The sequence below is a fragment of the Pseudomonas sp. PDM05 genome, assembly GCF_014851685.1.
Classification (GTDB): domain Bacteria; phylum Pseudomonadota; class Gammaproteobacteria; order Pseudomonadales; family Pseudomonadaceae; genus Aquipseudomonas.
Genome location: NZ_JACVAC010000011.1, coordinates 54,889 through 112,559, shown reverse-complemented (window position 1 = coordinate 112,559; position 57,671 = coordinate 54,889). Strand labels below are relative to the sequence as shown.

At 60.0% G+C, this 57,671-nt stretch carries 49 protein-coding genes (2 of these 49 only partly in view); 24 read left to right on the top strand and 25 right to left on the bottom strand.

Features of this window, described 5'->3' with window-relative positions; translation table 11 throughout:
* The 5 genes in view from IB241_RS20645 to IB241_RS20625 are tightly spaced (at most 21 nt apart) and all read right to left on the bottom strand, a layout consistent with a single transcriptional unit that may run on beyond the window.
* Positions 1–13: the start of an enoyl-CoA hydratase gene (locus tag IB241_RS20645; RefSeq protein ID WP_192300057.1), read on the bottom strand. It extends 761 nt beyond the left edge of the window; the window shows 13 of its 774 coding nt (coding positions 1–13); its start codon is at positions 11–13; its stop codon lies beyond the left edge, outside the window.
* Between the two features lie 11 nt (positions 14–24).
* Positions 25–1,152, bottom strand: a complete 1,128-nt coding sequence (locus tag IB241_RS20640) for an acyl-CoA dehydrogenase (protein WP_192300056.1) — start codon at positions 1,150–1,152, stop codon at positions 25–27.
* Positions 1,153–1,161: 9 nt separating this feature from the next.
* A complete protein-coding gene (locus tag IB241_RS20635) occupies positions 1,162–2,346 on the bottom strand; it encodes an acetyl-CoA C-acyltransferase (RefSeq protein WP_370694897.1) in 1,185 nt (394 codons plus the stop codon).
* Between the two features lie 13 nt (positions 2,347–2,359).
* Positions 2,360–3,127: an SDR family NAD(P)-dependent oxidoreductase gene (locus IB241_RS20630; protein ID WP_192300054.1), complete on the bottom strand. Its 768-nt coding sequence runs from the start codon at positions 3,125–3,127 to the stop codon at positions 2,360–2,362.
* Between the two features lie 21 nt (positions 3,128–3,148).
* On the bottom strand, positions 3,149–4,792 hold the full coding sequence (locus tag IB241_RS20625) for an AMP-binding protein (RefSeq protein WP_192300053.1): 1,644 nt from the start codon (positions 4,790–4,792) through the stop codon (positions 3,149–3,151).
* Positions 4,793–5,008: 216 nt separating this feature from the next.
* Between IB241_RS20625 and IB241_RS20620 the strand changes: the two genes are divergently transcribed.
* The 5 genes from IB241_RS20620 (at position 5,009) to IB241_RS20600 (ending at position 15,120) form a co-directional block, all read left to right on the top strand.
* A complete protein-coding gene (locus IB241_RS20620; RefSeq protein WP_192300052.1) occupies positions 5,009–5,902 on the top strand; it encodes a bestrophin family protein in 894 nt (297 codons plus the stop codon).
* 67 nt (positions 5,903–5,969) lie between these two features.
* Entirely contained in the window at positions 5,970–7,028 is a 1,059-nt protein-coding gene (locus IB241_RS20615) for a HEAT repeat domain-containing protein (protein ID WP_192300051.1), read from the top strand.
* 144 nt (positions 7,029–7,172) lie between these two features.
* On the top strand, positions 7,173–8,672 hold the full coding sequence (locus IB241_RS20610) for an ATPase domain-containing protein (protein ID WP_192300050.1): 1,500 nt from the start codon (positions 7,173–7,175) through the stop codon (positions 8,670–8,672).
* The gene (locus IB241_RS20605; protein ID WP_192300049.1) at positions 8,672–10,342 is read left to right on the top strand and encodes an ATP-binding protein; all 1,671 of its coding nucleotides are present in this window, start codon (positions 8,672–8,674) and stop codon (positions 10,340–10,342) included. Before IB241_RS20610 ends, IB241_RS20605 begins: the two co-directional genes overlap by 1 nt.
* 122 nt (positions 10,343–10,464) lie before the next feature.
* The gene (locus IB241_RS20600; RefSeq protein ID WP_192300048.1) at positions 10,465–15,120 is read left to right on the top strand and encodes a hypothetical protein; all 4,656 of its coding nucleotides are present in this window, start codon (positions 10,465–10,467) and stop codon (positions 15,118–15,120) included.
* A gap of 73 nt (positions 15,121–15,193) precedes the next feature.
* On the opposite strand, the gene IB241_RS20595 is transcribed toward IB241_RS20600, so the two are convergent.
* The 5 genes from IB241_RS20595 to IB241_RS20575 all read right to left on the bottom strand — a co-directional run bounded on the left by IB241_RS20595 (position 15,194) and on the right by IB241_RS20575 (position 21,762).
* Positions 15,194–15,571 carry a response regulator gene (locus IB241_RS20595; RefSeq protein ID WP_192300047.1) on the bottom strand — a complete coding sequence of 126 codons (378 nt, stop codon included), beginning with the start codon at positions 15,569–15,571 and terminating at the stop codon, positions 15,194–15,196.
* 79 nt (positions 15,572–15,650) lie between these two features.
* Positions 15,651–16,844, bottom strand: a complete 1,194-nt coding sequence (locus tag IB241_RS20590) for a hybrid sensor histidine kinase/response regulator (RefSeq protein ID WP_192300046.1) — start codon at positions 16,842–16,844, stop codon at positions 15,651–15,653.
* Positions 16,838–17,437: a chemotaxis protein CheB gene (locus IB241_RS20585; protein ID WP_192300045.1), complete on the bottom strand. Its 600-nt coding sequence runs from the start codon at positions 17,435–17,437 to the stop codon at positions 16,838–16,840. Before IB241_RS20585 ends, IB241_RS20590 begins: the two co-directional genes overlap by 7 nt.
* Entirely contained in the window at positions 17,434–18,264 is an 831-nt protein-coding gene (locus IB241_RS20580; protein ID WP_370694898.1) for a CheR family methyltransferase, read from the bottom strand. Before IB241_RS20580 ends, IB241_RS20585 begins: the two co-directional genes overlap by 4 nt.
* Positions 18,265–21,762 carry a response regulator gene (locus IB241_RS20575; protein WP_192300044.1) on the bottom strand — a complete coding sequence of 1,166 codons (3,498 nt, stop codon included), beginning with the start codon at positions 21,760–21,762 and terminating at the stop codon, positions 18,265–18,267.
* A 254-nt stretch (positions 21,763–22,016) separates the two neighbouring features.
* On the opposite strand from IB241_RS20575, the gene IB241_RS20570 reads away from it, so the two are divergent.
* The 5 genes from IB241_RS20570 to IB241_RS20550 all read left to right on the top strand — a co-directional run bounded on the left by IB241_RS20570 (position 22,017) and on the right by IB241_RS20550 (position 29,984).
* Positions 22,017–25,346, top strand: a complete 3,330-nt coding sequence (locus tag IB241_RS20570) for a hypothetical protein (RefSeq protein ID WP_192300043.1) — start codon at positions 22,017–22,019, stop codon at positions 25,344–25,346.
* 136 nt (positions 25,347–25,482) lie between these two features.
* Positions 25,483–25,848, top strand: a complete 366-nt coding sequence (locus IB241_RS20565; RefSeq protein ID WP_192300042.1) for a response regulator — start codon at positions 25,483–25,485, stop codon at positions 25,846–25,848.
* 147 nt (positions 25,849–25,995) lie between these two features.
* Entirely contained in the window at positions 25,996–27,396 is a 1,401-nt protein-coding gene (locus tag IB241_RS20560; RefSeq protein WP_192300041.1) for a DUF1254 domain-containing protein, read from the top strand.
* A 30-nt stretch (positions 27,397–27,426) separates the two neighbouring features.
* Positions 27,427–28,977 (top strand): J domain-containing protein, encoded by a 1,551-nt coding sequence (locus tag IB241_RS20555; protein WP_192300040.1) that lies wholly within the window; start codon positions 27,427–27,429, stop codon positions 28,975–28,977.
* Entirely contained in the window at positions 28,974–29,984 is a 1,011-nt protein-coding gene (locus tag IB241_RS20550) for a DUF3829 domain-containing protein (RefSeq protein WP_192300039.1), read from the top strand. The genes IB241_RS20555 and IB241_RS20550 overlap by 4 nt, the downstream gene beginning before the upstream one ends.
* Here IB241_RS20550 and IB241_RS20545 read toward each other — a convergent pair.
* Together IB241_RS20545 and IB241_RS20540 are read right to left on the bottom strand one after the other, a co-directional pair.
* On the bottom strand, positions 29,981–30,652 hold the full coding sequence (locus IB241_RS20545) for a DUF3313 domain-containing protein (protein WP_192300038.1): 672 nt from the start codon (positions 30,650–30,652) through the stop codon (positions 29,981–29,983). The genes IB241_RS20550 and IB241_RS20545 overlap by 4 nt on opposite strands.
* Before the next feature lie 72 nt (positions 30,653–30,724).
* Positions 30,725–31,219 (bottom strand): hypothetical protein, encoded by a 495-nt coding sequence (locus IB241_RS20540; RefSeq protein WP_192300037.1) that lies wholly within the window; start codon positions 31,217–31,219, stop codon positions 30,725–30,727.
* Between the two features lie 261 nt (positions 31,220–31,480).
* On the opposite strand from IB241_RS20540, the gene ccoN reads away from it, so the two are divergent.
* The 3 genes from ccoN (at position 31,481) to IB241_RS20525 (ending at position 33,900) form a co-directional block, all read left to right on the top strand.
* Positions 31,481–32,908: a cytochrome-c oxidase, cbb3-type subunit I gene (gene ccoN, locus IB241_RS20535; RefSeq protein ID WP_192300036.1), complete on the top strand. Its 1,428-nt coding sequence runs from the start codon at positions 31,481–31,483 to the stop codon at positions 32,906–32,908.
* Complete coding sequence (locus IB241_RS20530) at positions 32,908–33,117, top strand: cbb3-type cytochrome c oxidase subunit 3 (RefSeq protein WP_192300035.1); 210 nt, start codon at positions 32,908–32,910, stop codon at positions 33,115–33,117. Before ccoN ends, IB241_RS20530 begins: the two co-directional genes overlap by 1 nt.
* A 90-nt stretch (positions 33,118–33,207) precedes the next feature.
* Positions 33,208–33,900, top strand: coding sequence for an aspartate/glutamate racemase family protein (locus IB241_RS20525; protein WP_192300034.1), 693 nt, complete (start codon positions 33,208–33,210; stop codon positions 33,898–33,900).
* On the opposite strand, the gene IB241_RS20520 is transcribed toward IB241_RS20525, so the two are convergent.
* From IB241_RS20520 to IB241_RS20505, 4 genes are all read right to left on the bottom strand, one after another.
* Positions 33,897–34,409 (bottom strand): GNAT family N-acetyltransferase, encoded by a 513-nt coding sequence (locus tag IB241_RS20520; protein WP_192300033.1) that lies wholly within the window; start codon positions 34,407–34,409, stop codon positions 33,897–33,899. The two genes, IB241_RS20525 and IB241_RS20520, sit on opposite strands and share 4 nt — an antisense overlap.
* A 61-nt stretch (positions 34,410–34,470) precedes the next feature.
* Positions 34,471–35,535, bottom strand: coding sequence for a DUF1176 domain-containing protein (locus IB241_RS20515; protein ID WP_192300032.1), 1,065 nt, complete (start codon positions 35,533–35,535; stop codon positions 34,471–34,473).
* Positions 35,536–35,589: 54 nt separating this feature from the next.
* Entirely contained in the window at positions 35,590–36,729 is a 1,140-nt protein-coding gene (locus IB241_RS20510; protein WP_192300031.1) for a glycerate kinase, read from the bottom strand.
* A gap of 91 nt (positions 36,730–36,820) precedes the next feature.
* On the bottom strand, positions 36,821–37,927 hold the full coding sequence (locus tag IB241_RS20505) for a sugar diacid recognition domain-containing protein (RefSeq protein WP_192300030.1): 1,107 nt from the start codon (positions 37,925–37,927) through the stop codon (positions 36,821–36,823).
* Between the two features lie 160 nt (positions 37,928–38,087).
* Here IB241_RS20505 and IB241_RS20500 point away from each other — a divergent pair, with 160 nt between their 5' ends.
* Positions 38,088–39,398 (top strand): MFS transporter, encoded by a 1,311-nt coding sequence (locus IB241_RS20500; RefSeq protein ID WP_192300029.1) that lies wholly within the window; start codon positions 38,088–38,090, stop codon positions 39,396–39,398.
* Between the two features lie 83 nt (positions 39,399–39,481).
* Here IB241_RS20500 and IB241_RS20495 read toward each other — a convergent pair whose 3' ends face one another.
* Positions 39,482–40,186: an SDR family oxidoreductase gene (locus tag IB241_RS20495; protein WP_192300028.1), complete on the bottom strand. Its 705-nt coding sequence runs from the start codon at positions 40,184–40,186 to the stop codon at positions 39,482–39,484.
* Positions 40,187–40,287: 101 nt separating this feature from the next.
* Between IB241_RS20495 and IB241_RS20490 the strand changes: the two genes are divergently transcribed.
* The 3 genes from IB241_RS20490 (at position 40,288) to rarD (ending at position 43,329) form a co-directional block, all read left to right on the top strand.
* Positions 40,288–41,190 carry a LysR family transcriptional regulator gene (locus IB241_RS20490; RefSeq protein WP_192300027.1) on the top strand — a complete coding sequence of 301 codons (903 nt, stop codon included), beginning with the start codon at positions 40,288–40,290 and terminating at the stop codon, positions 41,188–41,190.
* Between the two features lie 82 nt (positions 41,191–41,272).
* Entirely contained in the window at positions 41,273–42,283 is a 1,011-nt protein-coding gene (locus tag IB241_RS20485; RefSeq protein WP_192300026.1) for an aldo/keto reductase, read from the top strand.
* A 164-nt stretch (positions 42,284–42,447) separates the two neighbouring features.
* Complete coding sequence (gene rarD / locus IB241_RS20480; RefSeq protein ID WP_192300025.1) at positions 42,448–43,329, top strand: EamA family transporter RarD; 882 nt, start codon at positions 42,448–42,450, stop codon at positions 43,327–43,329.
* Positions 43,330–43,383: 54 nt separating this feature from the next.
* Here the strand turns inward: rarD and hppD are convergent, their stop codons facing one another.
* Positions 43,384–44,460 (bottom strand): 4-hydroxyphenylpyruvate dioxygenase, encoded by a 1,077-nt coding sequence (gene hppD, locus IB241_RS20475; protein ID WP_192300024.1) that lies wholly within the window; start codon positions 44,458–44,460, stop codon positions 43,384–43,386.
* 249 nt (positions 44,461–44,709) lie between these two features.
* The gene (locus tag IB241_RS20470; protein WP_192300023.1) at positions 44,710–45,624 is read right to left on the bottom strand and encodes a DMT family transporter; all 915 of its coding nucleotides are present in this window, start codon (positions 45,622–45,624) and stop codon (positions 44,710–44,712) included.
* Positions 45,625–45,699: 75 nt separating this feature from the next.
* On the opposite strand from IB241_RS20470, the gene IB241_RS20465 reads away from it, so the two are divergent.
* The 3 genes from IB241_RS20465 to IB241_RS20455 all read left to right on the top strand — a co-directional run bounded on the left by IB241_RS20465 (position 45,700) and on the right by IB241_RS20455 (position 48,793).
* Entirely contained in the window at positions 45,700–46,569 is an 870-nt protein-coding gene (locus tag IB241_RS20465; protein ID WP_192300022.1) for a LysR family transcriptional regulator, read from the top strand.
* A 118-nt stretch (positions 46,570–46,687) separates the two neighbouring features.
* Positions 46,688–48,229: an EAL domain-containing protein gene (locus IB241_RS20460; RefSeq protein ID WP_192300021.1), complete on the top strand. Its 1,542-nt coding sequence runs from the start codon at positions 46,688–46,690 to the stop codon at positions 48,227–48,229.
* A gap of 198 nt (positions 48,230–48,427) precedes the next feature.
* Positions 48,428–48,793 carry a histone-like nucleoid-structuring protein, MvaT/MvaU family gene (locus tag IB241_RS20455; protein WP_192300020.1) on the top strand — a complete coding sequence of 122 codons (366 nt, stop codon included), beginning with the start codon at positions 48,428–48,430 and terminating at the stop codon, positions 48,791–48,793.
* Between the two features lie 112 nt (positions 48,794–48,905).
* On the opposite strand, the gene IB241_RS20450 is transcribed toward IB241_RS20455, so the two are convergent.
* The gene (locus IB241_RS20450) at positions 48,906–49,442 is read right to left on the bottom strand and encodes a DUF4946 domain-containing protein (RefSeq protein WP_192300019.1); all 537 of its coding nucleotides are present in this window, start codon (positions 49,440–49,442) and stop codon (positions 48,906–48,908) included.
* A gap of 195 nt (positions 49,443–49,637) precedes the next feature.
* Here IB241_RS20450 and gloA point away from each other — a divergent pair, with 195 nt between their 5' ends.
* Positions 49,638–50,159, top strand: coding sequence for a lactoylglutathione lyase (gene gloA / locus IB241_RS20445; RefSeq protein ID WP_012724171.1), 522 nt, complete (start codon positions 49,638–49,640; stop codon positions 50,157–50,159).
* 50 nt (positions 50,160–50,209) lie between these two features.
* Here the strand turns inward: gloA and ahpF are convergent, their stop codons facing one another.
* From ahpF to IB241_RS20430, 3 genes are all read right to left on the bottom strand, one after another.
* Complete coding sequence (gene ahpF, locus IB241_RS20440; RefSeq protein ID WP_192300018.1) at positions 50,210–51,766, bottom strand: alkyl hydroperoxide reductase subunit F; 1,557 nt, start codon at positions 51,764–51,766, stop codon at positions 50,210–50,212.
* A gap of 119 nt (positions 51,767–51,885) precedes the next feature.
* Positions 51,886–52,449 carry an alkyl hydroperoxide reductase subunit C gene (ahpC, locus tag IB241_RS20435; RefSeq protein ID WP_010210361.1) on the bottom strand — a complete coding sequence of 188 codons (564 nt, stop codon included), beginning with the start codon at positions 52,447–52,449 and terminating at the stop codon, positions 51,886–51,888.
* A 133-nt stretch (positions 52,450–52,582) separates the two neighbouring features.
* On the bottom strand, positions 52,583–53,515 hold the full coding sequence (locus tag IB241_RS20430; RefSeq protein ID WP_192300017.1) for a site-specific integrase: 933 nt from the start codon (positions 53,513–53,515) through the stop codon (positions 52,583–52,585).
* Between the two features lie 170 nt (positions 53,516–53,685).
* Between IB241_RS20430 and IB241_RS20425 the strand changes: the two genes are divergently transcribed.
* A complete protein-coding gene (locus IB241_RS20425; protein WP_192300016.1) occupies positions 53,686–54,693 on the top strand; it encodes a DNA-binding protein in 1,008 nt (335 codons plus the stop codon).
* Here IB241_RS20425 and gorA read toward each other — a convergent pair whose 3' ends face one another.
* Positions 54,694–56,052 (bottom strand): glutathione-disulfide reductase, encoded by a 1,359-nt coding sequence (gorA, locus tag IB241_RS20420; protein WP_192300015.1) that lies wholly within the window; start codon positions 56,050–56,052, stop codon positions 54,694–54,696.
* A gap of 106 nt (positions 56,053–56,158) precedes the next feature.
* The gene (gene galU, locus IB241_RS20415; protein ID WP_003212579.1) at positions 56,159–56,998 is read right to left on the bottom strand and encodes a UTP--glucose-1-phosphate uridylyltransferase GalU; all 840 of its coding nucleotides are present in this window, start codon (positions 56,996–56,998) and stop codon (positions 56,159–56,161) included.
* A gap of 309 nt (positions 56,999–57,307) precedes the next feature.
* On the opposite strand from galU, the gene IB241_RS20410 reads away from it, so the two are divergent.
* Positions 57,308–57,493: a hypothetical protein gene (locus tag IB241_RS20410; RefSeq protein WP_012724166.1), complete on the top strand. Its 186-nt coding sequence runs from the start codon at positions 57,308–57,310 to the stop codon at positions 57,491–57,493.
* A gap of 144 nt (positions 57,494–57,637) precedes the next feature.
* A protein-coding gene (locus IB241_RS20405; RefSeq protein WP_192300014.1) for a hypothetical protein crosses the window boundary here: on the top strand, positions 57,638–57,671 show its start. Its footprint extends 248 nt past the window's final position; only the first 34 of its 282 coding nucleotides appear in the window; it begins with the start codon at positions 57,638–57,640; its stop codon lies off the right edge, out of view.

Below are 57,671 nucleotides of genomic sequence, written 5' to 3'. Positions count from 1 at the left end.
TTTCGTAACTCATGTGGCGGCTCCTTAGAGATTGCGTGAGATGACCATGCGTTGAATATCGCTGGTGCCTTCGTAGATCTGGCAGACCCGCACATCGCGGTAGATCCGCTCCAGGGGAAAGTCGCTCAGGTAACCGTAACCGCCGAGCGTTTGCAAGGCGGCGGAGCAGACTTTCTCGGCCATTTCCGAAGCGAACAACTTGGCCATCGAGGCCTCTACCAACGCGGGCTTGCCGCTGTCACGCAGGGCGGCGGCGTAACGCACCATTTGCCGCGCCACCGCAATTTGCGTGGCCATATCCGCCAGGCGAAACGCCACGGCCTGGTGCTCGATCAGCGCCTTGCCGAAGCTTTCGCGCTCACGCGCATAGTCACGTGCCGCTTCAAAGGCCGCGCGGGCCATGCCCACCGATTGCGAAGCGATGCCGACGCGCCCGCCTTCCAGGTTGGCCAGGGCGATCTTGTAGCCCTCGCCCTCCTCGCCCAGACGGTTCGCGACCGGTACCTTCACGTCTTCAAACAGGATCTGACAGGTGTCCGACGCGTGCTGGCCGAGCTTGTCCTCGACCCGCGCCACGGTGTAGCCGGGCGAATCCGTCGGCACGATAAACGCACTGATGCCACGTTTGCCCGCCGCGGGGTCGGTGACTGCAAACACAATCACGATCCCGGCGTTTTTCCCGGAGGTGATGAACTGTTTGCAGCCGTTCAGTACATAGTGGTCGCCTTCCAGGCGCGCACGGGTTTTCAAGCTGCTGGCATCGGAGCCGGCCTGGGGTTCGGTCAACGCGAACGCGCCGAGCATGGCACCGCTGGCCAGGGGCTTGAGGAATTGCTCTTTCTGCTGATCGTTGCCGAACTTGAGGATCGGCACGCAACCGACCGAGTTGTGCACGCTCATGATGGTCGAGCAGGCACCGTCGCCGGCGGCGATCTCTTCCAGGGCCATGGCGTAGGCCAGGTAGCCGGTGTCGCAACCGCCCCACTGCTCCGGCACCAACATGCCGAAAAAACCCAGCTCGGCCATTTCACCGATGGCTTCCTTGGGGAAACGGTGGTCGCGGTCCCATTCGGCGGCGAAGGGTTTCAGGCGCTCCTGGGCAAATTGCCGGGCAGCTTCGCTGATTTGCAGTTGTTCGTCATCTGGCAACATGGTGAGTCCTTAATACAGGCATTCGACGGCCATGGCCGTGGCTTCACCACCGCCGATGCAGATCGCGGCAACGCCACGCTTGAGGTTGTTCTGGCGCAGCGCCGACAGCAGCGTCACCAGGATGCGCGCACCGGACGCGCCAATCGGATGGCCCAGGGCGCAGGCGCCGCCATGGATATTGACCTTGGCGTGGGGGATTTCCAGCTTGCTCATGGTCACCAGGCTGACCACGGCGAAGGCTTCGTTGATCTCGAACAGATCGACGTCAGCCAGGTTCCAGCCGGTTTTGCTCATCAACGTACGGATAGCGCCCACTGGTGCCACCGGAAACAGCCCTGGCTCATCGGCAAACGCCGCGTGGCCGTGGATCACCGCCAGCGGCTTCAATCCGCGTTTTTGGGCCTCGGACTGGCGCATCAGCAGCAACGCCGCCGCCCCATCGGAAATCGAGCTGGAGTTGGCCGCCGTTACAGTGCCCCCCTCACGGAACGCCGGTTTAAGGCTGGCGATCTTGTCAGGCTTGGCTTTCGGCGGTTGCTCGTCATGCAACACCGTCACTTGTTCCTTGCCGACGGTGACCTGCACCGGGACGATCTCGGCGGCAAATTTGCCATGGGCGATGGCTTCCTGCGCACGGGTCAGGGAGGCAATCGCGAACGCGTCCTGGGCTTCACGGCTGAAACCGTTGTGCATCGCACAGTCCTCGGCGAAGGTGCCCATCAGGCGGCCCTTGTCGTAGGCGTCTTCCAAGCCGTCGAGGAACATATGGTCGAGTACGCGGCCGTGGCCCATGCGGTAGCCGCTGCGCGCACGATCGAGCAGGTACGGCGCGTTGGACATGCTTTCCATGCCCCCGGCGATCGCCACCGCAATGCTGCCGGCCAGCAACGAGTCATGGGCGAGAATCGCCGCTTCCATGCCCGAGCCGCACATCTTGTTGAGGGTGGTGCAGCGCGTCGACTTGTCCAGGCCTGCGCCCAACGCCGCCTGGCGCGCCGGCGCCTGGCCGAGGCCCGCCGGGAGCACGCAGCCGAACAGCACTTCATCGACGGCGTCACTGGCAATGCCTGCGCGCTCAACTGCCGCACGAATTGCCGCCGCGCCCAGTTGCGGCGCGGTCAGGTTCTTGAGTTCGCCCTGGAAGCCGCCCATGGGCGTGCGCACGGCGCTGACAATTACGATGGGATCAGTCATGGTCATTCGCTCCTTACTTGGCCGCCATGCGCAAGGCACCGTCGAGACGGATCACCTCGCCATTGAGCATGCTGTTTTCAATGATGTGCCGCACCAACGCGGCGTATTCGGCCGGTTTGCCCAGGCGTGGCGGGAATGGCACGCCAGCGGCCAGGGAGTCGCGTACTTCCGGGGTCATGCCGGCCATCATCGGCGTTTCGAAGATGCCCGGTGCGATGGTCATCACACGGATGCCAAAGCGCGCCAGTTCGCGGGCGGCGGGCAGCGTCAGGCTGGCGATGGCGCCTTTGGAGGCAGAATACGCCGCCTGGCCGATCTGCCCGTCGAACGCGGCCACCGATGCGGTGTTGATGATCACGCCGCGCTCGCCGTCGGCATTCGCTTCGGTCTCGGCGATGGCCGCTGCCGCCAGGCGCAACAGGTTGAAGCTGCCGATCAGGTTGACATTGATCACCTGGGCAAAGCTGGCCAGGGCATGGGGGCCGTTCTTGCCGAGGATTTTCTCGCCACGCACCACACCGGCGCAGTTGACCAGGCCGTGTAAGCCACCAAACGCGGTCACGGCAGCCTGCACCGCGGCCTCGGCGGCCGCTTCCTGGCTGATGTCCGCCACGGCGGCGCGGGCGTTGTCCCCCAGTTGCTTGGCCTTGGCCGCGACGGCCTCGGCGTTGAGGTCCACCAGCATGACTTTGGCGCCAGCGGCAACCAGCATCTCGGCCGTGGCCGCGCCAAGGCCCGAAGCACCGCCGCTGATCAGGAATACCTTGTTTTCAATCTGCATCATCGTGTCCTTAAAAGTGGATCAGGCAACCGCCGCTTTGGCGATCTCCTGGTTACGCAAGATAAAACGCTGCAACTTGCCGCTCGGGGTCTTGGGCAGGTCGCTGACAAATTCGATTTCCCGTGGATAGGCATGTGCGGCCAGGCGCTTGCGCACATGCTGGCGCAGTTCTTCGGCGAGCTCCGGGGTGGCGCGGTATTGGCTGTTGATCACCACGAAGGCCTTGACCAGTTCGGTGCGCTCCGGGTCCGGCTTGCCGACCACCGCCGCTTCGATCACAGCCGGGTGCTCGACCAACGCGCTTTCCACATCGAACGGGCCAACGCGGTAACCGGAGGTGGTGATCACGTCGTCACTGCGCCCGACAAAGCTGATGCTGCCATTAGGGTTCAATTCCACGGTGTCGCCGCTCAGGTAGTACTTGCCGACAAACGCCTTGGTCTTCACGCCGTCATAGCCGCCGAACCAGCACATCGGCGACTGTTCGCGGTCGATGGCGAGGATGCCGGGCTGGCCGGCGGGCAACTCCTGATAATCATCGTCCAGCACCACGATACGGTGGCCCGGCGAGGCAAATCCGGCCGAGCCGACATGCACCGGGTGTTCCAGGCCATGATGATTGCACAGCACCATGCCCAGTTCGGTCTGGCCATAGTGGTCGTGGATGGTCACGCCGAGCTGGTCGGCAAACCAGCGGATCACTTCCGGGTTGAGCGGCTCGCCGGCGCTGCTGACGATGCGCAGCTTGCCCTTGATCGCGCGCGCGAACTGCTCACCGCCGGCGATCAACAGGCGGTAGGCGGTGGGCGAGCCGGTCAGGTTGGTAATCCCGTATTTGTTGATCACCCGGCAGGTGCTTTCCAGGGTGAAGGGGCCATCGTAGAAGGTAATCGGGTGGCCCATGGACAGCGGCCCGGTCACGCCGAAATAGATGCCGTAGGCCCAGCCCGGGTCGGCGACGTTCCAGAACGCGTCTTCGGGGCGCAGGTCCACGGCGTCGCGGGTGTAGCTCTGGAATGCCACGATGGCCTTGAGTGGCACAGACAACGCTTTGGATGGGCCGGTCGTGCCGGAGGTGAACATCAGCAGGAAGGGGTCGTCCGCGCCCAGTAACACCGGTTCGCACACATTGGAGTAGTTGGGCAATTCGGCCCAGAAACTGAAGTCGCCGCGCACCAGGCCTTCGCCCTTGGCGCCGCTGACCGTAACGATGGTCGGGCAGCCGTCGACTTCCGTCAGCTTGGGCCGGTTTACCGCATCGGTGACCACCAAGGCGGCGCCGGAGCTGTTCAGGCGGTGCTCGATGGCCTTGGGCCCGAAGGCAGTGAACAGCGGCTGATAGACCGCACCGATGCGCCACGTCGCGAACACCACCACCAGCAGTTCCGCCGTGCGCGGCAACAGCCCCGCCACCTTGTCGCCACGCTTGACGCCCTGGGCCAGCAAAAAGTTGGCGAAGCGTGCGGCCTGGTCCTGCAAGTCGGTGAAGGTCGACGTAGCGCTGCACCCGTCCTTGCCTTCCCAGAACAACGCGATGCGCCCCGGCAGTGCGTGGCGGTCGCAACATTCGACGCAGGCATTGAGGCCTTGCAGGTTGCCGGCGAGTGCGGCGTCAACGGTGTGCTGGTAGTCAAACCCGGTGGTGGCAGCCAAATAGTCACGCATCGCTTCAAATCCTTCTGCATTTTTATTTTAAGGACGTAAACCGTGGAAATAGTCGCTCCAGAGCGCTGCAGCAGCAATGGTCAAAGCTTTCAAGTTGGCTGACTGCTTTGGCCAATCATCGATCGCGCTGATCGACCGGTCAGCCCAAGCGATTGGACGGCCCTGGCGCAAGCTTCTAACCTGAGGGCCTGCGCCACCAAAGAAGCCCCCCTGCCGATGATCGTCCGTCCCAAGCCCAACTTGCTGGGTATCCTGTTCTCCCTCAAGGGTTCGATTGCCAAGCGCATTGCCTTGCGCAGCCTGCTGGTGACGCTGCTCGCGTCGGTGATCGTGCTGGTCGAGACGTGGCACCCGGCATATTTCTCCAAGGTCAACGCCACGCCCTTCACGTTGCTGGGGTTGTCGTTGTCGATCTTCATGAGTTTTCGCAACAACGCCTGCTACGACCGTTGGTGGGAAGGTCGCAAGCAATTGGGGCAGATGATCATTGATGTGCGCTCGCTGATCCGCGAAACCCAAGTACTCGGCGATTCGCCAGAGCGCACCATGCTGTTGCGCGGTTTGTGCGGGTTTGCCCATGGTTTGATCGCGCGTTTGCGCCACGAAGACGAAGCCCGGGCGATCACGCCCTGGATCGGCGTAGACGCAGCGCACCCGAACCTGCCCGACAACGTGCTGCAGCAACTCGGCGCGCGCTTTTCCCGACTGTGCGAGCAAGGCGTGATCAGCGAGTGGCGCTACACCCAACTGGAAACCCGACTGGTCAGCCTGAGCCAGGTGCAGGCGTCGTGCGAACGGATCAAGAGTACGCCGCTGCCCTTCCCCTACACGTTGTTGCTGCACCGCACCATCTACCTGTTCTGCATTTTGCTGCCGTTCGCCATGGCCGAGCCGCTGGGCTGGTTGACGCCAGTGTTCACCGCCATCGTCAGCTACACCTTCTTTGGCCTCGACGAAATTGGCGATGACCTCGAAGACCCGTTCGGCTTCGACGAAAACGACCTGCCGTGCAATGCCATCGTGCGCAACCTGGAGCGCGAACTGCGCGCCGCCCTCGGCGAAAGCGACCTGCCGCCCGCCCTGGAACCTGTGGAGTACGTGCTGACCTGATGCCGGTTTGACACTCGCGTTGGTCTGACCGAAGCTGACGGCTTTGTAATACTTTTCGGACGCCTGCATGTCTAAGTCACGCCGTTACGCCATCGTCGGCCTGTGCGCCCTGCTGTTTTTTGTATTGCTCGCCTGGTATTTCTCCCGCTCCACCCAGGTGGCCGTGCCGCCGGCGATTGCCCATGGTTATTCAAAAGCCCTTAAACAGGCGCATAACGGCGAGCCTGGCGCGGCCCGCGTGCTTTACCAGCAATTGGCGCGGCCGGACCTGTCGCCTGAACGGCGTGCCGCGCTGCACGCCGAACTGCCCAATTACCCCAGCCCGCAAGCCTTGAAACTGGCCGACAAGGACCTGGCCAGCGATTCCCCGCTGGTACGCGAGGCCGCGATCCACAGCATCGTCGGCCTGGTGCCCAGTGGCCAGCGCACGCTGCTGCTTGGCCCGGCGCTGGACGACCCGGAGCAAAGCGTGCGCTTTGCCGCCGCCAATGCTCTGCTCGGCCTGTCGCCCGACACTCTGGGCCTGTACTTCGGCCCGTTGCAGCAAGTGCTGGACGAATTCGTCAAATACCTCAAGGCCCAGCCCGAATCTGCCGAGGGCTGGATTCAACTGGCGCGCCTGTACATCCACAGCGCCCTGCTGCCGGACGCGCAAAATGCCCTGGAGCAAGCCATGCGCTTGCAGCCCGACAACCTGCAAGCCGTGGTCGCACAGATCGAATTGCTGGATAAACAGGGCAAAAGTGAAGAGTCGCGCCAATTGCTGGCACGGCAACTGGCGGCGCACCCGGAATCTGCCTACCTGCAACACGCCCTCGGCCTGTGGCTGCTGCACCATGGTGAGCGTGCCTATGCCCTGCTCGGCCTGTCCAAGGCGGTAGAGCTGGAGCCGGACAATCAGGATTACCGCTACGACCTGGCCACTACCCTGCACGCCCAGAACGAACTGGAAGCCGCGCAACGTCAGTTGGAGGAGATCGTCCAGCGTCACCCTGCCAATCGCAAGGCCCGTGTGCTGCTGGTCAACTATTGGAAGGAAAGCGGCCAACTGCAGAACGTACAGGTGTTGCTCGCCCAGCTCGAACAACAAAACCCGGACGATCCGGCCTTGCAACAAGGCTTGTAGCCGCACTGCAAAAACTTGTAAAAACCTACGCAACTTGTACAAATATCAGAATTCGTTGAACGGTCACAGGCCACTACGGTCAAGTAAATATGGCGCGCCCAAGGCGGTGCGCTCCTCTATTTGTATGTGATCCGAGGGCAATTCTTGTCTACATCCAACGAGCTGTTCAGTGAAAAGGCGGCCATCGGCATCGAAGGTCTTGACGACATTCTTTGCGGTGGGCTCTCGCGTAGCCATCTGTTCCTGCTGGAAGGTGAACCCGGCACTGGTAAAACCACCGTCGCCCTACATTTTTTGCAGGCCGGTGCGAAAAACGGCGAAACGTCTCTGTACATCACCCTGTCCGAAACCGAGCGCGAGTTGCGCCAGGGCGCCAAGTCCCACGGTTGGGACCTGGATGACAACATCCATATCTTCGAATTGACTCCACCCGAAAGCCTGCTCAACGCTGACCACCAGCAAAGCCTGCTGTACTCCTCCGACCTGGAGCTGGGCGAGGCCACCCGGCAGATTTTCGAGGCGGTCGAACGGGTCAAGCCGTCCCGCGTGGTCATCGACAGCCTGTCGGAGATCCGCCTGCTCGCGCAAAGCTCGCTGCGCTATCGCCGGCAGATCCTGGCGATCAAGCATTACTTCGTGCGCTATGACGCCACGGTGCTGCTGCTGGACGACCTGACCACCGAATCCCTCGACAAGACCGTGCACAGCGTCGCCCACGGCGTGATCCGCCTGGAAGAACTGACGCCCAACTACGGCGCGGAACGGCGCCGGGTACGGGTGGTGAAGTACCGGGGGCAGAAATACCGCGGCGGCTTCCACGACTTCACCATCCTGCAGGACGGCGTGCATGTGTTTCCGCGCCTGGTCGCGGCCGAACACCGTGGCGGCTACAACCGCCAGACCCTGACCAGCGGCATCAAGGAGCTGGATTCGTTGCTCGGCGGCGGTATCGAGACCGGCTCCAGCAGCCTGATCCTCGGCCCGGCGGGTACGGGCAAGTCACTGATCTCGATGATCTTCGCGGCCGCTGCGGTAGCCCGTGGCGAGAAAGCCGCACTGTTTATCTTCGATGAAGAACTGGGGTTGTTGTTCGAGCGCATGAAAAACATGGGCATCGACCTCCAAGCGCTGCAAGCCACTGGCAACCTGCTGATTGAACAGGTCGACGCCGCCGAACTGTCCCCGGGCGAGTTCTCCCACCGGGTGCGCCGCGCCGTCGACGACAGCGGAATCAAGACCGTGGTGATCGACAGCATCAACGGCTACCAGGCCGCGATGCCGGAAGAGAACGCGCTGATCCTGCACATGCACGAGCTGCTGCTGTACCTCAACCGCCGTGGCGCGGCGACCTTCATGACCGTTGCGCAACACGGGCTGGTGGGCGACATGCAGGCGCCGGTGGACATCACCTACCTGGCCGACACCGTGATTTTGTTGCGCTACTTCGAAGCCATCGGTGAAGTACGCCGCGCCATCTCGATCATCAAAAAACGCACCGGCGCCCATGAATCCACGATCCGCGAATACCGCATCGGCAGTCGCGGCATGACCGTGGGCGAACCGCTGAACAACTTCCAAGGCGTGCTGCGGGGCATTCCGACGTACATGGGCGCCGGTTCGCCACTGCTCAAGGACCTGGGGTAGTGCCGGGCCTGTCACCCCTCTCCGAGCGCGCAATCATCCTTGCGCCAATGGGCCGTGACGGCTCGTTGGCGTTGATGATGCTCAACGAAGCCGGCTACGGCGGCATGGTGGCCAGCGACCTGGGCGCGCTGAGCGCGGCGCTGGAGCAAGGCGCCGGCCTGCTGATCATCGCCGCCGAAGCGCTGCGCGGTGTGGCGTTGGAGCCATTGTTGGAGTACCTGCAACACCAACCGGCCTGGTCGGACTTGCCCATCGTGTTGCTGACGCACCACGGCGGCAAAGAGCAAATCGGCACCACGCAACTGAGCGGCTTGCTCGGCAACGTGACGTTCCTGGAGCGACCATTTCACCCGGTGACCCTGATCAGCCTGGTGAGTACTGCCTTGCGCGGCCGCCGCCGGCAATATGAAGCCCGCGATCGCCTGGTCGACCTGAGCGAAAGCGAGTCACGCCTGCAACGCACCTTGGAAACCCTCGAACAACAGGTGGAAGAACGCACCGCGCAACTGCGCCACAACGAAGATGCGTTACGCCAGTCGCAGAAAATGGAAGCGGTCGGCCAACTGACGGGCGGCATCGCCCACGACTTCAACAACATGCTCACCGGCATCATCGGCAGCCTGGAGCTGCTGCGCCGGCGGGTCTCGCGGGGCAAGCTGGACGACCTGGACAGCCTGATCGACCTGGGCGTGACCTCCGCCAACCGCGCCGCCGGGCTTACGCACCGATTATTGGCGTTCTCTCGGCGCCAGTCCCTTGATTCCAAGCCTGTGGAGATCAACCAGTTGGTGAGCTCCATGGGCGAGTTGCTGCAACGCAGCATCAACGAAAGCATCGCCCTGGACATGCGCCTCACCGACGCACTGTGGACCGCTGAGGCCGACCCCAATCAACTGGAAAGCGCCCTGCTCAACCTGGTGATCAACGCGCGCGACGCCATGCCCAATGGCGGCAAACTCACGGTTGAAACCTGTAACCGCCACCTGGACAACGTGTTCACTGCCGCTTATGGCACCTTGCAACCCGGTGACTACGTAGAGCTGAGTGTCAGCGATACCGGCTGCGGGATTCCGGAAAGCGTCATGGGGCGGGTCTTCGATCCGTTTTTCACCACCAAGCCCATCGGGCAAGGCACGGGGCTCGGGTTGTCGATGATCTATGGGTTTGCCCGCCAGTCCCACGGCCACGTGACGATTCATAGCGAGGTTGGCAAAGGAACGACGGTAAGCCTGTTCCTACCGCGTTTCGTGGGCGAAATCGTCGCCAATGAAGTGGCTGACCCGGCATTGCTGCCCTTTGCCAACGTCGGCGAGACGGTGCTGATCGTCGAGGACGACCCGGCGGTCAGGCTGCTGGTCAGCGCTGTGCTCAAGGAGTTGGGGTATGCCTTCGTCGAGGCCGGCGATGCCGATACGGCAGTGCCGATCATCGAGTCGGAGCAGCGTATCGACCTGCTGATCAGCGACGTCGGCTTGCCCGGCATGAACGGGCGGCAACTGGCGGAAATCGGCCGGCAGATCCGGCCAGAGCTAAAGGTGCTGTTTATCACGGGGTATGCCGAACACGCCGCGGTACGCGGCGGATTCCTGGACCCGGGCATGCAGTTGATCACCAAACCGTTCACCTTCGATTTGTTGATGGCAAAAGTCCGGGAAATGATCAGCCATTAAAGCGGGTACTTCATCAGCGCTGGAAACCACTTTCAGAATTGTCTTAGAAACTACACTTACTGATTCCCCACTAGTAAGCGGTGCATTGCCAGAAATGTATCCGCTGAACGTGAGAAATCTTGATGACCATTACTGCAAACCTCAGTTCCACCCCACCCCTTCAAAACAGCGGGCCGTCACACGCGTCCCACTCCAGAGCACCTGAGGCTTCCCCTACAGCCGCTGCTAGCGCAGCGGTTTCTGGCGACCAGGCACTGACCCAGTTATATGCCAACTCATTGCTCAAGGCCTCCAGCGGTCGCTACCACGCTGGAATACCCGATGAGTTCATTACTAACATTCCAGCCAACTCAACTTACGGGCAATGGCAAGAGCACTTGAGCACGCTGCTCAAAAGCCCTGACTTGACGCAATGGGCGAAAAGAAACGATGTCGACTTGTCACAACGCACCACTTTTTACACCCCTCCGCGGTGGAAGCCCGGATTCATGGTTGCCAGCGTGAAAGGAGATGTTAAACAGTTTGGTGGTGATGCCCGGCGCGATCAAATGTTGCCTGCGTCCTGGTACCTGCTGATGGAGGCCGCTACCAAGCTGGCGGCCGGACAGGTACGCCTGCATGTGCCGACGCAAAACGCCGCGAACCTTTCGCAGATCGCCGCATTCTATGGAGAAACCCTACCCGACACTCAAGAAGGGCTGGCTTCACGCGCCTCCAGCCTCAAGGAACAGCAAGTCTTTCCTCAATTGACTGACGCTGCCAAGGACGCACTTGACCATCAGAAGCGTGAGCTGGGGGCCATCCAAAACAAGCACAGCGCGGCCAGCGCACTCAAGTCCGTGGCAGCGCAGATGGCCGGTAACACAGGCGCGAGCCCTGCATTGGATGATCTTCTGAGAGCGGCCAGAATGGACGTGCATCCGAACTCATGGGCCGGTATGCCGAACGCTGAGGGGAAGGTCAGCCTCGCGGATTTTATCCTCCTTAACGGCTGGGACATGCCCGCAAACCTGGAGCAACTCAACAACCTTGAACGGTCCCTGTCGACACCGGCGCCTGTACAAGCGCCCCTTGGAAACTTAGGCGGCGCGTTGTCATGGCCAGTCCCCATTGAGCACTCAGAGTTAAGCCGGTTGAATACCGGCCTTATGGAAAACGCCGAACATCCTGAGCCGCTCCTTGACTATTTGATGCGACACAGGATCACCGACTCGGCACAGACCTCGACGCCTCAACAAATCATAGAAAATATGCTCGAATCGCCGAAGGCAAAAGCGCTCGGTGAGGTACTGCGAGTGCGGTACGGCGGTTATGCCACCAGCAGTGATTTGTTGCTCGCCGTGCTAGGAGAGCAGTTGGAGCCCGCGTCTACGGTTCGCGCCCACAATCCCTCGGAGCAAGCGGCCAGGATGGTCGCCGGTTTCGACTTGGCAAGCCCTAAACTGGCAGGAATGCATGCCACTGAGATTGTCACCGCTTTCATCAATCATCTGGTTCAAACCAAACGAGCCACGACCGAAACCGCCCCCGTTGCGGCACACCTGCTACTGGCCCGTCATGCTCCCCCACTGCTGGCCAAAGACATTCCCGATAAGCTGACGTACGGCTCCCATAGCTGGGTTTCTTTTGAAACCGCCTCGGCGCTGCGAGATTCCAAGGCGGCTGGCTCCACGGCCCAGTCGACGTATGCGCAAATCATGGCTTATGCCGACATCGGGCCGATCAGCAAACAAGAACGAATCATTGAGCAAGATGCACAAGGTGCCGCCCTCAGGGACTGGGCGTTGGCCAACGGTTTACTTAAGCCATCGGCTTCCGGTCGCTATACCCAAACGCAAATAAGCGAGGTATACACCCAGTACAACAACCAGATTCGGGAGTTCTCCAAAGCCTCACAACACTTTGATGAGCCGATACCTAATCTTAAACAAAGCGTGCTCACATGGTTGAAGCAACATTGCGGCGAGACGATCGACTACGAGAAGAAATGCTTGCTTTTATCTGGCTATCATCCGGACTTTCCCGGGCCTTACTCAATCTATGATTTGGTAGCAAAAAATCTATTACTTGATCCTCCGCAAAACCTTAAAGGCTTAAACCATCCACCCAATCGATGGTACGTTAAACGTAATGTTGACTTCCCTTTACAGGACGTCCTGAATGCTGCGCGAGCGTCTAAAATTCCTGATTTTTCAGCGCAGTTCGACACCCAGATAAAACGTTACGTGGATGACTTTATTGAAAGTATCCCGGTCCTCACCAGATATATGTTAACGAGGCTGCCGGATGAAGATAAACGGCTCATTGAATACGGCGAGATTGATATTTACCGCGAAGAACTTATTTATAAGGAGCAGATTGATGTGGGCATCTTGCACAAAGCGCAGCCCGACAATAACAAGCCTCTCTTGCTTCGCGCAAAATCAGGTGACAAGACAGTCTTTTACGAAGTAAACCCACAAAGAGGTGAGATTTTCAAACGGGATGACCTGCAAGGCAACTTTGTCGTGGGCAAACTTACCAACCTTCATGTGTATGAACGATACCCTAGTGATCAACCAATAGCAGTCGCCAAGTACTCGAACCTTGCACCAGGGGCCAGGTTCATTACGCATTTGCTACATTTCAACGCGACCCCGGACAAGGGCACGCCCAATACATACGCCAGTGCACGAACTGCCTCTATTGTCAACGCGGTCCACAGTAATGTGATCGATGGCCAGCGGGACATAATGGTGGCAGCTGCCAGAGGCGTAACGACACTTGATACGGAGGTCCCGAACTATAAAAAAATTCAGGAGTTTTTCCTTAACTTGATTCCTTTACGATCCGCAATTGTCAATTTCGCCAAAGGCGATATTTCAGGTGGGCTAGTTGACCTCAGCTTTGACGTATTTGGGTTTTTGACAGCGGGTGCGGCTGTAGGGGGGAAAGCGGCGAAAGCCTTTAAAGCTGCCCGCACCCTCGGCAAAGTGGGTATCTTCGCAAAAGCCGTGGGGCGTACAGCGTTTGACGTTATCAATCCGCTAAGCGGTGTATTTGGCAGCGCAGCAGGGGCGGTGAGGAAAACGCTGAACAGTGCTACGGACTTGTCCAGCGGTATAAAGCTGGCAAACACCGACAGCGTTTACGACTTGATCAAACCGAGCAAACAGTACCCGACTTCGGCGCTGGGTACGTTTAAGCACGAAGGTAAACTCGTCGAGAGTAGCGGGGTCTTGGTCGATGGGCAGTGGTATCTCTTTGACGCCGCGTCCCGGAAACATTACGGCAAGCCACTCTCGGATTTCCAGCCGAGTATTCGCGTCAACGAAGGTGAGCTTGGCAGCTGGGAAAATATTGTCACCCCGTTATCGGCAGAATCCGAATTGGTTCGTAAACAGTGGAGCGATCTGATTACGCAAACCCGTAACGGACCGAACAAGGCATTATTCGATAACGGCTTTAACAACATTTCTCCAGAAGGCGTCGCCGGTTTCCGGCCAACGATGAAATCCGAAGATGTGATGAAGTTGGCGCTGGAGAAGCCGCGTACCCCAGAGCAATTGGGCGCGTTGGCTCGACAGCAGGAACGAATTGCAGTCAAGCATTCATTCAATGGCGCCAGCATATTTTCCGAAGATGTAAGCTCGGTAGGCGGAACGCTGATTCCTGTACCGCAGGTGTTGTACTTCAGCCAAGTCAACCCGCTGAGCCGTGGTCAGTGCGCGGCGATGTCACGCGTCATGGCAGACGCTATTGCGCAAGGCAAGGAGCTGGTACTGATCGGCAATATTTTTGAAGCGGCTGCAAACCCGGCGTCTGCAGCTAGCCGTAAATTCATTTCTTCACTCAGTGATGTTCAAAAGCAGGTGCACACCCCTACCGTGTTTCACGCTGGCAAACAGCCTCGAGCGATGACGCCACAGGATATTGTTCAAGAACTGTCCGACTCCAGCACTTCGAAAACCCTGATGATCAGTACACCCGATCATTCAATGACAGCCGGTGTAATAGGTGAGGGGGCGACCAGAAAGTTCTTTTTCTATGACCCTAACTTTGGTCTCGCAACCTTCTCTAACGCCGACCAAATGAGTCGCGGCATGCAAAAAATTGTTAATAACAAAAAGCTGCCGGTTCAGTACAAAACGTATGGCGACCCCAACACTCTAAAGTTTCAGGTCAGCGTTTATGATGACAAGTGGACGAACGCTGCCAGCCTTCACAAAAAACGAGTGACCGAGTTGTATGACGCTCCGCTTTCCAACGCTGGAAACACACCGGTCGTCAAAAAGCCTGTGCTGGCTGATAAGCCACCATCCCCCGAAATCGCGTTTGTTCCCGAGAACGACTCTATAACGATCTCCGACCGCAGCACCATTCTCCAAACTCGGGGCATCAGCGATTGCACGGCGATCGTTCTCCTCTCGGATTTGACAGACGGTGTTTATGCTAAGCGAACCCTGATGCACCTTCGCGGCAGCTCTCTGAACCCGTTGCAATCCAGCGCACTGAGACAAGCACAAACATCACTTGCCGATGGCAGCGCAAAACTCATTGTGGTGGGCGGCGAGCGAGCCAAAAGCCCATACGCCATAGCCGTTACGCTGCGCCAGGAACACAATGGGGAAACGCTGCTGCGTGACTGGGTAACCACCCGCCCGAACTCAATTACGATCACTACCGCCAGCGGCGTCGACATCAAACCTGACGGTACCTTCAACTTGATTGAAGGTATCGAACCGACGAAAACCTTTACCGAACGCCAGAAAAAAGAGGTGTTTGACTTCATCGACTGAAGCCGATTTGCCGCGACGGATCAACGCCAGCGCAAGGATGCGCTAACGCTGGCAAACCCGCCTTGCGAACCTGTCAGGCCAACAGCCGTTGGATATGCTCGTGCAGCGTATCCAGGTCAAACGGCTTGGCCAGGATCGGTGCGTTGCGCGTAATCGGGCTGTTGCAGTCGAGAATTTCCTGCGGGTAACCGCTGATAAAGATGACCTTCAATTCCGGGCGCAACCTGATCGCCGGCTCGGCGATCTGCACCCCGGAAATCCCGCCGGGCAGACGATAGTCAGTCACCATCAGGTCCAAGTGTGGTTTGCTCGCAAGGATCTCGAACGCCTGCTCCCCATCGATCGCCTTCAACACTCGATAGCCGAGGCCGGCCAGATATTCGCCCAGCACGAACATAATCGACTCGTCGTCTTCGACGATCAGTACAACATCTTGTGCATCTTCACTCATGGGAAGCCTTTGTCCGGTCAATTGCTGCTGTTACGACCATGGGGTCACGCAGAAGGTTGCGTCGAGGTGACGATTGATTTCATGCCGACGCCTCGAGGGGCAGGCACACCCGGAACAGGGCGCCCTCGCCTATCTGGCTCTCGACCTCGATGGTGCCGCCATGGGCCGCAACGATCTGCTCGGAAATAAACAAGCCCAGGCCCAGGCCCGCCGCGACATGGCTGGCCGAGACGCGCTCGAATTGCTGGAAAATCCGCTTCTGGTTGTCGGCACTGATGCCGATGCCTCGGTCACGTACTTCCACCCGCGCTTCGCCGTGCTCGCTGTACACGCGCACATCCACCGGGCTTTTAGCCCCGTAGCGCAACGCGTTGGTCAGCAGGTTGGTGACCACCTGCTCGATGCGGAACTCATCCCACAGGCCCTCGACCGGCGCCTCGGCGACCAGGTGCATCGAGGAGTTGGCCGCCGCCACTTGTGGGGCGAAGTTCTCGACCAGATTGCGCACCAGTTGCGTCAGGTCAAACCGTGCCGGGCGGATCGACAGCTTGCCGGTGCGGATACGCGACACGTCGAGCATGTCTTCGATCAGGCGGATCAAGCTCTGGATCTGGCGCTCATCGCGGTCGACCATGGCGTGCATCTTGTCCAGGGTGAACGCCGCTGCGTTGTCCCGGGCCAGGTGCATCTTGCGCAGCTGGGTTTCGAGGATCAGCCCGTTGAGAGGCGTGCGCACTTCGTGGGCGACAATCGACATGAAGTCGTCACGCATGCGCACGGCCTGCTCCAGCTCGGCCTGGGTGGCCTGCAAGCGCGTCAGCAGCAGCTCCTGCTCACGGCGGCTGCGTTCCAGGGCTTCGACCTGCTGCTTCATCGCCTTGCTCTGGCGATACAGGTCGACGAACACATTGACCTTGCTCTTGACCGCGTGAATATCCAGCGGCTTGTGCAGGAAGTCGACGGCCCCGCTTTCATAGCCCTTGAACGCGTAGTTCAGCTCACGCCCGGCAGCGCTGACAAACACGATAGGGATGTTTTTGGTCTTTTCGGTGCCGCGCATCAACTCGGCGAGCTCGAAGCCGTTCATGCCGGGCATCTGGACATCGAGGATCGCCATGGCGAACTCGTGTTCCAGCAACAGCGACAAGGCCTCGTCGGCGCTCAATGCCTTGTAGACCTGGCGATCCTCGCGCTTGATCAGCGCTTCAAGGGCCAGCAGGTTTTCCGGCAGATCGTCGACGATCAGCAATTTGGCCTGGACAGTACTTAACATGGGGAATATTCCAGGGAAGCCAGCAATGAACCGATGCGGCTCAAAGTAAGAATGTGGTCAGGTGCGTGCAGCGCCAGGGCCGCCAGGGGCATCACGGCAATGCGTGCCTCCTTGGGGTCTTGCACGATGGTGGTACCACCCGATTGCTTGACGTGGGCCAGGCCGCGCGCGCCATCCTGGTTGGCGCCGGTCAGCAGGATCGCCAGCAGGCCGGCGCCATAGGCATCGGCGGCCGAGGCGAACAGGTAGTCGATGGCCGGGCGGGAATGATGCACGCGGTCTTCCTGGCTCAGGGACAGGCTGCGGTCGTTTTCTACCGACAGGTGATAACCAGGCCCGGCAAAAAACAACGTACCGGCCTCGATCAATTCCTTGTCCCGTGCTTCGCGCACCGGGATGCGCAGGCGTCGGGCAAAGACCTCGGCCAACTGGCTGCGGCGCTCGTCCGGCAGGTGCAGTACGGCAATGATCGGCAAGCCAAAGCCTGCGGGCAGCTCAGCAAAAATACCCAGCAACGCCTCGACGCCGCCGGCGGAGGCGCCGACAACGATGGCTTCAATCCCGTGAATCGGGTTGGCTGCAGCGTCGTTCATGATTTTCGGTAGATCCGTTCTTGCTTGACCAGCGGTTCGAATTGCTTGCTGTAGGCGGAGAAATCCAGGGTTTCCTTGCTGCCCAGCACCAGGAAGCCGCGATGGCACAGCGACTCATGGAATAATCCAAACGCACGATCCTGCAATTTTTTATTGAAATAAATCAATACGTTACGACACGAAATTAATTGAGTTTCCGAGAATACGCTATCGGTTGCCAAGCTGTGGTCGGCGAAGGTCACGTTCTCGCGCAATGTCTTGTCGAAGATCGCGTAATCGTAAGCCGCGGTGTAGTAGTCGGCAAATGAACGTTGCCCACCGGCCTGCTGATAATTGGCGGTGTAGGCCCGCACGTTTTCCAGGGAGAAGATCCCCTGCTTGGCTTTGTCCAGGGACGCCGGGTTGATGTCCGTGGCGTAGATGATCGTGCGTTCGAGCAAACCCTCCTCGCGCAGCAGGATGGCCATGGAGTACACCTCCTCCCCCGTGCTGCAGCCGGCGATCCAGATCTTGATCGACGGGTAGGTCTTGAGCAGCGGCACGACTTCCTGGCGGATCGCCAGAAAGTGCGAGGGGTCGCGAAACATCTCGCTCACCGGGATCGTCAGGAATTGCAGCAACTGCATGAACGCGGCCGGGTCGTGCAGCACTCGCTCCTGCAAGGCGGAGATCGTCGCGCAATCGAACTGACGCAGGGCGTGGGCCACACGGCGTTTTACCGACGCACCGGAGTAGTCGCGAAAGTCGTAGCTGTACTTGAGGTAAATCGCCTCGATCAGCAGGCGCAGCTCAATATCGCTGCTTTTTTCCAAAAAACTTCGCTCCACTTAAATGCGTTCCATCTTCGGTAGCCAGACGCGGATCAATGAGAACAGGCGGTCCAGATCAATCGGCTTGGCCAGGTAGTCATTGGAACCCGCCGCGAGGCAACGCTCCTGATCGTCCTTCATGGCCTTGGCCGTTACGGCAATGATCGGCAGCTTTTTCCAGCGCGGGTCCTGGCGGATCAAGGCCGTGGCCTCGTAACCGTCCATCTCCGGCATCATCACGTCCATCAGCACCAGGTCGATGTCCTCGACTTCATTGAGTTTGTCGATGGCTTCGTAGCCGTTACGCCCGATCACCACCACCGCGCCTTTGTGCTCCAGGGCGCTGGTCAGGGCGAAGATATTGCGCACATCGTCATCCACCAGCAGGATTTTGCGCCCCTCGAAGACCTTGTCGCGACTGCGGGCGGTCTTGAGCATCTTCTGGCGGTCATGGGACAACTGGGATTCGACTTTGTGCAGAAAGAGTGTGACTTCGTCGAGCAGGCGTTCCGGCGAGCGGGCGCCCTTGATGATGATCGAGCGCGAATACTTGCGCAGTTCGGCCTCTTCATCGCGGGTCAGGTTGCGCCCGGTATAGACAATGACCGGCGGGAACGAGCAGATGTCCTCGGTGGCCATGCGCTTGAGCAGTTCGTTGCCAAGCATGTCCGGCAGCTTGAGGTCAATGATCATGCAGTCGTAGACGTTGGTGCGCAGCAGGTCGAGGGCGGCCTGGGCGAAGCCGACGTCGGTGATCTCGATGTCATCGTCGCCGATCAGGCGGGCAATGCTGTCACGTTGCAGGTCATCGTCCTCCACCAGCAGCACGCGCTTGACCTTCTGGGTCAACTTGGCTTCCAGGCGCGCAAACACGTCCTTGAGCTCTTCGCGGGTGGTGGGTTTGACCGCGTAGCCGATGGCTCCCATGTGCATGGCGGCTTCGACGCGGTCTTCCACGGAAATCACGTGCACCGGGATGTGGCGTGTGTTGGCGTGTTCCTTGAGGCGTTGCAGCACGGTGAGCCCGGAATGGTCCGGTAGGCGCATGTCCAGCAGGATTGCGTCAGGCAGATACTCTTCGGCGAGGTTGTAGCCCTCGTCCGCACCATGGGCCACCAGGCACTGATAACCGAGCTCGTGGGCCAGATCGAACAGGATGCGCGCAAAGTTCGGCTCGTCTTCCACCACCAGGATGCAGCGTGTAGCGAACGGCGCTTTGTCACGGTCGTCGGCGAAGCGTGGGATCAATGTGGCATCGGCCACCGGCAGCGGCGAGACCTTCACCGGCGCCGGTGCCGGCACTACCACGACTTGGCGCGGAGCTTCGATGGGGGCGGCGTCTTCCCCGCGCTCCACATATTGCTCCGGCAGCACCAGGGTGAACACGCTGCCCTCGCCCGGCACGCTGGTGACGCTGATGTAGCCACCGAGCAGGGTCGCCAGGTCGCGGGAAATCGACAGGCCCAGCCCGGTGCCGCCGTAACGGCGGTTGGTGGTGCCGTCGGCCTGGCGGAAGGCTTCGAAGATGCTTTCCTGTTGGTCCGGCGCAATCCCGATCCCCGAATCGCGCACGGTAAAGGCGATGCCCTCCCCTGACGCGCCGGACACCGACAGACTCACCTCGCCCTGTTCGGTGAACTTGACCGCGTTGGATAGCAGGTTCTTGAGGATCTGTTCCAGACGCTGGCGGTCGGTGAACAGCATCGCGGGGGCATCGTCCTGTATATCGACCTGGAAGCCCAGCTTGCGGTCCGCCGCCAGGGGCTCGAACATGCCGCGCAGGCCGTCGACCAGGCGGGCGACGCTGGAAGTCTCCGGACGCACTTCCAGTTTGCCGGCCTCGACCTTGGAAATATCAAGGATGTCGTTGATCAGGTTGAGCAGGTCATTGCCGGCGGAATAGATCGATTCGGCGAACTTGACCTGCTCGGCGCTGAGGTTCTCCTGCGGGTTTTCCGCGAGCAGTTTGGCCAGGATCAACGAGCTGTTCAGCGGTGTGCGCAGCTCGTGGGACATATTGGCGAGGAATTCGGACTTGTACTTGCTCGAGCGCGTCAACTCGTCGGCGCGGTCTTCCAGTTCGAGTTGGGCCTGGCTCAACTCGGCGTTCTTGCGATCCAACGCATCGCGCTGGTCTGCAAGCACCTGGGTCTGCTCGGCCAGTTGCTCGTTGGTCTGTTCCAGCTCGGCCTGCTGGATTTCCAGGTGGGTCTGGGACTCCTTGAGGATGCGCGACTGTTCTTCGAGCTCTTCGTTGGCGGTCTTGAGCTCTTCCTGCTGCACTTGCAGCTCTTCGTTGAGCTGCTGGGTCTCGGCCAGCACTTCCTGCAAACGTTGGCGATAACGTGCGGCTTCGATGGACGTACCGATGTTGCCGGCGATCAGTTCCAGCAGCTCGACGTCACGTTCTTCCAGCGGGCGCAGGAAACCCAGCTCGACCACGCCATTGACACGGTCGTCGTCGCTGGTGGGCATGACCAGAACGCTACGGGTCGGGCCTTCGCCCAGGCCGGAGCTGACCTTGAAGTAATCCACCGGCACATCGTCCAAGCGAATCAGGCGATCAAGCTGGACGGCTTGCCCAACGATGCCTTCGTCGCTGTAGATCGCCTGTTCCAGTTGCTCCTGCTCGCGGGAAAAACCATAGGTGGCCACACGCCTGAGGCCGCCGTGTTCTTCGCGGACATACAGCGCGGCGACAACCGAGCCCATGTACTGGGCAAAAAATTGCAGGATATTGCGGCCCAGCATGTTCAGCGTCAGTTGGCCGAGCACTTGCTCTGCCAGCTCGGTCTGGCCGTTACGCAGCCACGCTTGCTGCTCCAGACGCCGTGCGATCTTCTGTTGAGACGCGAGGTTTGCGGCATAACTGGTTGACAAAGATAGTAAATTCTTCCTGCCAACGTAGGCTAGAAACCCGCTCAAGCCGAGTACGAACGCCAGGTACAGCGTGACGCTGATCACCGTGGCGCGGGTGACTTGTTCGTTGCGCGAGAGCCGGAACTGCTGCTCCATTGCCACCGCGTCGTCGTATTCCTTGCGGATCTCATCGGTCAGGCGCTTGCCCCGACCGGCCTTGACCGCGCTGCGGTAGTCACCGGAGTGGCGCTGCATATCAATCATCGATTGAGCGTAATTGTTCCACTCGTTTTGCAGGGCTTCGAGGCGCTTGAGGCGGTCGAGTTGCTGCGGGTTGTCCGCCACCAGCTCCTGCAAGTTGCGCAAGTCGGCAATGATGCGCGGCTTGGCGACCTCATAAGGGTCGAGGAAATGCTCGTCACCCGTGATCAAGAAACCGCGCATGCCGGTTTCCAGGTCAACCGTGAGTTTTGACGATTCATTGAGGTTGTTGATCACCCGATCGGTGTGTTCAACCCACTGGATTACCGACAACAGATAGGTAATCAAGCACACGAAAAACACCGCACTGAGCACGCCCACACCCAATGGCAGTGCCACATTTCGGCTCAGGAGAGTACGGAAGCTCTTTTCATCGACAGACGTCGCGGGAGTCATAGGCATGCCTTGGCCGAGTGGGGAAAAACCGGGAGTTTGCCCCAAAGGTGGGCCAGAGGCCATGTTTGCCCGTCGTTTTTACTCGAATGCCTTACCACGCGCTTACGGGGAGCCACACAGTCTTAAACGAAATTTCGCTCCTCTTGCAGGAACGCTCACCTCATTTCGGGCAACCCATGGCACACCGACACGATAAAAGTGTGCCCCGCCGGCACCTCTCCTCCCTTCGCAGGTACGCCCAAATGATAACAGGCATGCTCCCGTACGGAATTTCCAGCGCTTACGACCGTTTCCATTCCGCGCCCGTCACCGTGACCGAAGGGCAAGATCCCCCGGACGCCGACGCGTTGCCCAACGCTCAGCATTCACAACCTGTCACTCCTCCCCCCTTGGTAGCGCTTGCCAATTCGGCGAGGAACACGGTTAACCCCCATCCACTGGGCGACTTGAGTGGCGCTCTGTCCTGGCCAATACCGTTGAGTAACGACGAGCAGGCGCGCCTGACAGCGTTCGCTCAACGTCATACCCATCACCTTGGAACCCAACCATCGGTTGCGAGCACACCGGGGGGGATACTGGAGTTCCTGCGCTATCAGCTACCGCTCTCGCCACAGACCTTGAACAGTCCGGCCAAGCTGCTGGACGCTCTGCTCAACAGCCCAGCAGCCAAATTGATGGGAAAGGCGCTGCGGGAACATATGCAAGGCATTGCAACAGAACGCAGCGATACCGATTACCTGCTCGCCGCCATCAACCTTCAGCTAGACCCGGACCTAGCCACAGCGCTTGACCGGAACAAAGTGGCCGGTTTCGACCTGGCGGCCCAAGCGCATATCGGTCAGCCTGCGTCGGTGGTGGTTGAGCGCTTGCAACAGCACCTGGTCGCTCAAGGCCGGTCCAGCCTCGCCACGGCTGGGGCCGATGCCCGTCTGCTACTGGCGAGCCGAGCGCCTGCATTCTTGATCAAAGACATTCCCAGCAACATCACCTACGGCAGCCCGGCCTGGCTCAACCTGGCCGTTGCAGCGACAACCGTTGACGCCCAGACGCCCGGAAAGGTCCCCAACATGACCTTTCTCCAAGTTATGCAAGCAGCCGAATTGGCCGCGCAGTCCAATCCAGCCGTTACCGAAAGTGCACAAAAAGCCGCCCTGTTGGACTGGGGCAGCGCCCACGGCGTGGTAGCCAGGAAAGCCGATCACCTCTACACCCCTGAAGATATGAAGACATTGTTCGATACGTTCAATGCCCGTATTGCGCAGATGCGTGGCGCCACAGAAACCTTGGATAAAGCGTTGCCATCGCGCAGGGAGATGGCACTGGCGGAGCTGAGCAGGCGCTTCCCCGGCAAAGAAGCGTTATTCGAAGTCAAAGCCATCAAGGTGCTGCAACGTTACTTTCCCGATAACGGATCACCTGCGAGAGAAACCGTTATTTTAGCCGGCGAGCACTCGATGCTTGATGTCGCCATGATGAGCCTGAAGGACAAAAACCTGGTTTTTCGCTCGAAGGACAGCCGGCTTCCGATGGCCGAGCTGAACGCCAATAAACGGTTCAGGGTCCTCGACGCGTTTGAAGCCGAATTTGCCAAGGGGATCGAAGACAAGAAAAAAGCCGTCAGCACCAGCATCCAGCACCTGATAGCTCAACTACCTCTGGAAGACCGACAGAACTTCGAATATGGCGAAGTCCGGTTCTTTCAAAACAAGGCCTACCAGTTAGGCACCGGTTTTTCTGATCAAACCCCACTTCCAACCGACAAGGCGCTGATGGTCAGCGTCAAGCACAATGGCAAGACCACCGCGTACTCAATCGACTTTGACAAAGGCAGCATCACCCATGCCTTGCCTTGGCAGGCAGAGGTCCGCGAGAAGCGAGATGGCAGTAGAGTCAGCAAAACCGAAACGTTCGGCGATACCCTCCTGGCCCGCGCAGCGCCAAGGTCGTTGGAGGCTATCCCGGACAGCTTTGCTTCGCCGCGTACCCAGGCGATTGCCGACACATTTGTCAAACATCTTGACCTTGACAGTCAAGACATCAAAGACCATGCCAAAGGCTCTACCACCGAAGACCTGCGCAATAGGCAGATTGCCAGCATCGTCGATGTCATGCTGGACGTGATCCCCTTTCGCTCGGCTATTGTCAACTTCCAAAAGGGCAATTTCGGCGATGGTGCATTTGATCTGGCCTTGGATATTTTCGGTTTTCTCACCGCTGGTGCAGGCACAGTCGGCAAGGCCGTCAAGATTGGCAATTCGACACTCTCTACGGCGACCAAAGCCTACAAGGTCAGCAAAGTCATCGGTGCGGCCGCAATCAGCACGTTGAACCCCCTCAGTGGCGCGGGTGACTTGGCGCTGGGCACCGCCCGGCTCGCCAGCAACGGTCTCAAGCGAATTGGCGCCAGAATGCTGCAAGGCATCAATGAGCTGCGGGGGGCAACCGGTAGCTATGACGTGCTCAAAGCCGCCAGCAAACAGCACACCTTGGCGGCATATGGCACCCTCCCTGTGGACGGCCAAAGCGTAGCAAGCGGCGCCGTGCTCAAGGATGGCAAGTGGCATGCCTTTGATGTCGACAAGATGCAGCCTTATGGGGGGGCCTTGCAGGGCTTTGTGCCGACTGCCGTTGCGCAGGACGGTGCAGTCAAGGCGCTTGATAAGCATCTGCTCAATTGGTTGGCCACGGTGGTTGCCCCGAACCCACCCACCCAGGATCTTCCATTGGTATTTCAGAGGGTCGTCAGCCAGGCGAAGGCGATCGATGAGGTGTCTTATTTGCGTGGATACACTTCAGGCAGGCCGGACGACATCCCAGGGTATTTTCCATCCATGAACCTGGAGCAACTCAAAGAGTTGGCTGTCGACAAGCATCGAACGCCTGAGCAGGTGGGAACTTTGTACAGGGCCTTAGAAAAGAAACGCATCGAAATCAGCCTTAGTAACTCGAAGATATTCAGTGACGAAATGCGCGCGGCGGGTGGAACGTTGACCCCCATGCCCCAAGGCTTTTATTTGAGCCAGGCAGACGTCCTCTCCGAGGGCGAATGCGCCGTGCTCGCCAATGCCATGGCGCTGGCGATTGAAAATAACAAGTCAGATACATTGATCGGGAATTTCTTTACCTCGATTGCCGATCTGGACAATCCCAAATCGATCAAATTTCGCCAGGACCTGACCCGTTTCCAAGGCATCCTGGAAAACCGCGTTCATGGTCTGCAAACACCCACGCAGGCTGGCCATCAGACGATCATTGACGATTTGGCCAACGCAGCGGCACCGACAAAGCTGCTGATTCGCGACCGTGGCCATGTAGTACTGGCCGGGATGAGTATGCAGAACAACACAAAGCAATGGTTTTACTACGACCCCAACTTCGGCCTGGTCAAGTTCCCGACTGAAGAGGCAATGAGGAAGGGCCTGGAAAGCGCGCTGAGCAGCGGCCGCTCGAATGTGCTGATGCAGCCTTATGGCGCAGACAGAGCCCGCCCTGAGTACAAATATGCCGAGTTCAACGAGTTGGAGTTGATGCAGAGTACGGGCAGTATCACCAGCCTGCATGGCTTGTTTAGCACGGCGATATGACGGGCGGGACATTCGTTGGGGATACCGGCACAATGCCGTGCCTGTTTCGGGAACTTGCCGGGCTTGATACGACTCACTAGAGAATCGTCTGTCAACTGACCAAGACCGGCACCTTCACTTTTCAGGAATTTTCACTATGCCCCCGCTCGCCTCCACCATCCTTGTAGTCGAAGATGACGCCATCGTGCGCATGCTGATCGTCGACGTGCTCGAAGAACTGGAGTTCAGTGTGCTTGAGGCCGCGGATGCCGAAGAAGCGCTGGCGTTGGTCAACAATCTGGATCAACCGATCGACCTGATGATGACCGACGTCGGCCTGCCAGACATGGACGGCAAGCAACTGGCGGCCAAGGTACGTGAGCTACGCCCCGCGCTGCCGATCCTGTTTGCCAGCGGCTATGCGGAAAACATTGATGTACCCCCTGGCATGCAGGTGATCGGCAAGCCGTTCTCCATCGACCAGTTACGTGACAAGGTCCAGTCGATCCTGCGCACCGCCTGACGCCAACGCCGTACCAGTGCCGCCTGCCCGGGCGGCATTTTTGCATGGGCCGGTCAGGGATTAACGTGACGTTGGGCCAATAAAATTGGAAACTCGGCGCTCTGATTCCCCGCCCTCTAAATAAGCTCTCTGGAAGGACGCAACAACATGATTGGAAAACCGACGCGCCTGCTGTTGGCGAGCCTCTCGATACTCATGAGTACCGGCGCCCTGGCCGACTTCACCGCCAGCCCCGCCGAAGCCCGCGCCATTGCCAAGGAAGCCTATCTGTACGGCTACCCGGTGGTGGCGATGTACAAGACGCTCTACACCCAGGCCGTTGATAAAGGCGGTGCCAACTTCAAGGCGCCGTTCAATCGCATCGCCAATTCCGCCCAGGTGCTCACTCCCAAGGACTCCGCCGTCTCCTCCCCCAACGTGGACACGCCCTACTCCTTCGTCTGGATGGACCTGCGCAAGGAACCCCAGGTACTGACCCTGCCCAAGATCGACGACAACCGTTACTACTCGGTGCAGTTGATCGACCTGTATACGCAGAACTTCGCCTACCTGGGTACCCGCAGCACAGGCAACAATGGCGGCCACTACATGGTCGCAGGCCCGGGCTGGAAAGGTCAGCAGCCGGTGGACATCGACCGCGTGCTCTACAGCGAAAGCAATATTGCCTACGCCCTGTACCGCACGCAGCTGTTCGATGAAAAAGACCTGGGCAAGGTCAAGCAGATCCAGGGCGGCTACAAAGTGCAGCCCCTGAGCAGCTACGTGAAACAGCCGGCCCCGGCCGCCGCGCCCAGGATCGAATGGCCCAAGCCCATGGCCACCATGACCGAAGGCCCGCAGCTGTTCCGCTACCTGAACTTCATGCTGGCGTTTGCTGCGCCCCAGGACAGCGAAAAAGACCTGTTGGCCCGCTTCGCCAAGATCGGCATCGCCGCAGGTGCGCCATTCAAGGTCAACCAGTTGAGCGCAGAACAGCGTAAAGCCCTTGAGGACGGAATCAGCGATGCCCGGGCCGAGTTCGCCGCCTTCAAGAAGGACAAGCTCGACACCAACCAGGTGACCAGGGCCGATCTCTACGGTAGCCGCGACCGCCTCAAGAACAATTACCTCTACCGCTACGCCGGCGCCGACCAAGGGCTTTTCGGCAGTTCCAGCGATGAAATCGCGCACCTGAAGTACGTCCTCGACAGTGACGGCAAACCGGCCAACGGCGCGCGCCACAGCTACACCGTACACTTCGCCAAGGACCAACTGCCGCCGACCGATGCGTTCTGGTCGCTGACCATGTACGACGCCAAGACCAAGCAGCTGGTGCCCAACCACAAGAAACGCTACGTGATCAATTCACGCATGTTGGCAGACCTCAAGCCTGACGCCGATGGCGGCCTGACGCTGGCGTTGCAGCACCACGAGCCGCCGAAAGCCGAGCAAAGCAACTGGCTGCCCGCCCCGACCGGGCCGTTCTACGCAGTGCTGCGCATCTATCTGCCCAAGCCTGAAGTAGGGAGCGGCCAGTGGAAACTGCCGCCGCTGACACCGCTCAAGTAACACCCTGCTGTTTATGGAGTTGTACTGCATATGACTTGCTGGAATGTCCTCGGCCTCACCCCGGACGCCGATAGCCGCGCAATCAAGCGTCAATACGCGGCGTTACTGAAAAAGACCCGTCCGGATGACGACCCCGAGGGCTTCCAGCGCTTGCGCGAAGCCTATGAAGCGGCGTTGGCGTGGAGTGCGCAAGCGTACGACGAGGCCCCCGAGGTGCTGGTCGAGGAAACGGGCACCAGCCTCGACCAGCGCTATCAAGCCGCGATGGCCGACGGCACGCTGCTGCTCTTCGAGATTCACCTGTTGCAACGCAGTGTCGACGGCGAACTCGACGCCGCCGACACCCGGTGGGCGTTCGAAACGTTCAATTGGATGACGGCCTGGCAGCGCCTGGAACTGCCCGTTGCATTGATGCAAACCCTGGAATACCAACAACGCACCGCATTGCAAAAACCTCTGTACGAAGCCCTTGAGCAGCAACACGACGAGGCATTCCTCGCCGCCTATGCCGCACGGAACGAGCGCACGTGGGTGAGCAAATACCCCCACGCCGACTGGTTCAATGAATGGCTGGCCAGGCTGCTGGCAAACAACCGTTATTGGTCGAGCGCGGTGTTTGACGCGGTCTGCGTCGGCCAGGGCTGGCACGGTGGCGCGGACCACAGCTGCCCTGCCGATGAGTGGGCGTTGCTGCTGCGCCGCCAGCAGGCACCGCTGTTCCTGGCCCAGCAGCGTGCACTGGCCGAACAGCCGCCCTACAGCCCTCAGCAACGCGCCGCCCGCTTGCTGTTGGCGCCGATGACACTCGGTCAGCGTCGCGCATTTGCCCAGCGCTTGGATGAAGACGACTGGCAGGCTTGTCAGGCACTCAGCGCGGACATCTACGCCGAACACGTCGCCGTGGCCGAAGCGATGCCCGGTGGCACCGTGTATTTCTGGCAAGGTTGGGACAAGGGCCTGGACACCTGGCCATGGTTGGTGGCGCTGCTGTTGGCGTGTGTGGTCGGTACCTTCGGGCAGGCCGACACCTTGCACGGCAACGTCGTCCCGACTGTCGGCCAAGGGCTGCTGTGGTCGCTGGCCTTTGCAATAGGCGCGGGTGTGGCATGGCAGGTCTGGCGGCCGCTGGCGCATCAATATCGCTTGCACGACGAGCGCTTGAGCCAGCGCCTGCCGCGCTGGCTCAGCCCCACTCACCTGCCCTTGCTGCCGCTTCGTGATCTGCTGCCCGGTGGGGTGCTCGTCGCCGTCCTCGGTTACTGGTTCGGCCCCCTCGCCAGCCTGACCCTGGTGCTGGCACTGGCGCTGATCGGCGCAGTCAAGCGGCCGTTCATGAACCAACACACGCCGTGGTCCGTGCGCAACCCGCGCAGGACCAACCTCGCTATTGCGCTGTGCGTCGTCGGCGGCATCGCGCTGTACGGCGGCTTGAAGATGCTCGACAACCACTACCTGGTCACCCGCAATCAAGGCCTGCAACAGTGGACCGAGCGTTTGTGCAGCCGCATGCCGCGCACCGCCGAACACTGTCAGGCCCCTGCGACGCAGGAGCAGTGGTATGGCCAGGAGGCTGCACAATGAATTCCAATTGGTTTATTGCCCTCGGCATTGCGCTGGTCATGGGGCTGTTTGGCCTCGCCGGTGCCGCCAAGCAAGTGCAACTGGTCGGGTTGTGGTGGGACCAACGCGATGGCGCCGACACGGCAATGGCCAGCGCGCTGGCACCGCTCATCGATTGCGTCAACCGCGTCGACCGCGATACGCGGCTGGTGTACTACCGCCGCGCCAACCCGAACCTCAGCGATGGGCAGTCAACACTGCACCCCGCCGGCTATCCGCACAACCGCAGCGAATTCGGCGATACCACCGAGCCCGACGCGCGGACGATCCAGAAAGATGCCTGCGGTGAAAACATCACGCTCAAACTCAAGAGCCAGCAACCCGGGAGCCGCTTGATCGGCGTAGCCGAGCGGTTCGTGCCAAGCCTGAATGCCATCACCGGGTTGATCTACGTGTCCAAGTCGTCCCAGCCACAGTCGGCGGCCTACGAACGATTGTTCAACGACAACATGTTGGCGCTGCTCAGGGAGAACATGCTCAAAGAAGGCGCGGCCTACACGTCGATCTCTGCCGAGCTGCGCCGCGCGCTGGAACGCGAGGAACAGCGCTTGCGACCCGCGCAACTGACCCTGCTAAAAGCTCGTTTCGGCGAGGACCTGCACTGGCACGTGCTCAATTACATGATCACGGCGCGCCAGGCAATCAACCAGGTCGACCAGGGCATGCGCAACGCCAGCCTCACGCCCCAAGCGCTGGCGACGCTGGCGGCCGCCGTACAAGTGGCTGGCGAGAACACTGAACGCTTCACCAAGGGTGTCCCGCGCACCGCCCGCGACGAGGACGCAGCCTACCTCTGGTACAGCGTCAAACCGAGCGTCGACGCCTACCTTGAGGCGATGCATGCGTTGCTCAACGATTGGCTTGATCACGCGTCGCCGCAGCAACTGAGCGACGACTATTACGTCGTCGCCCGCCGCTATGACAGCCTGCTCAGCTACTACAATCGCCAGGCGCGCAACACGTTCTAGGGTCTTTTCAGCTTTACATAAGACTGATGCAGGTCTGATGCCCAGCCATCGATCACACTTTTGACGTCATCGGCCTTCATTACCTGCGCATCGTTGGCCAACGGCTTGCCGGTGCCTTTGCGCACCACTTGGGCAAGCACCTTGCCGCTGGCCCCGTCGAGAAACTGTGCCTCAGTGCCCAGCGTGGTTTCCTGGTCACGGATACCCGCGCCGGTACTTACCGCCGCCACGGCCAGCGCCACCGGAATGTACTCGTAAGGCTTGAGCGCTTCGGTCTTGCTGCTGACGGCGGTAATCGCTGCGCGCACCACGACCACCCCGGGGCCTGGGGCCTTGGCCAGCGGCAGGGATTTCTCCAGTTCACGCTTGAGCGCCTGGTTGTAGTAGGCGTTGATGCCGTTGAGGGTGCTGTCGGGAATTTTTGCGGTGGCTTGGGGCTTGGGGTAGAACTGGGTCGGCTCGATAAACACCGCGTGGTAGCGGCTCAGGTCGAGCTTGGGATCGACCCAGCGCATCACGTCGGCGCCCGACGGCGACTTGGCCTCCTTGAGCTGGCTGTAGTCGGAAAGAAACCCGGAATATTCATCCGGTTGCGTGATTTTGCTGGCGCAGCCTGCCATTGCGATGGAGGCAACGCACAGCGCGCTGAGCATTAGTCTTGGTTTCATCACGGCACTCCTTGGCGATCATCACTGAAACATCGAGCTGTAGGTATAGCCAACTCTGGAGAAATAGCCGGCTCAGTTGCGTTCACGTGGAATCAGGCCCTGTAACTGCGAGGCCAGGAAATTCGCATCAAAGCCAAAGGTGTCCGGGTCTTTGAGGCCGTTGGTTTTCTTCCATAACCAGTCGTTTTTATCCGCTGGCAACACCAGCGAGACACTGCCGTGACGCGCGGCCGTCAGGCCCATTACCGCCACCGAGATCAAGCCGCCCGCGCCCATGACATCCGGTACAAACTCCACGGTCTTGCCGGTGATCTGCACGTTCAGCTTCTCGGTCTTGAAGGTCGAGGTCTCCACCGGGACGCTCGGGCCGCTCGCCACATAAGCTTCTCGGTGGACTTCAAGCAACCCGACTGCCTTGACCGGCTCCAGCCACTGCTCAATCTGCCCGAACAACTCGCCAAGCTTTTGCGCCCAACGGGCCGACTGCACATCGAATTGCTGTTTTTTGTACGCTTCGGTGTCGGCGTAATGACGAAGCATCTCGCCCAGTTGCTGTACATCGTCCATTGCGGAACTCCTTGGGTGAGCCAGGTCGCGAGGGCTGATCATGGCAGATGCCGTCACACACCGTACGATTAAAGCCCGGGGCCATTGCGGTGCAGTACGATAAAAGCGCAGGTCCCGCGATAAACAGCGGATCAGCGCCGCCAGTGGCCTTGTTTTCATAGCAAACAAACTGATCCGCATTAATGAGCTTTTACTGAGGCTGTTTTGTTTTTGTCACTCTTCCTACAGTGCCCGCCACTTGGAACCGTGGGAGGACTGAGCATGAGCACAGCAACAATCGGGCAGGCCTATAACTATAAAGTCGTCCGTCAATTCGTCATTGCCACCATCGTCTGGGGTGTTGTCGGCATGGCCATGGGCGTGTGGATCGCTTCGCAGCTGGTCTGGCCGCAAATGAACCTTGATCTGCCCTGGACCACCTTTGGCCGCCTGCGGCCCTTGCACACCAGCCTGGTGATTTTTGGCTTCGCCGGCAGCGCACAGTTTGCCGCCAGCTATTACGCGGTGCAGCGCACTTGCCAGGTGCGGCTGTTTTCCGACCGCTTGGCCGCGTTTACCTTTTGGGGCTGGCAGGCGGTCATCGTGATCATGCTGGTCAGCCTGCCGCTGGGCTACACCACCACCAAGGAGTACGCCGAAATCGAGTTCTCCGGTGCGGTGTGGATGGCGGTGGTGTGGGTAGCCTACGCAGTGGTGTTTTTCACCACCGTGGTACGGCGCAAAACCCGGCATATCTACGTGGGCAACTGGTTTTTCGGCGCGTTTATCCTGGTGATCGCCATGTTGCACGTGGTCAATCACCTGGCGATCCCGGTGGATTGGTTCAAGTCCTACCCGGTGTATTCCGGGGCGACCGATGCGATGGTGCAGTGGTGGTACGGACATAACGCCGTAGGGTTTTTCCTGACGACGGGCTTCCTCGGGATGATGTACTACTTCGTGCCGAAACAAGTCGGGCGGCCGGTGTATTCCTATCGCCTGTCCATCGTGCACTTCTGGGCATTGATCACCCTGTATATCTGGGCAGGGCCCCACCATTTGCACTACACCGCGCTGCCGGACTGGGCGCAGTCACTGGGCATGGCAATGTCGCTGATCCTGCTGGCGCCGAGTTGGGGCGGGATGATCAACGGCATGATGACCTTGTCCGGCGGTTGGCATCAGTTGCGCACCGACCCGATCCTGCGTTTTTTGGTGCTGTCGCTGGCGTTCTACGGCATGTCCACGTTCGAGGGCCCGATGATGGCGATCAAGACCGTCAACGCCCTGTCCCACTACACCGACTGGACCATCGGCCACGTGCACGCCGGCGCCCTCGGCTGGGTGGCGATGATCACGTTCGGCTCGCTGTACCACATGGTCCCCAAGGTGTTCGGCCGCGAACAGATGCACAGTGTGCCGCTGATCAACCTGCACTTCTGGCTGGCGACCATCGGCACGGTGCTGTACATCGCCTCGATGTGGGTCAACGGTATTACCCAGGGCCTGATGTGGCGGGCGGTGAACGATGACGGCACCCTCACCTACTCGTTTGTCGAAGCCTTGCAGGCCAGCCATCCGGGGTTTGTCGTACGTTTCGCCGGTGGCGTGTTTTTCCTGACGGGCATGCTGCTGATGGCCTACAACACCTGGCGGACGGTGCGCAGCGCCGACGTGCGCATGGCCCAGTTAGATGCGCGAATCGCCTGATGTGGGGCTGGTTGCTGTTGATGTGCCTGTATGGCGCCGTGGAGTACTGCTTGCGCGGGCAATCGGAGCAGAGTCTGGATGACGCCAGCCTGCTCCCCTTCGCCGACGATCCCGAGGTGGCACAACGGGTGGAGCAGGCCACCGGCAAACAGGTCAACGCGGTTGCACCGGAACATGCCAAACCGGGCTGGATCAACCTCGACATGTGAAACTGCACCGGCGATTTGGCGGGCAACTGCGTATGACTAATCCGTGGTCGATGGGTAAGGTGGGCCGACTACCCCTGTCAGGAGCATCGCATGCGCACCATCGGCCTTATCGGCGGCATGAGCTGGGAGTCCAGCGCCGAGTACTACCGCCTCATCAACCAGCAGGTGCGTGAGCAACTGGGCCCGCTGCGCTCGGCGCCACTGTTGATGTACAGCGTGGACTTCGGCCCGGTGGCGCAGGCACAACACGCCGGGCGTTGGGACGACGCCGCGCTGATCCTCGAAGAGGCTGCGCGGCGCCTGCAAGCCGGCGGGGCCGACTGCGTCGTGCTGTGTACCAACACCATGCATCTGGTGGCGCCGCGTATCGAGGCGGCAGTGTCGATTCCGTTTCTGCACATCGCCGATGCGGCGGGGTTGGCCGCTGTTGCAGCAGGCACCTTGACCGTTGGTTTGCTGGGCACGGCGTTCACCATGGAACAGGACTTTCTCAAGTCGCGCCTGGCCGACCACGGTTTGAGCGTGCTGGTGCCCGACGCGGACGAGCGCCAAGCGGTGCACCGGATCATTTACGAGGAGTTGTGTGTCGGCGTGATCAGCGAAGCCTCGCGCCAGGTCTACCAACGGGTGATCGAGTCCCTGGCCGCGCGCGGCGCCCAGGCAATCATTCTCGGATGTACGGAAATCGGCTTGCTGATCAAGCCGCAGCACAGCAAGTTGCCGCTGTTGGACACCACCGAGCTGCATGCGCAGGCTGCGGTGGCGTTCGCGTTGCAGGACTAGGCGGATTGGCGCAGGCGCGCCATGCTCACGGTGTCGACGAACGCGCCGTCACGCACGGCGTAATCGCGCATGCGCCCTTCCACCTCGAAACCGAACTTGCGGTACAACTGCTGCGCGGCTTCGTTGTCGGCGTACACCGTCAGCTCTACCCGGCGCAGGTTCATCCAGTTGTCGGCCACGTCCAGCGCGGCCGCCAGCAGGCGCGAGCCCACGCCCTTGCCCTGCCAGGCCGGGGCCACGCCCATGCCGAACGATCCGACATGGCTGCGGCGCACACGCAGCACTTGTTCCAGGCCGAGTTGGCCGATCACTTCCCCACCATGCACCGCCACCAGCTGTAGGCGTCGCTCGTTGTCCATTTCCAGCTTGTTGCGCCACGCCTCAATCGATTGGAAAGGCATTTGCAGCACCTGACGGCACACGGCCGGTTCGTTATAGAGCGCGGCGACGCCCTCCAGGTGGGCCTCGGTAAAACGCTGGATGACGATATGGGGTTCAGGCGTGTGCATTGTGTTTCGTCCTTTGAAAGACAAGTGGCCGCCCAGTGTAGAGGCCACGCCCGCCCGCTGGCTAGGGTGCCGGCTGAGTCGTCCACAACGACGGCCAATCGCCATAAGCCACGCCGGTGCAGCGCGGCATTACATGAAACTCGCTGAGTTGGAACGTCTTGCCGTCAAACACCCAGACGCCACCGCCACCGCAGTCTCCGATCCCACGCTGCTTGTAGAAGTAACTGAGGGTGCCGGTGCTTTCGTCGTAGCCGACCGAGCCTTGCAGTTCCGCCGCGTCCAGCGGCAATGGCTGCAGTTTCAGCTGAGTTTGTTTGTAGGGCGCTTGTCGTTCACGGCGGCTGACATCGAACTCGCAGTTGTAGGCTGCGCAGTCATAACGCGTGACAGTCATCGCTTCCTTCTCTGACAGCGCGCCCACGTTGGCTTCGGCTTCACCCTCCTCCGGCGTGACCGCCTGCAATGCGGCGGCGACCAGCCCGGCTTGTTCTGTCGCGCTCAGCGGTGGCGCGGCTTCGAACCGACGCAGCACGGGGGTCGGCAAGCGCGGCGGCACTTCACTCGCGGCCCCCTTGCCCGGCCGTGCGAGTGCGGTGACGTTATCCACCCGCCCTTGTACCGCATCCATCAACAGCAACGCTGCACTCAGCCCGCTCAGCGATACGTGGGCCTCGTCCTCGCCCGGCAACTGCAAGCGCTGGCCATTGCGCAAACGCTGCAACAGACGCCGCGCCGCGGCCTCTTCGATCACGCCGTAGGACTGCATGTCGGGATCGCCGCCCTGATCGTCCAGTTCTACGTGCAAGTCGCGGGTCAGGTCCGGCCCCAGTGGCTGACCATCCAGCCGCAGGGTGGAAAGGTCCACGGCCTGGCCGCGATGGTCAAAGCGCAAACGCAGATAGCCTTCAGGCCCGGCCTGATGCCAGAGATGCAAGGTCAGCGAGCTGTAGTCCTCTTCGTCGACGCCGCTGGGCGCACTGAGGGCGTGGCAATTGCGCAGGTTGTCGCAACCGATGACCCATTGCTTGATTTCCCGCAGCAATGGCACGGTTTCCACAGGCGGTTGAGCCAAGGCTTGAGGGGTGATAGCGGCCAGCAACAGGGCCGGGAGTGAGCGGCGCAGCATGGGGACTCTCCGTGTCGAAAAAGGCGCGGATTGTCCCATGTCTGGGGCGTTGCGTCAGCGTCGAGCGGCAGTGCGCCACACCCGCGCAATATCCGCGGCCCGTTCGCGCAACAACCGTGGTGCTTCGCTGCACGCCTGCTCCAGGCTCATCGGACCGGACGGCAAGGCGAACGCGGCGTCGACACCGTGGGCATACATTTGCGCATAACCGTCGCCAAGGGTGCCCGCGATGACGATCACCGGCACATTGTGCCGCTGGGCGATACGCGCCACGCCAAACGGAGTTTTGCCGCGCAGGGTCTGGGCGTCGAAGCGGCCTTCGCCGGTGATCACCAGGTCGGCACCGCGTACGGCGGCGTCGAGGCCGACCAGGTCGGCGACGACTTCCACACCGGCGCGAAACTGTGCGCCGAGGAAGGCTTTGGCGGCGAAACCGAGGCCACCGGCCGCACCACTGCCGGGTTCGTCGCGCACGTCTTTGCGCAGGACTTGGGCGCAGTGGTCGGCGTAGTGACTGAGGGCGGCATCCAGTTGTTGCACTTGCGTGGGATCGGCACCTTTTTGCGGGCCAAAGATGGTCGAGGCGCCGTGAGGGCCACACAGTGGGTTATTGACGTCGGCGGCGATTTCAAAGCGCACCTCGGCCAGGCGTGGGTCAAGCCGCTCGAGATTGATCCGCGCCAGGCGCGACAAGGCCAAGCCACCCGGTGGCAATGGCTGGTCCTGGGCGTCGAACAACTGCACGCCAAGCGCCTGCATCGCGCCGGCGCCACCGTCATTGGTGGCGCTGCCGCCAATCGCCAGGATGATGCGCTGTGCACCCAGGTCGAGTGCGGCGCGAATCAGTTCGCCGGTGCCGAATGTGGTGCTGCAACAGGCGTCGCGCTGCCCCGGTGGTACCCGTTGCAGGCCGCTGGCTTCGGCCATTTCGATGATCGCCGTGTGGCTGTCGGCCAGCCAGCCCCAACGCGCGTCAACCGTACCGCGCAGTGGCCCCTGCACTGTTTGGCTACGCAGTTCGCCGTTACAGGCGGCGAGTACCGATTCAACCGTGCCTTCACCCCCATCCGCCATTGGGCACTGGACCAACTGCGCATCCGGCCAGACGTCGGCCAAGCCTTGGGCAATAGCCTGGGCGACGCCTTCGGCACTCAGGCTGTCCTTGAACGAGTCGGGGGCGATGATGATCTTCATGGGCTTTCTCCGGTTTTTATAACGCCCATGCTGCCAGTTGGCAGCGCCGATGACGCCGGTCCGATGCACAAGTACGGCTGGGCTTTGTTGTTCATTCCGACAAAGCCTGGGGCAACAGCTGAACACCGAGGTAGAGCGCGAGCATGCCGTCCAGGGTCAGTGGGTCGACGCCACTGAGTTCGGCGATGCGCTCCATGCGGTAACGCAAACTGTTGCGATGGATGCCCAGGGCATCGGCGCAGGCCTGACTCTGCCCGTCGTGCTCGCACCAACTGCGCAGGGTTGCCTGCAATTGGCCGTTGGCGTCCTTGGCCAGCACCTTGCGCAGGGGGTTGAGCAACTCGTCGAGGGCATCATCGTTGCGGTGGCGCCAGAGCATGACCGGCAGGCGAAAGCGGTTGAGGGTCAGCAGCCGTGTGTGCGGCAGGACATCGCGGCCATAGGCGAGCAAATCGCCGACACGGCGGTAGCAACGGCGCAGCCCGGGCAAACCGTCGGCTTGCCCGCCGACGGCGACGCGCAGGATATTCCAGCCCTGGCCTTCGAGCTTTTCCAGCAACCGTGGGTTATCCACCGGCAGGGCTGCCGGGCGGCACCAGAGCAGGGAAAACTGCGCCGAGCTGACACACCAGCTGTCGGGGTAGCGCGAGGTCAGCCAGGCATTCAAGGCTTCTGCCGATTGGCCCGGACCCAGTTCAAACAGGTACGGCGTGCGTGCCAGTTGCGGCTTGAGCCCCAGTTGCTGGGCTTCGTCCACCAGACGGGGGGAGTCGCCGGTTTCGGCCAGCAGCAACGCCAGCAGGTCGTCGCAACGCTGGCGCCGCCATTGTTGCTCGGCCTGCTGATGGCGATGGCTGACCAGCATTTCAGCGGTCATGCGCACCAGCTCGGCGTAGGTGCGCAAGCCTTCCGGTTCGCCGGTGATGCCGAGTACGCCGATCAGGCGCTGGTCATGCAGCAGCGGCAGGTTGATCCCCGGCTGCACGCCCTTGAGGTGCTTGGCGGTCTGCCCATCGATTTCCACCACACGCCCATTGGCCAGCACCAGTTGCGCCCCTTCATGACGGGTATTGATGCGCTCCGGCTCGCCGCTGCCGAGAATCAGCCCCTGACTGTCCATGACGTTGACGTTGTAGGGCAGGATGGCCATGGTGCGATCGACAATATCCTGCGCCAAGTCATGATCCAGCTCGAACATGGGGCTATTTTCCTGAAAAAGCGGGTTGTTCACCGGCACAGCGCAAAGGGAGGTTCACTGTGCGCGAGCACAAAGACAGTACCCCGTCACGTCACCGAGACTGTTTAGGCGATCAACGTTACCCTCGCATCGCGAAAAATCATAATAAAGAGAGACTGCCATGTCACAGAGCGCCACTGCCGCACTGGCTACCGATGACGATAAAAACGCCATCTACAAGCGCATCACCCTGCGCCTGATCCCCTTCATTTTCATCTGCTATCTGTTCAATTACCTCGACCGGGTAAACGTTGGCTTTGCCAAGTTGCAGATGCTCGATGCCTTGAAGTTCAGCGAAACCGTGTACGGCCTGGGTGCCGGGATCTTCTTTATCGGTTACGTGCTGTGCGGCGTGCCGAGCAACCTGGCACTGACCAGGTTCGGGCCGCGGCGCTGGATTGCGCTGATGATGATCGTGTGGGGCACCTTGTCTACGTGCCTGCTGTTCGTCACCACGCCAACGCACTTCTACACCCTGCGTCTGTTTACCGGGGCTGCCGAGGCCGGGTTCTTTCCGGGGGTGGTGCTGTATCTCTCGCAGTGGTTCCCGACGTTCCGACGTGGGCGGATCATGGCGCTGTTCATGTCGGCGATTCCGGTCTCGGGCTTGCTGGGCAGCCCGTTCTCCGGCTGGATCCTCAATCACTTCGCCGCCGGCCAGGGTGGCCTCGCCGGCTGGCAATGGATGTTCCTGCTGCAAGGCATCCCGACCGTGATCCTTGGTGGCCTGGCTTACTTCCTGCTCAGTGACAGTTTCGCCAACGCCAAGTGGCTCAAGCCCCACGAGCGTGCGGTACTGGAGGCCGATCAGGCGACTGACCTGGCCAACAAGCCCAAGACCACCACCGACTCCCTCGCCGAAGTGTTCAAGAACCCGGCGATCTGGGCGTTTGGCTTGATTTACTTCTGCATTCAGAGCGGCGTCTACGCGATCAACTTCTGGCTGCCGTCGATCATCAAGAACCTGGGCTTCAGCGATAACCTGGTAATCGGCTGGCTCAGTGCAATCCCGTATCTGTTGGCGGCGGTCTTCATGCTGCTGGTGGGGCGCTCCGCCGACTTGCGCAAGGAGCGTCGTTGGCACCTGGTGGTGCCGATGTTGATGGGGGCGATAGGTCTGGTGATTGCGGTGAACTTTGCCACGACGCCAGCCATTGCGATTCTTGGCCTGACGATCGCAACGATGGGCGCCCTCACTGGCCTGCCGATGTTCTGGCCAGTCCCGACCGCCCTGCTCAGCGCAGGCGCGGCGGCAGGTGGCTTGGCGTTGATCAACTCCATGGGGCAGATGGCCGGGTTCCTCAGCCCCTATATCGTCGGCTTTGTGAAGGATGCCACCGGGTCGACGGACATGGCGTTGTACCTGCTGGCGGCGGTGATTGTGGCCGGTAGCGTGCTGGCGCTGCGCATGACCCGCAGCCTCAAGGTTTAACGCGGCCCCTGTAGGAGATGGCGTGTGTGGGAGTGGGCTTGCCCACTCCCACACACGTCATCTCCCACAGGCCTATTGCGCTGTTACAACAGGCCGCCGCCGTCGATGTCGATGACACTGCCGGTGACGTAGCCGTTTTCCATGGCCAGCACGTAACCTGCCGCCACTTCTTCCGCCTGCCCTACCCGACCAACCGGCAACGCGCTGCCCGCCTTGGCGAACATCGCCAGTCGCTGCTCTTCGGCCAAGCCTGCATACGCGGGCGTATCAATCACCCCCGGGCTGATCACATTGACCCGACGCGGCGCCAGCTCCTTGGCCAATTGTTTGCCCAGTGCTTCGGTCGCGGCATTGATGCCGATCTTGATGAACTGCCCCGGCACCACTTTGCGGCCCAACTGCCCGGAAGTCAGGCTGATGCTGCCATGCGCATCAAGGAATGGCAGCGCCAGTTGGATCGCACGCAACGAGCCCCAGAGTTTGACGTTGAAGTTGTCCTGGGCCTCGTTCAGATCGGTGTCTATCAGAGCCTTGGCGCGTACGTTCGGTCCCGAGGTGTAGACCAGATGATCAAAATGCCCGACGCTTTCGAACAGGCGCTGTAGGGAGGCTGCGTCGGTGACATCCACCGGCTCGCTGCGCAGCCCGTGTTCGGCGCCCGACGTCAGGCGGCGGCCAGCCAATACCACGTGGGCGCCTCGGGCGGCGGCGGCCTTGGCCACGGCCGCACCTATACCGCTGCTGCCACCAATGACGATCACGGTTTTGCCGTTCAGGGGAGAAGTCATGAAGAACTGTCCTGGTTGAGAAAGTGAGCGTTCATCTTCTCAGCTTGGTAATCGGCGAAAAATCCCGGTAAAACGACAAGATCTTTAAAGGATTTTTATAAATGAGCTCGATCCTTGATCTGGAAGTCTTCGTGCGCACCGCCGACACCGGCAGCCTTTCGGCGGCTGCGCGAGGCCTGAACCTGACGCCTGCGGCCGCGAGCATCGCCCTCAAGCGCCTGGAGACGCGCCTGGGTTTTCGCCTGCTGGCCCGTTCTACACGCAGCATGCGCCTGACCGAAGAAGGCCGGCGCTACCTCGACAGCGTGCGCGTGGCGCTGGCCGCCTTGTCGGAGGGCGAGCAGGCGCTGAAGCAGCAAAACCAAGGCCTGAGCGGCCTGCTGCAAGTGGCCGCGCCATCGGACTTCGGGCGCAATGTGGTGCTCGGTTGGCTGGATGAGTTCAAGGCCCAACACCCCAATATCCGCCTGCAACTGATGCTCAACGACAGCAATGCCGACCTGTTCCGCGAAACCATCGACATCGCCCTGCGCTTTGGCGTGCCCCAGGACTCCAGCCTGGTGGCGCTGCCGATCGCCCCCGAGCATTGCCGCGTCGCCGTCGCCAGCCCTGCGTACCTGGCACGCCACGGTACGCCCCAGGCGCCCCTGGAGCTGTCGCAGCACAGCGCGCTGCGGTACATGCGCCAAGGCCAGATCAGCAAAACCTGGCGTTTTCGCCGCGCCAACGAGTTGCAAGACGTCGACGTGAGCGGAGATTTCCTCAGTGATGACGGCGAAATCGTACGCCGCTGGGCATTGGCCGGGCACGGTATTGCCTACAAGGCCAGGCTGGATGTCATCGGCGATATTCGCGCTGGCCGGCTGCTGGCGCTGTTCGAGGATTGGCAGGGAGAGCCCGCCCCCTTGAACCTGATGTGCCCACATCGGCTGCAAGTGTCGGAGCGGGTGAAGGTGCTGCATCGATTTCTCCAGGAGCGTTGCCAGGCCTTGCTGAGCACATGAAGAAACGCGTGCGGGGCTTGTTCCAGAGCCTGCGAGTCTGGTATTGCATAACCCACGTTTCACCGCCAGAAAGGAGCTATCCATGATCTACCGCTCATTGGGCCAGTCCGGCTTGAAGGTCAGCGCCTTGACCCTGGGCACCATGATGTTTGGCGAGCAGACCAACACCGAGGACTCGCTGCGCATCATCGACAAGGCCTGGGACCAGGGCATCAATTTTATCGACACCGCTGACGTCTATACCGGTGGGCGCTCCGAGGAAATCGTCGGCGAGGCCATCGCCCGTCATCGTGACGATTGGATCGTCGCCTCCAAAGTCGCGATCGGCCCCACCGATGGCCTGCCCAACCGCAGCGGCCTGAGCCGCAAGCGCATTTTCAATGCCCTGGAAGCCAGCCTGACCCGCCTCGATACCGACTACCTGGACATCTATTACCTGCACCGCGAAGACCATGACACGCCGCTGGAAGTGACCATCTCGGCGATTGGCGACCTGATCCGCCAGGGCAAGATCCGTTACTGGGGGCTGTCCAACTACCGTGGCTGGCGCATTGCCGAAGTGATCCGGGTGGCCGAGCGCCTGGGTGTCGACAAGCCGGTGATCAGCCAGCCGCTGTACAACATCGTCAACCGTCAGGCCGAGGTCGAGCAACTCACGGCAGCGGCGGCCTATGGCTTGGGCGTGGTGCCTTACAGCCCACTGGCGCGGGGTGTGCTCAGCGGCAAGTACGCGCCGGATGTCACGCCCGAAGCCGGCAGCCGCGCCGCGCGCCAGGACAAGCGCATCCTCGAGACCGAATGGCGCGTGGAGTCGCTGCGCATCGCCCAGCAGATCCAGCAATACACCCTGGGACGTGGCGTGGGGATCGTCGAATTTGCGATTGCGTGGGTGTTGAACAACGCCGCGGTGAGCTCGGCGATTGTCGGACCGCGTACCGAAGCACAGTGGGATGCCTACATTGGGGCGCTGGAGGTGAAGGTCACGGCAGCGGATGAGGCGTTTATTGATTCGCTGGTGACGCCGGGGCATTCGTCTACGCCGGGGTTCAATGATGTCGGGCATTTTGTGTCGGGCCGAGTCGCACGGACGTAACCGCACTGTCGTGACCAGGGCGCTTGCTGTGGCGAGCGCCCTTGGGACAGATTGGACGGGCGGGAGATTTTCCTGGAAAACGCCCCAAAACAGCGCACCTCTTTCACGCCAAAAGCACCATAATCCCCTCCTCTCTTGTCTCAATCGGTTTTCGCGAGGACTGCGTGTCTAAAGGTGTGGTGTTATCGGTGTTGGCCTCGGTGTTGTTTGCCGTGATGTATTACTTCACGTCACTGCTCACGCCATTGAGCGGCCTGGAGATTTTCGGCTGGCGCATGCTGCTGACTGTGCCGTGCATGACGGTGTTCATGATCATCAGCGGCGAATGGCGACGGGTGTGGGAATTGCTGCAGATGCTTGCACACAAGCCGCGGCTGATCGGTGGTGTGCTGCTGTCTTCGGCGTTGCTGGGCGTGCAGTTGTGGCTGTTCATGTGGGCGCCGCTCAATGGGCGCAGCCTGGATGTATCGGTGGGGTATTTCCTGTTGCCGCTGACCATGGTGCTGACCGGACGCCTGGTGTATGGCGAGCGCTTGTCGCGCCTGCAGCAGATCGCAGTGTTTTTTGCCGGGCTCGGGGTGTTGAACGAGCTGTATCAGGCCGGTGGTTTTTCCTGGGCGACCTTGGTGGTGATCATCGGTTACCCCGTCTATTTCATCGTGCGCAAGTACCTGACCACCGACCACTTGGGCGGGCTGTGGCTGGATATGGCGTTGATGCTGCCCGTGGCATGGTGGTTCGTGCAGCACGGCGAGCAAGGTTTTGCGGTGATGGACAGCCATCCCAAGTTGTATGGGTTGATTCCCATGCTTGGGGTGATCAGTGCATCAGCGCTGGTGAGTTACATCATTGCCAGCCGTTTGCTGGCATTCAGTTTGTTCGGGCTGCTCAGTTATGTGGAACCTGTGCTACTGCTGGGCGTGGCGCTGATCCTGGGTGAAGGGATCAAGGGTGGCGAATGGCTGACCTATATCCCCATCTGGCTGGCGGTGATGGTGCTGGTGTACGAGGGCTTCAAGCATCTGGTACGCCAGCGCAAGGCATGAATGACAGGCCTGAAAAAACCCGGTGAATACCGGGTTTTTTATTTTTCGAGGACGTCAGTCGGTGGCCAACACGCCACGACGCACCTGATCCCGCTCAATCGACTCGAACAATGCCTTGAAGTTGCCTTCGCCGAATCCATCGTCGCCCTTGCGCTGGATGAACTCGAAGAACACCGGGCCCATCAGGGTTTCCGAGAAGATCTGCAGCAGCAGGCGCTTGTCGCCTTCGATGGACGAACCGTCCAGCAGAATGCCACGGGCTTGCAGTTGGTCTACCGGCTCGCCGTGGTTCGGCAGGCGGCCTTCGAGCATTTCGTAGTAGGTGTCCGGCGGTGCCGTCATGAAGCGCATGCCGATATTCTTCAGCTTGTCCCAGGTCTTGACCAGGTCGTCGGTGAGGAATGCCACGTGCTGGATGCCCTCGCCGTTGAACTGCATCAGGAACTCTTCGATCTGCCCGGCGCCCTTGGAGGACTCCTCGTTCAGCGGGATGCGGATCATGCCGTCCGGGGCGCTCATGGCCTTGGACGTCAGGCCGGTGTACTCGCCCTTGATGTCGAAGTAGCGCGCTTCGCGGAAATTGAACAGTTTTTCGTAGAAGTTCGCCCAATAGGCCATGCGCCCACGGTAGACGTTGTGGGTCAGGTGGTCGATGACCTTGAGGCCGGCGCCTTGGGGGTTGCGGTCCACGCCATCGAGGAAAACGAAGTCGATGTCGTAGATCGAGCTGCCTTCGCCGAAACGGTCGATCAGATACAGCGGCGCACCGCCGATGCCTTTGATGGCCGGCAGGTTCAGTTCCATCGGGCCGGTCTCGATATGGATCGGCTGCGCGCCCAGCTCAAGGGCGCGGTTATAGGCTTGTTGCGAGTCCTTGACGCGAAACGCCATGCCGCATACCGACGGGCCGTGTTCGGCCGCGAAGTAGGACGCGATGCTGTGGGGTTCGTTGTTGAGGATCAGGTTGATTTCGCCCTGGCGATACAGGTGCACGTTCTTCGAACGGTGGGTCGCCACTTTGCTGAAGCCCATGATCTCGAAGATCGGCTCCAGGACGCCCGGCGTTGGCGATGCGAATTCGATGAATTCAAAGCCCATCAGGCCCATTGGGTTTTCGTATAGATCTGCCATGATTTGGCGCCTCATCATTTCTTGTCATTAGCCATCGAGTTATGTGCGAGCAAGGATGAGGTCTGACGGTGGCGCGCAGGAAAGGCCTCGCACACTGCGGGCGAGGAAGTCACCAAAGATGAGGGGGGAGCCGAGTAGCTTCATGGTTACATCAGTCTCTGACGGCCGAGGCTTGCGTGAGCGCAAGTCCATATTCTTGTATGCGTAAATCGATTCTACACAGCGTAACAGTATTTGTCCGTACTCTTATCAAATCCCCATTGCCCTGGGCTGCGCAAGGGGTTTGTTGCACAGGTAGATGCCCAGCAGGATCAGTGCACCGCCCAGCAGCATGGGCGCCGTCAGTTGCTCGCCGAGCATTAGTGCGCCGCAGATCACCGCGGTCAGTGGGTTGAGTGCAATAAAGACCCCGGCGCGGGTTGCACCGATGCGGCGGATACCGTCGTACCAGGCGATGTAGGCCAGTGCCGAGCCCAATACGCCGAGGTACAGCAGGCTGAGCCACTGCGGCAGATGGATCGCGGCCACCGCGGCCAGCGTGAGTTTGCCGCTGACGGCCGTGACGCTCGCGAGCATGGCGGTACCCAGCAGGATGGACCACGTTACTGTTTGCAACGGCCCCAGGCTTTGGTTGAGGGTTCGTGAACACAGCGAGTACACGCCCCACCCCACCACGCAGCCGAACACCAGCACGTCGCCCAGCCAGGCCTGGTCGGTACTGATGAGTAGCTGTGGATTACGGCTGATGATGACCACACCCGCCCCGCCCAGGCACAAGGCAATCCCCAGGCATTTGCCGGCGCCCAAGCGTTCTTTGAACAGCAGCCACGCGGCCAAGCCGATAACCGCCGGGTTCAGTGCAACGATCAAGGATGCCCGCGACGCATTGATGTAGTGCAGGCCATAGAAAAAACACAGGTTGTAGAAAAAAATCCCGAAGAACCCCAGCACGGCCAGCTGCAACAGTTGCCCACCGCGCGGCCGCACCAGGCGCACGCGGGTAGCGCCCATGAAGCCCAGCAGCGCGGCGCTGGCCAACATAAACCGCAGGGTCGCCGCCAGCAGCGGGTCGACGCCGGTAGCCAGGTAACGTCCGGCAACGAAAGTGGCGCCCCAGATCATGGTCACGGCGCAAAGCTTCAGGTAGGTCAGGCGGTCAGTCATCAACGAGGCTCTTTACGGAGGATATTGGCGTATCCTCCGGGTAATGATCGATCATCGTAAAATGAGTAAATACTCATGACGCTCACGCAACTGGAAATATTCTCGCGGGTGGCGGAGCTGCACAGCTTCACCAGCGCAGCGCATCGGCTGGGTATCAGCCAATCGGCGGTATCCCATGCCATCAAGGCCCTTGAGCAGGAACTGGGCGTCGAATTGTTTCGGCGGCATCAGGCCCAGATCGAACTCAGCGATATCGGCCAGCAACTGGTCATGCGGGCCCGCACGCTGTTGGGCGTGGCCAACACCCTACAACAGGAAGCCTCCGATGCCCGCGGTATGAAACGTGGCACGTTGCGCATCGGCTCTTTCGGCCCCACTGCGTCCAACCGCTTGCTACCGCCCATCCTCACGCAGTTTCGCCACGAACATCCCGGGATTGAAGTGCACGTGGATGAAGGGCCGGACCGCCAGGTGCTGCAATGGCTGGACGAGCGGCGGGTCGATGTGGGTTTCGTGGTGCTCGAACAGGAGCGCCTCGATACCTATGCGTTGTTCAAAGACCAGATGGTCGCCTTGCTGCCGGCGGCACACCCGCTGACCGCGCAGCCTAGCGTGGCGTTGAAGGCGCTGTGCAACGACCCGTTCATACTGACTGAGGCCGGTTCATTGGAGTTGGTCTCACGGCTATTCAGCACTGCGCGACTGACACCCAAAGTACGCTACCGCTGCGCGCAATTGCTCAGTACGCTGGAGGCGGTCAGTCGCGGTGATGGCCTGAGCGTGGTCGCCGAGGCTTCATTGCCGCCAACGCCGGACCCGCGTTATGTCGTGCGCGCCCTGTCCCCACCGGTCGTACGCGAAATCGGCCTGGGGGTGCTGGATCAACGCCAGGCGAGCCCGGCGACCCTGGCGTTCATTCAGATTGCACAACGGATTTATGGGTAGGCGCCTACTGGCCGAACGGCCAGGTACAGCGAGCTTAATTGCGCCGCGCCATCTATCATCGATTTAATCTGAATTGCCATTCGGCGCTTTTCCCACCTTGCAACAGGCCGTTTCTTCCATGCCCCTGACCCTCAACGGCCCGCGAAAACGCGCCACCCGCTCTATGATCACCGTGCTCAGCGGGCTATTACCGATGGTTTTAGGCGTGGTCATTCTGTACTGGCAAGCCGAACGCACCCTACAGCAGAGTACTGCTCAAACCGCCCTTGAAGCGGTGCGTCAATTCGACCTGATGCTCGACAACACCGCCCTCGCCGCCCAGGCCCTGATTCCATTGGCCGGACAGCCCTGTGATAACGCCGCGCAATTGGCGTTGCGTGAACAAGTCACGCGCCGCCCGTTTGTGCGTGCCACGACGTTGTCCTGGCAGAGAAACATCTATTGCAGCTCACTGTTTGGCAGTGAGTACGCGTCGCCGGTGAACCCGGATGACTACGTAGAGGGCAATCTGTGGTTGATGAACGGCAACCCGGTTACCCCCGATACGGCGCTCTTGGTGTATCGCCTGGTCGATGGCGACAAAGCCGCGTTTGCCTCGATTGACGGCTACCACCTGACCAACGCCCTGCGCCTGATCAGCCGCTACGCGCTGCTGGTCCTGCAAGTGGGGCCCAACTGGCTGGACGCCAGCGGCAAGGTGCATGACAGCGCCGTGCCGGAATTTGCCGTGGCGCATCATCATTTGGCCTCCACGCGCTATCACTACAGCGTCGATGCCGGCATGCCGTCCGGTGAGGTGTGGCGCTACATGGAAGCCCGCTACCCGGTGCTGTTCAGCCTGCTGGTGTTTTTCGGGATACTGGCCGGCGTCCTCGCGCATTGGCTGCAAAAGCGCTCCTGCGCGCCGACCCATGAGCTGCAACGGGCGTTGGGCGCCAACGAGTTCATACCGTATTTCCAACCTGTGGTGCGCGGCGATACCCGTGCATGGGCCGGTTGTGAAGTGCTGATGCGTTGGCAGCATCCGAAGGAAGGCCTGGTGCGCCCGGACTTGTTCATTCCCCTGGCCGAGCACTCAGGCCTGATCGTGCCGATGACCCGCGCCCTGCTGCGCCAGACCGCTGCGCAGTTGGCACCGCACGCCGAGCGCTTCAGCCCGGGCTTCCATATCGGCGTGAACATCACCGCGCGCCATTGCGAAGACCTGGCGTTGGTTGAGGACTGTCGCGAATTCCTCGGCGCCTTCGCGCCTGGCCAGGTCACGCTGGTACTCGAATTGACCGAACGCGAGCTGATCAAGCCGACCGATACAACCCGACGCTTGTTCGACGCCCTGCATGGATTAGGGGTGATGATCGCCATTGATGACTTCGGTACTGGGCATTCCAGCTTGGGTTACTTGCGTAACTTCAATGTCGACTACTTGAAGATTGATCAAAGCTTTGTCGCCATGATCGGTGCGGATGCGCTCTCGCGGCATATTCTCGACAGCATCATAGAACTGTCCGGCAAGCTCGACCTGGGCATCGTTGCCGAAGGCGTGGAAACAGTCGAGCAATGCGAATACCTGGCGGCACAAGGTGTGGATTTCCTGCAAGGTTACCTGTTCGGGCGGCCGTTACCCTGTGATGAATTCATTAAATCGCTGGGCAGCCATTGAATAGCCGGCCACTAACAAGCTGAAATAATGTTGTTTACACAAAAGACGTGATTTACTCGTGGCGGATTAACTACTACAATTTTTCATGCCTGTGCAGAACTCGCAAAAAGCGCCACTTTCTTTAAGTCACCTTAAAGCCGTTGGCTCATAGCTTTGTCTGCAGTTGTATCCGCCAACTACACTATTGGAGTACAGATTTTGTCCAGACTCGCCGAATTTCGCGCAGCAGAAAAAGCCCTTCAAGAGCAGCTGGCCCAGCTGGAGTCGCTGAAGAACGACGCTGGCCTGAAGAAAGAAATCGAATTCGAAGAAAAGCTTCAAGCGCTGATGAAAAGCTACGGCAAAGGCCTGCGCGACATCATCTCCATCCTTGACCCGAACCCGGGCAAGGCCAGCGCTGCAACCGCCAGCGCCCCGAAACAGCGCCGCGCACGTGTGGTCAAGGTCTACCAGAACCCGCACACCGGCGAACTGATCGAGACCAAAGGCGGCAACCACCGCGGCCTGAAAGCCTGGAAAGAACAGTACGGCGCCGCCACTGTAGATTCCTGGCTTCGCGGCTGATCAACACGCACTAACAAAGAGCCCCGCACTTGCGGGGCTTTTTTTGCTTCAGGGTTCGAAAACGAACTTAACTAACATTTCATATTGTTCAAACCCGTTCGGTGTATCGCGCTCAAAGTTCCAAGCTGTCACGTACCGAACTGACTTCGTCCTTACTGGCGTCGTACGCTTGGGCTTGGCCTGCGTATGAAAAAACATACGCCTTATCCGCATCAATCGCGCCCACCAATGTTTGCGAAATCACGCGCCGGCCATTCTCGGTAATCACACAAGTAGTTTCCAGGGCGTCGAGACGGCTCAAGGTCGTCGCGTGCATCTTGCTGCACACGCTTTGATAGCCGCTGCGGGCGAAATCTTTCTGGATGGATTTACGCATTTCCATCAATACGCCCTCAAGATTAACTTTGTGCCCCTCTTCAATCGGTGTGCCGGTCAACTCCATGACCATCAGCGTCAAGCCATTTTCATCATTCTTGATCGCGCGCTGGCGCGACACTGCCTGAGGAGGAACGGGCGCCTCGCCGTCGGGTGTGACTTCCTCGACTTGCCAGCCACTGGGCCAATGGATTTGCGGCTCGATCGCCAATGCAAAGGGGCTGACCAGCAGTAAACACACAGCGCTCAACAACGCTTTACGTAATTCGATCATTGCAAAAAACACCAGAGGGCCAAGCGTTAAAGTTTGAGCCCCGCCCCTGCTGGTCGCAAGGCCTGCGTGGGCTTTTTCATTTGGCGCAGGGGTCGTGGCTTGCGTATCATGGCCCGGCTGCACGGATGCCGGCCGCAAGCCAAGGAACCGCTCCTTATAGGAGTTGCGTTTGCCCCATTTTTTTCTGGAGGGCCCATGAGCCTGCACGAACTGAACACCTTCCCGGGCGTCACCGCCCAACCTGATACCGCGACCGCGAACTTCGTGTTCAATCACACCATGTTGCGGGTCAAAGACATCACCAAATCGCTGGATTTCTATACGCGCGTCCTGGGTTTCTCGCTGGTTGAGAAGCGTGACTTCCCGGAAGCCGAATTCAGCCTGTACTTCCTGGCCCTGGTGGACAAGTCCCAGATTCCAGCCGACGCGGCTGAGCGCACGCAGTGGATGAAGTCGATCCCGGGCATCCTGGAACTGACCCACAACCACGGCACCGAAAACGACGCCGACTTCGCCTACCACAACGGCAATACCGACCCGCGCGGCTTTGGCCACATCTGCATCTCGGTGCCGGATATTGTTGCCGCCTGCGAACGTTTCGAGGCCCTGGGCTGTGATTTCCAGAAACGCCTGAGCGATGGCCGCATGAAGAGCCTGGCGTTCATCAAGGACCCGGATGCGTACTGGGTCGAAATTATTCAGCCAGCACCGCTGTAAACAAAAAACCCCATGATCACTCATGGGGTTTTTCATTTCAGCCAGGCAACTTACGACGTACGGATCAAGTGATCAAAAGCACTCAGGGAAGCCTTGGCGCCCTCGCCTACGGCAATCACGATCTGCTTGTACGGCACAGTCGTTACATCACCGGCGGCGAACACCCCTGGCAGTGACGTCTCGCCACGGGCATCGACGATGATCTCGCCACGGGGCGACAGTTCGACAGTGCCTTTGAGCCAGTCGGTGTTGGGCAGCAAACCGATCTGTACGAAAATGCCTTCCAGGTCGACCGTCTTGAACTCGCCGCTGTCGCGATCCTTGTAGGCCAGGCCGGTAACTTTCTGGCCATCGCCTTTGACTTCGCTGGTCAGCGCGCTGGTAATCACATCCACGTTGGGCAGGCTGTGCAGCTTGCGTTGCAACACCGCGTCGGCGCGCAGCTTGCTGTCGAACTCCAGCAAGGTTACGTGGCTGACGATACCGGCCAGGTCGATGGCCGCTTCCACGCCAGAGTTACCGCCGCCAATCACCGCCACGCGTTTGCCCTTGAACAGCGGACCATCACAGTGCGGGCAGAAGCACACGCCCTTGGCTTTGTATTCCTGCTCGCCCGGCACACCCATTTCACGCCAACGGGCGCCGGTGGCCAGGATCACGGTCTTGGACTTGAGGGTCGCACCGCTTTCGAAGCGGATTTCGTGCAGTTCACCGGGGTTCTTCGCCGGGATCAGGGCACTGGCGCGCTGCAAGTTCATGATGTCTACGTCGTACTGGCGCACATGCGCCTCAAGGGCACTGGCCAGTTTCGGCCCTTCGGTTTCCTGTACAGAGATAAAGTTCTCGATGGACATGGTGTCCAGCACTTGGCCACCAAACCGCTCGGCGGCGACACCCGTGCGGATGCCTTTACGCGCAGCGTAGATCGCAGCGGACGAACCGGCCGGACCGCCACCCACGACGAGCACATCAAATGCGTCTTTGGCGCTGATCTTCTCGGCGGCTTTTTCGAGGCCGCTGGTATCGAGCTTGGCGAGGATTTCTTCCAGGCCCATGCGGCCCTGACCGAAGTTCACACCGTTGAGGTAAACGCTTGGCACCGCCATGATCTGGCGCTCGTCCACTTCTGCCTGGAACAGCGCGCCGTCGATGGCGACGTGGCGGATATTCGGGTTGAGCACGGCCATCAGGTTCAGCGCCTGGACCACATCCGGGCAGTTCTGGCAGGACAGCGAGAAGTACGTCTCGAAGTTGAACTCGCCTTTCAGGGCGCGGATCTGTTCAATCACCTCGACACTGGCCTTCGACGGGTGGCCACCGACTTGCAGCAGGGCCAGCACCAGCGAAGTGAATTCATGGCCCATCGGGATGCCGGCAAAACGCAGGCTGATTTCGGCACCCGGGCGATTGATCGAAAACGACGGTTTGCGCGCATCATTGCCATCGGTTTTCAGGGTGATCAGCGTGGTGAGGCTGGTAACGTCCTGCAACAGGGCCAGCATTTCCTGGGATTTCGCGCCGTCATCGAGGGAGGCGACGATCTCAATCGGCTGGGTGACCCGTTCCAGGTATGACTTCAACTGAGCTTTAAGATTGGCGTCCAACATACGGGCGATTTCCTTTAATTCTGGGTAAAAAAACGCCCGAGCGAATCTCGCCCGGGCGTTTTTGAGGGCGGTTGCAGCTGACTTAAGGTGCGGATACCCGCCCTGGATACTTCATTGACTTAGATCTTGCCGACCAGGTCCAGGGACGGAGCCAGGGTAGCCTCGCCTTCTTTCCACTTGGCTGGGCACACTTCGCCCGGGTGGGCAGCGACATACTGGGCAGCCTTGATTTTGCGCAACAGCTCGGAAGCGTCACGGCCAACACCGCCGTCGTTCAGCTCAACGATCTTGATCTGACCTTCTGGGTTGATCACGAAAGTACCGCGGTCAGCCAGGCCTGCCTCTTCGATCAGCACGTCGAAGTTGCGGGAGATGGTCAGGGTCGGGTCGCCGATCATGGTGTACTGGATCTTGCCGATGGCTGGCGAGGTGTTGTGCCACGCAGCGTGGGCAAAGTGGGTGTCGGTGGAAACGCTGTAGATTTCGACGCCCAGTTTCTGGAATTCGGCGTAGTTGTCCGCCAGGTCTTCCAGCTCGGTTGGGCAAACGAAGGTGAAGTCGGCTGGGTAGAAGAACACGACGGACCACTTGCCTTTCAGGTCAGCGTCAGACACATCTACGAAGTTGCCGTTTTTGTATGCGGTAGCTTTGAACGGTTTTACTTGGCTGTTGATGATAGGCATCGTTGACTCTCCGTCAGGGGTTAAGAAGTTGATGAAGTGAATCCTACCCAGTCTCGGGGCCGATGGCTCATTGGCAAACCTGATGCTCGCGATTGGCTTTCTCTATCAGCTGACCGTATTAATAGAAGAAATCTTAAAGCAGCGGCTGCGTTGCCAGGGTCATCCCGAGAAAGGGTGTCGCTTCAACATAGCGCATGGCGGATTTCATGTCGCTCCAGCCGACGTAACTCATCAACGACTTCAAATCCCAGCCGCTGCGATGGGCCCAGGTCGCAAAGCCACGGCGCAATGAGTGGCTGGTGTACGCGTCGGCTGCAATACCCGCACGCTCCAACGCCTGGCGCAACAATGGAATTACGCTGTTGGGGTGCAACCCCTCCTCGCTCAGGTTGCCCCAGCGATCAATCCCGCGAAACACCGGGCCACGCACCAGCGCCGAAACGCTGAGCCACTCGCTGTAGGCCTGCACCGGGCATAGGCGCAGCAACGCTGGGGTCTGATAGGTCTTGCCAAGGTTGTCGCGATCACTTTTGCTGCGTGGCAGATACAGGCTGATGCCGGCGCCAGGGGTGGCCTGCACGTGTTCGATCGCCAGGCGGCAGAGTTCATCACTGCGAAAGCCACGCCAGAAGCCCAACAGAATCAGCGCAGTGTCGCGTTTGGCGCGTAACAGGCGTGGTTGATCGTGGTCTTGAGCGGCGGCTTGCGCTTGAGTCGCCAGAAACGCCACTACCTGTTCCAGGTGCATTAGTTGCAGTGGCTTGGCCTGTTTCTCTTGTGCCGGATGCACGGCACGAATCCCCTTGAGCACCTTGCGAACCACCGGCGCTTTTGTCGGGTCAGGAAAGCCCTGGCTCGTATGCCACTGCGCCAATGCCGAGAGGCGCAGCTTCAAGGTGTTGATCGCCAGCACACCGGCATGCGCGACCAGGTAGCGCGCCACGCTGTCACTGGTGGCTGGCAGGAATCCGCCCCAGCTCACTTCGAAATGCTCGATGGCTGCGCGATAGCTGCGCCGCGTGTTGTCGCGGGTGGCGGCATTTAGATAACGGTCCAGATCGCTCATGGGAAGCCTATTCGTACCGCTTGCGTATGTACGCGCGGCTAAAACGTCGATGACACGGGATAATACGCCAATATCCCATCTGTTAATTGATGAATTTCAACGGGTTTTTATTCGTGATAAGGTATGTATCTACATACTACGTACCACAGTACTAAATCGACGGAGACCCCATGGCGCGCGGCGGCATTAATAAGGCAGTAGTTCAAACGGCACGCTTGGCGATTCTGGCTCGCGGCGAGAACCCCAGCATCGACGCTGTGCGCATCGAGATGGGCAATACCGGCTCGAAAACCACGATTCATCGTTATTTGAAGGAGCTGGACGAAAGCGAAAGCCGCCAGACCATCACCCAGGCCCCTATCGACGATGAGCTGGGCGAACTGGTGGCACGCCTGGCTCAGCGCCTGAAAGAAAAAGCCCAGGAGCCCATCGACCTGGCCCAGGCCCAGTTCGAGCAGGAGAAAACCGCCCTGCTCGCCCAGCTGGAAGCACTGGAGGAGGCCCACAGCCAGCTCAAGCAACAATTCGACATCCAAGCCGCCGCCCTGGCCGAAGAAAGCGCCGCGCTGCAAACCGCCAGTAGCAGCCTGCAGACTGAGCAGACCCGCAATGCCGGCCTGAGCCAGGCGTGCAGCGATTACGAGTTGCGCATTAACGACAAGGACGAGCAGATCCGCTCACTGGAAGACAAGCACCTGCACGCGCGCGATGCGTTGGAGCATTACCGCAATGCGGTCAAGGATCAGCGCGAACAGGAACAGCGGCGCCACGAAGGTCAACTTCAACAGGTCCAGGCTGAATTGCGCCAGGCCCAGCAGAGCGCCATGGTGCGCCAGGATGAAATCACTCAACTGCATCGGGACAATGAGCGCCTGTTGATTGAGCAGCGCGTCATAACAAAGGAACTGGCGGCACTGCAGGAGCAAGCGCGCAAAGACCAGGCTCAGCAACTAAAACTGAGCGAGCAGGTGAGCGTGATAGAGAGTGAGCGCACCCTGCTTCAGGAGCGCCTGCGCGTTGCCGTGCTGGATAGCCAGTCCCGCCAGGAGGCCCTGACCGGGTACCAGCACGCCAATAAGGCCCTGGAACTGGACCTTATCAAGGCCCAGGCCAGTATCGAGGCATTGCGCCTGGCGGCCGCCGTTGCAACGACCCCAGAGGCAACGCCAAACGCCTGATCAGTCCGCCACAGGCGTGCGCATGGTGACGAATTCTTCCGCCGCCGTAGGATGCACGCCGATGGTCTCATCGAAATGCCGCTTGGTCGCGCCGGCCTTGAGCGCGATCGCCAAGCCTTGCACGATCTCGCCGGCATCCGGGCCGACCATATGGCAGCCCAGCACCTTGTCGGTGTCGGCGTCGACCACCAGTTTCATCAAGGTTTTCTCCTGGCACTCGGTCAAGGTCAATTTCATCGGCCGGAAGCGGCTTTCGAAGACTTGCACCTTGTGGCCGTTTTGCTTCGCCTCTTCTTCCGTCAACCCTACGGTGCCAATGTTCGGCAGGCTGAACACTGCCGTCGGAATCATTGCGTAATCCACCGCACGGTACTGCTCCGGCTTGAACAAGCGCCGTGCGACTGCCATGCCTTCAGCCAGGGCAACCGGCGTCAGTTGCACACGGCCGATCACATCGCCAATAGCCAGGATTGAAGGGTCGGCGGTCTGGTACAGGTCATCCACTTCGACGAAGCCACGCTTGTCGAGTTTGACGCCGGTGTTTTCCAGGCCCAGGTTGTCCAGCATCGGGCGACGACCAGTGGCATAGAACACGCAATCGGCTTCCAGTACGCGCCCGTCTTTCAGGGTGGCCTTGAGGCTGCCATCGGCTTGCTTGTCGATGCGCTCGATGTCGGCATTGAATTGCAGATCCAGGCCGCGCTTGGTCAGTTCTTCTTTCAGGTGCGTACGAACTGCGCCGTCAAAGCCGCGCAAGAACAGATCGCCGCGATACAGCAGCGAAGTTTTCGCACCCAGACCGTGGAAAATGCCAGCGAACTCAACGGCGATATAACCACCGCCAACGACCAACACACGCTTGGGCAGCTCTTTGAGGAAGAACGCTTCATTGGAGCCAATGGCATGCTCGCGCCCCGGGATTTCCGGGATCTGCGGCCAGCCGCCCGTGGCGATCAGGATGTGCTTGGCGGTGAAGCGCTCGCCATTGATTTGCACCTGATGCGGATCAATCAGTCGCGCATGCCCTTCATGCAAGGTCACGCCACTGTTGACCAGCAGGTTGCGGTAGATGCCATTGAGGCGATTGATCTCGCGATCCTTATTCGCGATCAGTGTCGCCCAATCAAAATTTGCTTCGCCCAACGACCAGCCAAAACCACTGGCCTGCTCGAATTCCTCGGAAAAATGCGCGCCGTACACCAACAGTTTTTTCGGCACGCAGCCCACGTTTACGCAGGTGCCACCCAGGTAGCGGCTTTCCGCAACGGCCACTTTGGCGCCAAACCCCGCAGCAAAACGCGCAGCGCGAACACCGCCGGAACCGGCACCAATTACATACAGATCAAAATCGTAGGCCATTTCACTCTCCTCGGCAGGCAATCAGCATACCGACTTACATGGGACTGAAAAACGAAAAAGCCACCCTAAGGTGGCTTTCTCTTGAAACAGGTTTGGCAACCGTGGATCAGTAAGCCTTGCCAGTCTTGTAGAAGTGCTCGTAGCAGAAGTTGGTTGCTTCGATGTAGCCTTCAGCGCCACCGCAGTCGAAACGACGACCTTTGAACTTGTAGGCAATCACGCAACCGTCTTTGGCTTGCTTGAGCAAGGCGTCGGTGATCTGGATTTCGCCGCCCTTACCTGGCTCGGTCTCTTCGATCAGCTTGAAGATATCCGGGGTCAGGATGTAACGGCCGATGATCGCCAGGTTCGACGGGGCATCTTCCGGCGCTGGTTTTTCAACCATGTCGCGTACGCGGATCAGGCCATCACCAATGTCGTCGCCGGCAATTACACCGTACTTGTTGGTTTCTTGAGGATCAACTTCTTGAACGGCAACGATGGTGCAGCGGTATTTCTGATACAGCTTGACCATCTGGGTCAGCACGCCATCACCTTCCAGGTTGACGCACAGGTCATCCGCCAGGACCACGGCGAACGGTTCGTCACCGATCAGCGGGCGGCCGGTCAGGATGGCGTGGCCGAGGCCTTTCATCTGGGTCTGACGGGTGTAGGAGAACGAGCACTCGTCCAGCAGCTTACGGATACCAACCAGGTATTTTTCCTTGTCGGTGCCTTTGATCTGGTTTTCCAGCTCGTAGCTGATGTCGAAGTGGTCTTCCAGTGCGCGCTTGCCGCGACCGGTCACGATGGAGATTTCGTTCAGGCCGGCATCCAGTGCCTCTTCGACGCCGTACTGAATCAGTGGCTTGTTCACCACCGGCAGCATCTCTTTAGGCATGGCTTTGGTCGCTGGCAGGAAGCGAGTGCCGTAACCGGCTGCTGGGAACAAGCATTTCTTGATCATATAAGTCCTTACAAAGGGCTGTGCGTACGGAATTCGGCGCAGTCTAATCAGGCCGCAGTCACCTTACAATGGGTCCTGCTGGCGTTGCGATGTCAACATAGAGAAAAAATGTCGGCGTAAGTTCCACTAATCTTACGAACAGCGTCACCACCGGCACGGCAAAAAATGCCTGCACCTCACGATTTAAAGGGCTGCAACCTTTGTAGCACGCTTTTCGGCACTGCACATTGACCCGTAATAACTTGGGCGGCGGTGCGACATTTGGCGCTATCATTACCCCCTTGATCCAGACCACGAGATTCTCGATAGATGTCAGAACCAAAAGGCGTAAACGGCTACCTGATCACCAAGCGTGCTGATGGCTGGCACCTGATCAACTTCCACGGTGACAGCGTCGCCGGGGCTTTCGCCAGCGAAAGCCAGGCGATTGCGGTTGCCGAGGTGTTTGTGGATGAAGCCGGCCACGCATCGAGCAAGCGCCCAAAAGGCAAATAAGCCCTGGCGCGCCGCGTAAAAAGCCCCGTTGAACGGGGCTTTTTTGTGTTTGTCTGTACCCAGATGGCAGTTCGCTATAGTCTTGCGCAGACGCCCCACAACCGGGTCCGCGCGTCCTCCAACACCTTCTACGACGACCTATCCATGAATAAGATACTGGCACTGACTGCGGTACTGG

Excerpts from the sequence above, each read along its gene's own strand:
- ahpF (WP_192300018.1), bottom strand. The coding sequence starts at position 51,766 with ATGTTGGACGCCAATCTTAAAGCTCAGTTGAAGTCATACCTGGAACGG.
- galU (WP_003212579.1), bottom strand. The coding sequence starts at position 56,998 with ATGATCAAGAAATGCTTGTTCCCAGCAGCCGGTTACGGCACTCGCTTC.
- IB241_RS20540 (WP_192300037.1), bottom strand. The coding sequence starts at position 31,219 with ATGGACGATGTACAGCAACTGGGCGAGATGCTTCGTCATTACGCCGAC.
- gorA (WP_192300015.1), bottom strand. The coding sequence starts at position 56,052 with ATGGCCTACGATTTTGATCTGTATGTAATTGGTGCCGGTTCCGGCGGT.
- IB241_RS20620 (WP_192300052.1), top strand. The coding sequence starts at position 5,009 with ATGATCGTCCGTCCCAAGCCCAACTTGCTGGGTATCCTGTTCTCCCTC.
- IB241_RS20520 (WP_192300033.1), bottom strand. The coding sequence starts at position 34,409 with ATGCACACGCCTGAACCCCATATCGTCATCCAGCGTTTTACCGAGGCC.
- IB241_RS20570 (WP_192300043.1), top strand. The coding sequence starts at position 22,017 with ATGCTCCCGTACGGAATTTCCAGCGCTTACGACCGTTTCCATTCCGCG.
- IB241_RS20425 (WP_192300016.1), top strand. The coding sequence starts at position 53,686 with ATGGCGCGCGGCGGCATTAATAAGGCAGTAGTTCAAACGGCACGCTTG.
- IB241_RS20565 (WP_192300042.1), top strand. The coding sequence starts at position 25,483 with ATGCCCCCGCTCGCCTCCACCATCCTTGTAGTCGAAGATGACGCCATC.
- IB241_RS20625 (WP_192300053.1), bottom strand. The coding sequence starts at position 4,792 with ATGCGTGACTATTTGGCTGCCACCACCGGGTTTGACTACCAGCACACC.
- IB241_RS20575 (WP_192300044.1), bottom strand. The coding sequence starts at position 21,762 with ATGACTCCCGCGACGTCTGTCGATGAAAAGAGCTTCCGTACTCTCCTG.
- IB241_RS20465 (WP_192300022.1), top strand. The coding sequence starts at position 45,700 with ATGACGCTCACGCAACTGGAAATATTCTCGCGGGTGGCGGAGCTGCAC.
- IB241_RS20505 (WP_192300030.1), bottom strand. The coding sequence starts at position 37,927 with ATGTTCGAGCTGGATCATGACTTGGCGCAGGATATTGTCGATCGCACC.
- IB241_RS20585 (WP_192300045.1), bottom strand. The coding sequence starts at position 17,437 with ATGAACGACGCTGCAGCCAACCCGATTCACGGGATTGAAGCCATCGTT.
- IB241_RS20515 (WP_192300032.1), bottom strand. The coding sequence starts at position 35,535 with ATGCTGCGCCGCTCACTCCCGGCCCTGTTGCTGGCCGCTATCACCCCT.
- IB241_RS20590 (WP_192300046.1), bottom strand. The coding sequence starts at position 16,844 with ATGTTAAGTACTGTCCAGGCCAAATTGCTGATCGTCGACGATCTGCCG.
- IB241_RS20500 (WP_192300029.1), top strand. The coding sequence starts at position 38,088 with ATGTCACAGAGCGCCACTGCCGCACTGGCTACCGATGACGATAAAAAC.
- IB241_RS20485 (WP_192300026.1), top strand. The coding sequence starts at position 41,273 with ATGATCTACCGCTCATTGGGCCAGTCCGGCTTGAAGGTCAGCGCCTTG.
- IB241_RS20530 (WP_192300035.1), top strand. The coding sequence starts at position 32,908 with ATGTGGGGCTGGTTGCTGTTGATGTGCCTGTATGGCGCCGTGGAGTAC.
- IB241_RS20550 (WP_192300039.1), top strand. The coding sequence starts at position 28,974 with ATGAATTCCAATTGGTTTATTGCCCTCGGCATTGCGCTGGTCATGGGG.
- IB241_RS20410 (WP_012724166.1), top strand. The coding sequence starts at position 57,308 with ATGTCAGAACCAAAAGGCGTAAACGGCTACCTGATCACCAAGCGTGCT.
- IB241_RS20555 (WP_192300040.1), top strand. The coding sequence starts at position 27,427 with ATGACTTGCTGGAATGTCCTCGGCCTCACCCCGGACGCCGATAGCCGC.
- IB241_RS20635 (WP_370694897.1), bottom strand. The coding sequence starts at position 2,346 with ATGACTGATCCCATCGTAATTGTCAGCGCCGTGCGCACGCCCATGGGC.
- IB241_RS20600 (WP_192300048.1), top strand. The coding sequence starts at position 10,465 with ATGACCATTACTGCAAACCTCAGTTCCACCCCACCCCTTCAAAACAGC.
- gloA (WP_012724171.1), top strand. The coding sequence starts at position 49,638 with ATGAGCCTGCACGAACTGAACACCTTCCCGGGCGTCACCGCCCAACCT.
- hppD (WP_192300024.1), bottom strand. The coding sequence starts at position 44,460 with ATGGCAGATCTATACGAAAACCCAATGGGCCTGATGGGCTTTGAATTC.
- IB241_RS20560 (WP_192300041.1), top strand. The coding sequence starts at position 25,996 with ATGATTGGAAAACCGACGCGCCTGCTGTTGGCGAGCCTCTCGATACTC.
- IB241_RS20495 (WP_192300028.1), bottom strand. The coding sequence starts at position 40,186 with ATGACTTCTCCCCTGAACGGCAAAACCGTGATCGTCATTGGTGGCAGC.
- IB241_RS20490 (WP_192300027.1), top strand. The coding sequence starts at position 40,288 with ATGAGCTCGATCCTTGATCTGGAAGTCTTCGTGCGCACCGCCGACACC.
- IB241_RS20630 (WP_192300054.1), bottom strand. The coding sequence starts at position 3,127 with ATGCAGATTGAAAACAAGGTATTCCTGATCAGCGGCGGTGCTTCGGGC.
- IB241_RS20510 (WP_192300031.1), bottom strand. The coding sequence starts at position 36,729 with ATGAAGATCATCATCGCCCCCGACTCGTTCAAGGACAGCCTGAGTGCC.
- IB241_RS20470 (WP_192300023.1), bottom strand. The coding sequence starts at position 45,624 with ATGACTGACCGCCTGACCTACCTGAAGCTTTGCGCCGTGACCATGATC.
- IB241_RS20525 (WP_192300034.1), top strand. The coding sequence starts at position 33,208 with ATGCGCACCATCGGCCTTATCGGCGGCATGAGCTGGGAGTCCAGCGCC.
- IB241_RS20640 (WP_192300056.1), bottom strand. The coding sequence starts at position 1,152 with ATGTTGCCAGATGACGAACAACTGCAAATCAGCGAAGCTGCCCGGCAA.
- IB241_RS20430 (WP_192300017.1), bottom strand. The coding sequence starts at position 53,515 with ATGAGCGATCTGGACCGTTATCTAAATGCCGCCACCCGCGACAACACG.
- ahpC (WP_010210361.1), bottom strand. The coding sequence starts at position 52,449 with ATGCCTATCATCAACAGCCAAGTAAAACCGTTCAAAGCTACCGCATAC.
- IB241_RS20595 (WP_192300047.1), bottom strand. The coding sequence starts at position 15,571 with ATGAGTGAAGATGCACAAGATGTTGTACTGATCGTCGAAGACGACGAG.
- IB241_RS20450 (WP_192300019.1), bottom strand. The coding sequence starts at position 49,442 with ATGATCGAATTACGTAAAGCGTTGTTGAGCGCTGTGTGTTTACTGCTG.
- IB241_RS20545 (WP_192300038.1), bottom strand. The coding sequence starts at position 30,652 with ATGAAACCAAGACTAATGCTCAGCGCGCTGTGCGTTGCCTCCATCGCA.
- ccoN (WP_192300036.1), top strand. The coding sequence starts at position 31,481 with ATGAGCACAGCAACAATCGGGCAGGCCTATAACTATAAAGTCGTCCGT.
- IB241_RS20460 (WP_192300021.1), top strand. The coding sequence starts at position 46,688 with ATGCCCCTGACCCTCAACGGCCCGCGAAAACGCGCCACCCGCTCTATG.
- IB241_RS20615 (WP_192300051.1), top strand. The coding sequence starts at position 5,970 with ATGTCTAAGTCACGCCGTTACGCCATCGTCGGCCTGTGCGCCCTGCTG.